The organism is Streptococcus sp. WM07 (assembly GCF_004570525.1).
In the GTDB taxonomy this organism is placed as follows: Bacteria; Bacillota; Bacilli; order Lactobacillales; family Streptococcaceae; genus Streptococcus.
The window spans coordinates 1-54,962 of sequence record NZ_SPPZ01000003.1 but is presented as its reverse complement, the minus strand read 5'-3'; the positions used below and the strand labels follow the sequence as shown (position 1 = coordinate 54,962).

Annotated in this window: 52 protein-coding genes and 1 pseudogene; 14 read left to right on the top strand and 39 right to left on the bottom strand. The window is 42.0% G+C overall.

The window, feature by feature from the left end; genetic code table 11:
* The 14 genes from E4T71_RS01230 to uvrB form a co-directional block, all read right to left on the bottom strand.
* Positions 1 to 497: transposase (locus E4T71_RS01230; RefSeq protein ID WP_194181236.1), on the bottom strand; the 497-nt coding region annotated here is incomplete at its 3' end.
* A gap of 1,117 nt (positions 498 to 1,614) precedes the next feature.
* Positions 1,615 to 1,842, bottom strand: a complete 228-nt coding sequence (locus E4T71_RS01225) for a Blp family class II bacteriocin (protein WP_135035641.1) — start codon at positions 1,840 to 1,842, stop codon at positions 1,615 to 1,617.
* Between the two features lie 177 nt (positions 1,843 to 2,019).
* Positions 2,020 to 2,244, bottom strand: a complete 225-nt coding sequence (locus E4T71_RS01220; protein ID WP_135035638.1) for a ComC/BlpC family peptide pheromone/bacteriocin — start codon at positions 2,242 to 2,244, stop codon at positions 2,020 to 2,022.
* A gap of 153 nt (positions 2,245 to 2,397) precedes the next feature.
* Complete coding sequence (locus E4T71_RS01215; RefSeq protein ID WP_135035635.1) at positions 2,398 to 3,237, bottom strand: amino acid ABC transporter substrate-binding protein; 840 nt, start codon at positions 3,235 to 3,237, stop codon at positions 2,398 to 2,400.
* An 11-nt stretch (positions 3,238 to 3,248) separates the two neighbouring features.
* A complete protein-coding gene (locus E4T71_RS01210; RefSeq protein WP_135035632.1) occupies positions 3,249 to 3,878 on the bottom strand; it encodes an amino acid ABC transporter ATP-binding protein in 630 nt (209 codons plus the stop codon).
* Between the two features lie 9 nt (positions 3,879 to 3,887).
* Positions 3,888 to 4,529, bottom strand: a complete 642-nt coding sequence (locus tag E4T71_RS01205; protein WP_135035630.1) for an amino acid ABC transporter permease — start codon at positions 4,527 to 4,529, stop codon at positions 3,888 to 3,890.
* 3 nt (positions 4,530 to 4,532) lie between these two features.
* Complete coding sequence (gene lepB / locus E4T71_RS01200; protein ID WP_135035628.1) at positions 4,533 to 5,093, bottom strand: signal peptidase I; 561 nt, start codon at positions 5,091 to 5,093, stop codon at positions 4,533 to 4,535.
* Between the two features lie 148 nt (positions 5,094 to 5,241).
* Positions 5,242 to 7,725, bottom strand: a complete 2,484-nt coding sequence (locus tag E4T71_RS01195; protein ID WP_135035625.1) for a bifunctional 2',3'-cyclic-nucleotide 2'-phosphodiesterase/3'-nucleotidase — start codon at positions 7,723 to 7,725, stop codon at positions 5,242 to 5,244.
* Positions 7,726 to 8,052: 327 nt separating this feature from the next.
* Positions 8,053 to 8,373, bottom strand: a complete 321-nt coding sequence (locus E4T71_RS01190) for a putative heavy metal-binding protein (RefSeq protein ID WP_135035622.1) — start codon at positions 8,371 to 8,373, stop codon at positions 8,053 to 8,055.
* A 293-nt stretch (positions 8,374 to 8,666) separates the two neighbouring features.
* On the bottom strand, positions 8,667 to 10,169 hold the full coding sequence (gene pyk / locus E4T71_RS01185) for a pyruvate kinase (protein ID WP_135035619.1): 1,503 nt from the start codon (positions 10,167 to 10,169) through the stop codon (positions 8,667 to 8,669).
* A gap of 39 nt (positions 10,170 to 10,208) precedes the next feature.
* Complete coding sequence (gene pfkA / locus E4T71_RS01180) at positions 10,209 to 11,231, bottom strand: 6-phosphofructokinase (RefSeq protein ID WP_135035616.1); 1,023 nt, start codon at positions 11,229 to 11,231, stop codon at positions 10,209 to 10,211.
* A gap of 64 nt (positions 11,232 to 11,295) precedes the next feature.
* On the bottom strand, positions 11,296 to 14,400 hold the full coding sequence (locus E4T71_RS01175) for a DNA polymerase III subunit alpha (RefSeq protein WP_135035613.1): 3,105 nt from the start codon (positions 14,398 to 14,400) through the stop codon (positions 11,296 to 11,298).
* 107 nt (positions 14,401 to 14,507) lie between these two features.
* Positions 14,508 to 16,160, bottom strand: coding sequence for a DNA polymerase III subunit gamma/tau (gene dnaX, locus E4T71_RS01170; protein WP_135035649.1), 1,653 nt, complete (start codon positions 16,158 to 16,160; stop codon positions 14,508 to 14,510).
* Positions 16,161 to 16,263: 103 nt separating this feature from the next.
* Entirely contained in the window at positions 16,264 to 18,252 is a 1,989-nt protein-coding gene (gene uvrB, locus E4T71_RS01165; RefSeq protein ID WP_135035610.1) for an excinuclease ABC subunit UvrB, read from the bottom strand.
* 146 nt (positions 18,253 to 18,398) lie between these two features.
* On the opposite strand from uvrB, the gene E4T71_RS01160 reads away from it, so the two are divergent.
* Together E4T71_RS01160 and E4T71_RS01155 are read left to right on the top strand one after the other, a co-directional pair.
* Entirely contained in the window at positions 18,399 to 20,585 is a 2,187-nt protein-coding gene (locus E4T71_RS01160; protein ID WP_135035607.1) for an ABC transporter substrate-binding protein/permease, read from the top strand.
* Positions 20,582 to 21,325, top strand: a complete 744-nt coding sequence (locus tag E4T71_RS01155; protein WP_135035604.1) for an amino acid ABC transporter ATP-binding protein — start codon at positions 20,582 to 20,584, stop codon at positions 21,323 to 21,325. The genes E4T71_RS01160 and E4T71_RS01155 overlap by 4 nt, the downstream gene beginning before the upstream one ends.
* 69 nt (positions 21,326 to 21,394) lie before the next feature.
* Here E4T71_RS01155 and E4T71_RS01150 read toward each other — a convergent pair whose 3' ends face one another.
* The 7 genes from E4T71_RS01150 to cdaA form a co-directional block, all read right to left on the bottom strand.
* Entirely contained in the window at positions 21,395 to 23,179 is a 1,785-nt protein-coding gene (locus E4T71_RS01150; protein ID WP_135035601.1) for an SH3 domain-containing protein, read from the bottom strand.
* Between the two features lie 167 nt (positions 23,180 to 23,346).
* Positions 23,347 to 23,496 (bottom strand): hypothetical protein, encoded by a 150-nt coding sequence (locus E4T71_RS01145; protein WP_135035598.1) that lies wholly within the window; start codon positions 23,494 to 23,496, stop codon positions 23,347 to 23,349.
* 8 nt (positions 23,497 to 23,504) lie between these two features.
* Positions 23,505 to 24,818 carry a GTPase ObgE gene (gene obgE, locus E4T71_RS01140; protein WP_135035596.1) on the bottom strand — a complete coding sequence of 438 codons (1,314 nt, stop codon included), beginning with the start codon at positions 24,816 to 24,818 and terminating at the stop codon, positions 23,505 to 23,507.
* Between the two features lie 66 nt (positions 24,819 to 24,884).
* Complete coding sequence (locus tag E4T71_RS01135; RefSeq protein WP_135035593.1) at positions 24,885 to 25,013, bottom strand: DUF4044 domain-containing protein; 129 nt, start codon at positions 25,011 to 25,013, stop codon at positions 24,885 to 24,887.
* A 76-nt stretch (positions 25,014 to 25,089) separates the two neighbouring features.
* Positions 25,090 to 26,439: a phosphoglucosamine mutase gene (gene glmM / locus E4T71_RS01130; protein WP_135035590.1), complete on the bottom strand. Its 1,350-nt coding sequence runs from the start codon at positions 26,437 to 26,439 to the stop codon at positions 25,090 to 25,092.
* A 2-nt stretch (positions 26,440 to 26,441) separates the two neighbouring features.
* The gene (locus tag E4T71_RS01125; RefSeq protein WP_135035587.1) at positions 26,442 to 27,152 is read right to left on the bottom strand and encodes a YbbR-like domain-containing protein; all 711 of its coding nucleotides are present in this window, start codon (positions 27,150 to 27,152) and stop codon (positions 26,442 to 26,444) included.
* Positions 27,142 to 27,993 carry a diadenylate cyclase CdaA gene (gene cdaA, locus E4T71_RS01120; protein WP_135035584.1) on the bottom strand — a complete coding sequence of 284 codons (852 nt, stop codon included), beginning with the start codon at positions 27,991 to 27,993 and terminating at the stop codon, positions 27,142 to 27,144. Before cdaA ends, E4T71_RS01125 begins: the two co-directional genes overlap by 11 nt.
* Before the next feature lie 123 nt (positions 27,994 to 28,116).
* On the opposite strand from cdaA, the gene E4T71_RS01115 reads away from it, so the two are divergent.
* From E4T71_RS01115 to E4T71_RS01105, 3 genes are read left to right on the top strand one after another with little or no spacing between them, the layout of a single operon-like run.
* Positions 28,117 to 29,457: a Mur ligase family protein gene (locus E4T71_RS01115; protein ID WP_135035581.1), complete on the top strand. Its 1,341-nt coding sequence runs from the start codon at positions 28,117 to 28,119 to the stop codon at positions 29,455 to 29,457.
* On the top strand, positions 29,457 to 30,245 hold the full coding sequence (gatD, locus tag E4T71_RS01110; RefSeq protein ID WP_135035578.1) for a lipid II isoglutaminyl synthase subunit GatD: 789 nt from the start codon (positions 29,457 to 29,459) through the stop codon (positions 30,243 to 30,245). The genes E4T71_RS01115 and gatD overlap by 1 nt, the downstream gene beginning before the upstream one ends.
* Before the next feature lie 8 nt (positions 30,246 to 30,253).
* Complete coding sequence (locus E4T71_RS01105) at positions 30,254 to 30,508, top strand: lipopolysaccharide assembly protein LapA domain-containing protein (protein WP_135035576.1); 255 nt, start codon at positions 30,254 to 30,256, stop codon at positions 30,506 to 30,508.
* A gap of 26 nt (positions 30,509 to 30,534) precedes the next feature.
* Here E4T71_RS01105 and E4T71_RS01100 read toward each other — a convergent pair whose 3' ends face one another.
* The 8 genes and pseudogenes from E4T71_RS01100 to E4T71_RS01065 all read right to left on the bottom strand — a co-directional run bounded on the left by E4T71_RS01100 (position 30,535) and on the right by E4T71_RS01065 (position 37,764).
* Positions 30,535 to 32,427: an ABC-F family ATP-binding cassette domain-containing protein gene (locus E4T71_RS01100; protein ID WP_135035574.1), complete on the bottom strand. Its 1,893-nt coding sequence runs from the start codon at positions 32,425 to 32,427 to the stop codon at positions 30,535 to 30,537.
* A 667-nt stretch (positions 32,428 to 33,094) separates the two neighbouring features.
* Positions 33,095 to 33,383 (bottom strand): annotated as a pseudogene (locus E4T71_RS01095) (transposase family protein); the annotation flags it as partial.
* Complete coding sequence (locus E4T71_RS01090; RefSeq protein WP_135035572.1) at positions 33,380 to 33,853, bottom strand: hypothetical protein; 474 nt, start codon at positions 33,851 to 33,853, stop codon at positions 33,380 to 33,382. The gene E4T71_RS01090 and the pseudogene E4T71_RS01095, both read right to left, overlap by 4 nt.
* Before the next feature lie 62 nt (positions 33,854 to 33,915).
* Positions 33,916 to 34,194 carry a type II toxin-antitoxin system YafQ family toxin gene (locus tag E4T71_RS01085; RefSeq protein ID WP_135035570.1) on the bottom strand — a complete coding sequence of 93 codons (279 nt, stop codon included), beginning with the start codon at positions 34,192 to 34,194 and terminating at the stop codon, positions 33,916 to 33,918.
* A complete protein-coding gene (locus tag E4T71_RS01080) occupies positions 34,194 to 34,466 on the bottom strand; it encodes a type II toxin-antitoxin system RelB/DinJ family antitoxin (RefSeq protein WP_135035569.1) in 273 nt (90 codons plus the stop codon). Before E4T71_RS01080 ends, E4T71_RS01085 begins: the two co-directional genes overlap by 1 nt.
* 120 nt (positions 34,467 to 34,586) lie before the next feature.
* A complete protein-coding gene (locus E4T71_RS01075; RefSeq protein WP_228062300.1) occupies positions 34,587 to 35,264 on the bottom strand; it encodes a matrixin family metalloprotease in 678 nt (225 codons plus the stop codon).
* Between the two features lie 51 nt (positions 35,265 to 35,315).
* The gene (locus tag E4T71_RS01070; protein ID WP_135035568.1) at positions 35,316 to 36,092 is read right to left on the bottom strand and encodes an alpha/beta hydrolase family protein; all 777 of its coding nucleotides are present in this window, start codon (positions 36,090 to 36,092) and stop codon (positions 35,316 to 35,318) included.
* Between the two features lie 10 nt (positions 36,093 to 36,102).
* The gene (locus E4T71_RS01065; protein ID WP_135035567.1) at positions 36,103 to 37,764 is read right to left on the bottom strand and encodes a ribonuclease J; all 1,662 of its coding nucleotides are present in this window, start codon (positions 37,762 to 37,764) and stop codon (positions 36,103 to 36,105) included.
* Positions 37,765 to 37,966: 202 nt separating this feature from the next.
* Here E4T71_RS01065 and E4T71_RS01060 point away from each other — a divergent pair, with 202 nt between their 5' ends.
* Together E4T71_RS01060 and E4T71_RS01055 are read left to right on the top strand one after the other, a co-directional pair.
* Positions 37,967 to 38,833: an ABC transporter permease gene (locus E4T71_RS01060; protein WP_135035564.1), complete on the top strand. Its 867-nt coding sequence runs from the start codon at positions 37,967 to 37,969 to the stop codon at positions 38,831 to 38,833.
* A complete protein-coding gene (locus E4T71_RS01055; RefSeq protein ID WP_135035561.1) occupies positions 38,830 to 39,588 on the top strand; it encodes an ABC transporter ATP-binding protein in 759 nt (252 codons plus the stop codon). The genes E4T71_RS01060 and E4T71_RS01055 overlap by 4 nt, the downstream gene beginning before the upstream one ends.
* A 442-nt stretch (positions 39,589 to 40,030) precedes the next feature.
* Here the strand turns inward: E4T71_RS01055 and trpX are convergent, their stop codons facing one another.
* Positions 40,031 to 41,044, bottom strand: coding sequence for a tryptophan ABC transporter substrate-binding protein (gene trpX, locus E4T71_RS01050; protein ID WP_135035558.1), 1,014 nt, complete (start codon positions 41,042 to 41,044; stop codon positions 40,031 to 40,033).
* A 190-nt stretch (positions 41,045 to 41,234) separates the two neighbouring features.
* On the opposite strand from trpX, the gene E4T71_RS01045 reads away from it, so the two are divergent.
* A complete protein-coding gene (locus E4T71_RS01045; protein ID WP_135035555.1) occupies positions 41,235 to 42,917 on the top strand; it encodes an NFACT family protein in 1,683 nt (560 codons plus the stop codon).
* An 88-nt stretch (positions 42,918 to 43,005) separates the two neighbouring features.
* Here E4T71_RS01045 and E4T71_RS01040 read toward each other — a convergent pair whose 3' ends face one another.
* The 3 genes from E4T71_RS01040 to E4T71_RS01030 form a co-directional block, all read right to left on the bottom strand.
* Entirely contained in the window at positions 43,006 to 44,148 is a 1,143-nt protein-coding gene (locus E4T71_RS01040) for a hypothetical protein (protein ID WP_135035552.1), read from the bottom strand.
* 75 nt (positions 44,149 to 44,223) lie between these two features.
* Positions 44,224 to 45,459 carry a lipopolysaccharide assembly protein LapB gene (locus E4T71_RS01035; RefSeq protein WP_135035549.1) on the bottom strand — a complete coding sequence of 412 codons (1,236 nt, stop codon included), beginning with the start codon at positions 45,457 to 45,459 and terminating at the stop codon, positions 44,224 to 44,226.
* Positions 45,449 to 46,603 carry an AI-2E family transporter gene (locus E4T71_RS01030; RefSeq protein WP_135035546.1) on the bottom strand — a complete coding sequence of 385 codons (1,155 nt, stop codon included), beginning with the start codon at positions 46,601 to 46,603 and terminating at the stop codon, positions 45,449 to 45,451. Before E4T71_RS01030 ends, E4T71_RS01035 begins: the two co-directional genes overlap by 11 nt.
* 146 nt (positions 46,604 to 46,749) lie before the next feature.
* Here E4T71_RS01030 and E4T71_RS01025 point away from each other — a divergent pair, with 146 nt between their 5' ends.
* The 3 genes from E4T71_RS01025 to E4T71_RS01015 are packed head-to-tail and all read left to right on the top strand — an operon-like array spanning position 46,750 to position 49,378.
* A complete protein-coding gene (locus E4T71_RS01025; protein ID WP_135035544.1) occupies positions 46,750 to 47,769 on the top strand; it encodes a lactonase family protein in 1,020 nt (339 codons plus the stop codon).
* A gap of 54 nt (positions 47,770 to 47,823) precedes the next feature.
* The gene (locus tag E4T71_RS01020) at positions 47,824 to 48,009 is read left to right on the top strand and encodes a hypothetical protein (RefSeq protein WP_135035541.1); all 186 of its coding nucleotides are present in this window, start codon (positions 47,824 to 47,826) and stop codon (positions 48,007 to 48,009) included.
* Positions 48,010 to 48,058: 49 nt separating this feature from the next.
* Positions 48,059 to 49,378, top strand: a complete 1,320-nt coding sequence (locus E4T71_RS01015) for an FAD-containing oxidoreductase (RefSeq protein ID WP_135035538.1) — start codon at positions 48,059 to 48,061, stop codon at positions 49,376 to 49,378.
* Positions 49,379 to 49,436: 58 nt separating this feature from the next.
* Here the strand turns inward: E4T71_RS01015 and E4T71_RS01010 are convergent, their stop codons facing one another.
* From E4T71_RS01010 to E4T71_RS00985, 6 genes are all read right to left on the bottom strand, one after another.
* Positions 49,437 to 50,225, bottom strand: a complete 789-nt coding sequence (locus tag E4T71_RS01010) for a DeoR/GlpR family DNA-binding transcription regulator (RefSeq protein ID WP_135035536.1) — start codon at positions 50,223 to 50,225, stop codon at positions 49,437 to 49,439.
* Positions 50,226 to 50,370: 145 nt separating this feature from the next.
* Positions 50,371 to 50,886 carry a galactose-6-phosphate isomerase subunit LacB gene (lacB, locus tag E4T71_RS01005; RefSeq protein ID WP_135035533.1) on the bottom strand — a complete coding sequence of 172 codons (516 nt, stop codon included), beginning with the start codon at positions 50,884 to 50,886 and terminating at the stop codon, positions 50,371 to 50,373.
* 38 nt (positions 50,887 to 50,924) lie between these two features.
* On the bottom strand, positions 50,925 to 51,350 hold the full coding sequence (gene lacA / locus E4T71_RS01000; protein ID WP_135035530.1) for a galactose-6-phosphate isomerase subunit LacA: 426 nt from the start codon (positions 51,348 to 51,350) through the stop codon (positions 50,925 to 50,927).
* Between the two features lie 69 nt (positions 51,351 to 51,419).
* A complete protein-coding gene (locus tag E4T71_RS00995) occupies positions 51,420 to 52,865 on the bottom strand; it encodes a PTS transporter subunit IIC (RefSeq protein ID WP_135035528.1) in 1,446 nt (481 codons plus the stop codon).
* A 29-nt stretch (positions 52,866 to 52,894) separates the two neighbouring features.
* Positions 52,895 to 53,200 carry a PTS sugar transporter subunit IIB gene (locus E4T71_RS00990; protein ID WP_135035525.1) on the bottom strand — a complete coding sequence of 102 codons (306 nt, stop codon included), beginning with the start codon at positions 53,198 to 53,200 and terminating at the stop codon, positions 52,895 to 52,897.
* Positions 53,193 to 53,663 (bottom strand): PTS sugar transporter subunit IIA, encoded by a 471-nt coding sequence (locus tag E4T71_RS00985; RefSeq protein ID WP_135035522.1) that lies wholly within the window; start codon positions 53,661 to 53,663, stop codon positions 53,193 to 53,195. The genes E4T71_RS00990 and E4T71_RS00985 overlap by 8 nt, the downstream gene beginning before the upstream one ends.
* A 359-nt stretch (positions 53,664 to 54,022) precedes the next feature.
* Here E4T71_RS00985 and tnpB point away from each other — a divergent pair, with 359 nt between their 5' ends.
* The 3 genes from tnpB to E4T71_RS00970 all read left to right on the top strand — a co-directional run.
* Entirely contained in the window at positions 54,023 to 54,406 is a 384-nt protein-coding gene (gene tnpB, locus E4T71_RS00980) for an IS66 family insertion sequence element accessory protein TnpB (RefSeq protein ID WP_245165700.1), read from the top strand.
* Positions 54,407 to 54,473: 67 nt separating this feature from the next.
* On the top strand, positions 54,474 to 54,668 hold the full coding sequence (locus tag E4T71_RS00975) for a transposase (protein WP_194181238.1): 195 nt from the start codon (positions 54,474 to 54,476) through the stop codon (positions 54,666 to 54,668).
* Positions 54,652 to 54,962 (top strand): IS66 family transposase zinc-finger binding domain-containing protein (locus E4T71_RS00970; RefSeq protein WP_306766714.1); only part of this gene is annotated, 311 nt, incomplete at its 3' end. The genes E4T71_RS00975 and E4T71_RS00970, both read left to right, overlap by 17 nt.

Genomic DNA, 54,962 nt, shown 5'->3' with positions numbered 1-54,962 from the left:
GCACGGTAATGAGCATTGTAAGCCGAGCCTTCTTGTTTTCCATAGGTTGTAAAATGAGTCGAATCAATATCAATGATAAGATTCCCCACTTGATGAAATTGTAAAAAGATTTGGAGAAGTTCAAAGTTAATCTGTCTTAAAGCTGCAATCGTTTCTTCAGTAGCACGAGAAAAGAAACGTGACAAGGTTGGTTGAGAGGCCAGCTGTCCAGGTTCTAGCAGCTGATAGAAATAAGCATCTTCTTTCAATTCTTGACAGGCATAGTCTGTATCATGACCAGCTAGGATTTGGAATAGGAGTTGGATAATAATGTTTGTATCTGAGTACCGAAGATATTGGCGTTGATCATTAGTAACTAAGTATTTAGAAATTAAATCTTTCAGATTCAGGAGGTCAAAAAGTACTTTAAAGAGAAGTAATCCTCCGTAATTCGTTAGATTTCCACCATCAAAAGAAAAAGTGTTGTTTTTAGAATTGTAATTTGTTAGACTGAACATATGGGTTTCCTTTCTATTTTGATTTGGTTTGCGCTTATATCATAAAGGGGAAATCCTTTTTTGTCCAGTCAAAAGTCTCACCTAATGGGTGAAAATCAAAAACTTCCAGAAACCATGATGTATCAGCGATTCTGGAAGTTTTTTAGTTATGTATGAATAATTTGGGTTTTACGTATTCCATCCACCAATAGCACCTCCTATGATAAAACATTTAAATTCTATTCCCTAGTTTTCCTTCAAACAAATTAATTTTACTCCAAAAATCTCGACCAACTTTAAGCAGATTTTAGCAATCACCATCTACCTAAAAATTTTTTTCTCTTAAAAGTGGAGCTCAGGGAAAAAATAGATCCGATTGTATAGACCATGATGAGTAGACTTAGATATATAAATCTAAGTTCGATAGACATCGTCTTCATTTGTATGATAAGGAGAAAAACAATTAAAACCGGAATAACAATAGTATATTTAATATAATTCATTAAATTCTGAAAAACCTGTCTTAAAGGAAGAACAACACTTGAAGTTCTACTTACCACAATCATAGCTAATAGTTGATATGAAAAATTAAGTAAAGCTAGAAGAACAATCTTAGTAAGTGAAAAACCAACCCAAATCCCCAGTAGATATAGTAAAAGCATGGAAATGCATTCGATGATTGAAAACCGAATAATATTTTTCATAATATTTCCTCTTAGTCTAATTCAATAACACATTAACTAGCCTCTAATCAATATACTATATATTGAAAGATTCTCAGATTTATTTTCGTTCTTAATGTAGTTGAATTAAGTCTAATTAATTTTTAGGAATCAAATGCCTATAGAATTAACGTCTGTTATCGTGAAATCGATCTTTTAAAAATTGATAGTTAGAACAGAGCGTTACATATACATACATAGTCAAATATAGGATAATAGTAAAAAGAGATATACTTCCAAAAATTTTAGCCAGAATTTCATTAACTGAAATCAATGCATTAGAAATACTTAGTACGAGAAGAGCTATCGGAACCACAAAATTCCCAGTTTCTAGGAATTTAGCAAGATAATCTGATACGATTTTAGAACTTTGTGTTAAAGGTTTAATTCTAAACATATTCAGTCAAACTACTCCACTAACGAGGCCAAATCAAATTTGACGCGGCACCACCTACTGCACAAACTGCATATCCCTGCCATGGAATATACAAACCAAATTGTGCGCACATAGCTATTCCATTTGCTGCTCCAGCAGCAGCACTTAAAAACATATCCCCTTCTCTTGCTCCTCCTCCTCGCACCTCCACTAAGTTTTTAGTATCCAATTTTTCATAATATGTAAGATTTAATTGTGAATTTATCATTTTGACTATCCTCTCTTTTCAATATATTTTTTAATAACAAAGCATATTATTTATACTCTATATAATTCAAAATTTAGTAATTGTTAAGCATCTTTGATAAACATTAGTTCACCACTCATCAACTTACCTCAGATTTCAAACTACTTTGAGCATTCTGGTTTTGAAACTAAATTGACATTAGTATGCTCTTGCAAACAGCCAACCAGCTGTACAATATTGAGCCCCAAGAATAGCACCTGCAGCAGTCCCTATTCCAGGAATAACACTCCCAGCCATAGCACCACTCAGTGTACAGATACCGACTGCTTGACCAAATTCACCAACTGTTACTCGAACCCCTCCAGTAATCAACTCAAGTTTTAAATCATGTTTTTTTTCAAAATGTTTTATTCCAACTTTCATAATAAAACTCCTTCCATTATTATCAGTTGCAACCGTTACATAAAGTATATAACAAATTTTCAGCGATTGATTCCTATTTCCCAAACGGTCATTGAAACGTCCTGAATGGTCAAAAAAGAGGGTTTTCACCCTCTCACTGTCATTCTTTATTGATTATTTCTTAGCGGCTTCTTTTAGCTGCTTGCTGGCAACGTCGTCTCCAAACCATTTATTAGATATTTCTTGGAATTGGCCGTTTTGATAGAGTTGGACCATTCCTTGGTTGAGGTGTTCTTGGAGGGTCTTATCGGTTTTGCGAACACCAACTGCGAAGGCTTCTTCTGGGAAGCCAACTGGGAAGACATTGTAGTCTTCGAGGACTCCTTTTTGGGTTAGGTAATAGTTGGCGTAGACACGGTCGATAAGGAGGCCGTCGATGCGGTCGTTCTCCAAGTCAATCAAGGCTTCGTTGAAGCTCTGATATTGGGTTGCAGCGTTGTTTTTGACATACTGCTTAAGCAGGTCTGGAAATTCCTCAAATTTGAGGTAACCAGAGGATCCTGCCTGAGCTCCGAGGACTTTGTCCTTCATGGCTGCAGTTGTCTGGATACCGGATGATTTTTTGGTAACCAAGACTTGTTCGTTGGCCATGTAAGGAAGGCTAAAGTTTACTTTTTCTGCTCGTTCTTCGGTTTGGGTATAGCCGTTCCAGATGAGGTCAATGGTACCATTGTTGAGTTCGGTTTCTTTCATGTCCCAGTCAATGGGTTGCCAATTGACTTTAAGGCCTTGGTTTTCAAATATACGGTTGGCCAGGTCAATGTCAAAACCGACATTGTCTCCATTTTTTTCTTGGAAGCCCATAGGTACGAAGGTGTTGTCAAAGCCGATGGTCAGCTCGCCTCGTTCTTGGTATGTTTCCCAAGCATCTATTGTGGGATCCGTCACCCGACTGCTACAGGCCGTCAAAACCAATAAGGGAAGTAAAATCAGAAATCCGATAATCCGTTTCATGTAGAGCCCTCCTATTGGGGAATGACTTCGAGAATTTCGTCAGCGATATTCTGAGCAAATTGCATATCGTGAGTAACGACAATCTGAGTCATCCCCATTTCTCGGTTTTGGATTAACAGTTTTTCGACTTCCAGACGGAGTCCTGGATCTAGGGCACTGGTTGGTTCATCGTAGCCAATAATTTCTGGTTCAATCATCATGGCACGCGCCAAGGCTACCCGTTGCTTTTGCCCGCCAGAGAGAGCGTGTGGATAGTGGTCTGCGTGTTCTTCCAAACCAAGTCGCTCCAGCAGTTGCCGAGCTTTTTGCTCGGCCTGAGCAGGATCCATATCCATCGTTTTAACTGGGGATAGGGTCAAGTTGGTGAGGACGGTCATGTGTGGGAAGAGTTGGAAGTCCTGGAATACAAAGCCCAAGAGGTTCATACTCGCCAGCTCACTGGCTGAGATTTCCTTCCCATTGTAGAGCACTTGTCCGCTATCAATGGTTTCTAGTCCTGCCAACATCCGCAAGAGGGTGGTTTTACCTCCTCCTGACTGACCCACGATAGCTAGGATTTTCTTCTCAGGTACATTCAAGTTAAAATCTTTGAGGATTTGCCGTTCCCCAAAGCGTTTATTAATATTTTTTAATTCTAGCATGCAACCTCCTTAGCGATCATAGGCATATTTTTGTTCAACTTTTCGAGAAACAAGGGTCACCACCCCAATCATAATAAGGTAAATAGCTCCAGCTACGAACATTGGGGCCAAGCTGGCATCGCGATTGGCTGCGGTACGACTGACCAAGATAAGGTCCGTAACGCCCAGGGCATATACCAAGGAGGTATCCTTGACCAAGGCCATAATTTCATTAAAGACACTTGGTAAAACAATCTTCGTAACTTGAGGAAGAATAATGTACTGAATCGTCTGGAAAGGGCTAAACTTAAGTACCTTAGCTGCCTCATATTGACCTTGAGGAATGGAATCAATTCCACCTCGGAAAATCTCCGCAAAGTAGGCTGCATAATTTAGCGTAAAGGCAATAATCGCAGCCGGCATCCGATCAATCCGAATGCCAATACTTGGCAAAATATAATAGATAAAAATCAACTGCAGTAACAACGGGGTTCCGCGCATCACCCAAATATAAATCGATAGTAACCAACGCAACGGCTTCGAATCAATTTGCATAATAAAGGCTACTAAAATTCCTAAGGGAATGGACAAAATCAAGACTAAACTAAAAACTTGCAGGGTGACAGTTGCACCCTGCAACAAACTAGGTAAAATTTCTAAAACGTATGCCATTTATTACTCCACATCTATAAAACCGAAACGCCCCAAGGGTGTCAAACGAAAGCTAATCACGCCTTTAATTTGCTCTTTTTGAATCAGGCCAAACTCACGACTGTCATCATGGTTGAGGCGGTTATCATTTAAAATTAAAAACTCCTCTTGCCCAATAACATCTTGATTGGACTGAGTCAAAGATTCAATGGTGAAATCTTCTGTAAAGAGATTCCCAGTGTTACTGGCTTTTCCTTGATAGGTGTTTTTCATACTACGAATATAGGGTTCATCCTTGACCTGATGGTTAATATAGAGGACATCATCCATATAGACTGCTCTTTCACCATCTTGAGCGATGACACGTCCGACATATTCTTTCTGATCGACTTCGTATAAAACAATACTTTCATTGGGGATTTCATTTTGGTTAAAAGCCAACACATAATCAACTGCTTCCAAGCCCTTTTGGACATCTTTTTCAGTCACATGATGGGGAGTAAACCAAAATAGACGAAGGAGTACAAAAATCATTGCCAATAAAAAAACAATGAAAATATTTCGAAATAAATCTCTTCTGACCATACTTCCTCCTTTATATTCCCGCCTATTATATCATGAAAAACGCTAGAAAAAAAGGAGGTTCTTTCAGAAACCTCCTCTTTTTTCAGAAAATATGGAGCCAGTTATTCGGGATTAGCGAACTTTTATCCCTTATTAGCTCGTATTTTCCTTATTTTTGTTTGCGTTTCCCTAATCCTACTGGCAACAAGGTAAGGAGAGCAAGTCCTAGGCTCATCCAAAGGGAGTCTTTTGTTCCAGTATTTGGCAATGTACCTTCAGAAGAGTTGGAGCGAGTTCCAAGCAAGCGTGGAGCTGGATCCTGAACAAGCCGATTTGAAGGGGTTCCAAGAACTTGAGGCTCTTGGACTTCCTGAACCTTATTCGGTTTCATTGGAGTTAGTGGTTGAACAGGTTTTTCAGACTGATTAGGGCTAACAGTTCCAGTTGGTTGACTAGGAAGATCTGGATTTGTTGGTTGCTCCGGTTGAACAGGCTCCTCTGGAGCTACAACTGGGGCATAGTGATAACGGAATTCACCAAAACCATCTACTGTATCTGAAATCCCAACAAAAGAAATGGCCGGATTAGCAGTCAAATGCTCTTGAGCCTTCAAAGAAGTCAAGAAACGAAGATCCAAGTCTTTAATCGTATCCGCAAAGGTCCAGTTATGATTTGGACGAGCATCAATGGTTTTTTCCGCTACAATGTAATTAATCAAAGCTTGACGGTTTTGCAAGTTCAATAAGCGGCTTTCTTGGGCATCCTTAACTCCTGGGAAGGGACCACTTGCTCGATAGTTATTGGTAACAACCATAAAGACCTGGTCATCCGTTACTTCTTTTCCTTGGTAGCGAAGGTTCCGAACCCGGCTAGCAGTTGGATTTACTAATTCTGCACCGACAGAATATTTATTCGGTTGGGTAATATCCAACTCATAAGTAACACCCTCAATCACATCGAAGTTATAGGTTCTAAAGGAGGTATTAATAATATTTTGCGGTTCTTTCTTAGCAGGATCAATTTGATTAAATTGCCCAGCGGACATTTCCAACCACTCTTTCAGTTGCGCACCGTTAATTTTAAGCAAGGCCACAACATTATCATAGACATATAGATCCGCTACATTTTTAATCGCTAAAGGCCCTGCCTTAATATCGGTATAGGAGTTAGGATCATTGCGTGCTCCAGCCTTGAAAGGTGCTGCTGCAGAAAGCAAGGGAAGGTTAGCCTCTTCTGTTCCCGCAAGAACTTGTTTGGCATACCAGAGTTGCGCCTGATTCACAATTTGAACCGATGGATCATCTTGAACAAGAGAGAAATAAGAATGAATTGGACTTGGAGTCTGTCCAACTTCTTGACGAACATAACGAATCGTAGCTTCGTGTACGTCTTTAGCTAAATTCAAAACTCGTTCATCTGCCTTGCTAGATTTGGTATCAATTTTCCGAAGTACCGAACCTGATTCTTCAACTTGCCAAGCACCATTGGTATAGTGAAGTTTCAAATCCATAATTCCCAAGTGATCCCCGTACTTACCCGCCATGGTTACTGGAATCCCATTAATTTTACCATTGGTATCATCCACACCTTTGATTTTTGAATAGAATCCTGTTCCAGTTCCTGATGGGAAATTCGCATGGGAATGACCGGTCGCAACGGCATCAACTCCTGGAATACCGGCAAGCTGGTATCCTATGTTTTCTTCACCAACTAGATATGTATCGTCCCCAATACCGGAGTGAGACAATACCACAACGACATCTGCTCCAGCCTTCCGCATTTCTGGAACCAAATCAGTTACGGCCTGAACTGCATCCAAAGCAATCACTTTTCCTTCTAGGTGACCACGATCCCAGTTCATAATCTGAGGAGGTACAATCCCTGTGAGACCCACATGAACTGTCACCAATTGACCTTCAGAATCTTTAAAAGTCTTAGGAACAATGACATAAGGGGTGAAGAGGTGATCCTTTGTCTGAGCATCCAAAACATTGGCATTCAACAGTGGAACTTTTGAAGAAGCTACAATCCGACGTAAGTAGTCTAGACCATAGTTAAATTCATGATTCCCCAAAGCGGCTCCATCATAGTTCAATTCTTTAAAAGCCGCAAACATAGGATGTTCTTCCCCTTCTTTAACGGGATCAACAATAGCCTTATAAGTTCCGAGCGGTGTTCCTTGAATGGTATCCCCACTATCAACGATGACAACGTTAGAATTTTCCGCGATTGCTTCTTCCATCAAGACCGCTGTTTTTGCCAAGCCAAGAGTCTCAACTTGCATATCTTGATAATAATCGTAGTTAACCAAATTCGTATGGAGGTCAGTGGTAGCTAGAATCCGCATATCCACGCGTTGACCTTCTACAGGTGGTTTCACAGGTTCTTCCTTTATAGGATTGGATAAGACTGTTACTTCTGGCATGCTTTCTTCTACCAGAAATTCCCCACTATTCTTACCTTCAACCGATTCTGCACCAGCTTGAGCAACCGATTCTGAACTCACTAAAGGCTCTGACTGAGATACTACAGGAACTGTAACTTCTTGCCCTTGAGTCGGCGTCACCTGATCTGCCTTAACCTCTTCCGCTGCTGCAACAGCTGCTGCCAAACTCAAAACTAGAGCAGACTTTTTCAAATATGAATGAACCATGATAACCTCCTAAAACTGTTCGATTCTTGAACATTATAAACAATTTATACAAGAAATTCAAGAAAGTTTCCGCTTTCTTCCGAACGTTTATCTCATAATATGAAAAAAAGTTTCTTGTTTAAAGATAGGTAAAATCCCTAATCGCAACAAGTAACACGTCCACTCTCTGCAAACTATGAACAAGCCTTAGAGGAAACAATCCGCTCCTAGATCACAGAGAGTTCCCCACAGACTGTCAATCCTAACTAGCACAAAACTCCTCCTTTAGTTTCCCATGACCTCCTTACCAGTCACCGTCCACTAAAGGAGGAGCCTATTATCCTTCTATTACTGAATCACGACGGCTGTTCCAGAGCAAGTCACCATCATCATACCATTATCAGCACCCAAGATTTCATAATCCATCTTCATTCCGACAATAGCATTGGCACCAAGTTTGGCTGCCCGTTCTTTCATCTCTTCAATCGCTTCTTCCCGTGCAACTTTAAGTTCATCTTCATAGCCCTTGGAGCGACCACCGAAGACATTCCGTAAGCCCACACCGATATCTTTAAACATATTGACACCGGTAATCACTTCACCAAAAACAATCCCCTTGTATTCCTGCACAGTCTTCCCCTCGACAGCATGAGTTGTTGTAACGATCATAGCATTCTCCTTTTTTAACCAATTTCTCCTTTAGGAGGAGTCTCCATTATAGTTTACCAAAAACGATAGGAAAAAGTCCTCTCCCAACTAAGGGAAAACTTCAAATAGAGGAAGAGACAGTCCCAAAGTCCGTACTCCTTATTTTTCTCGCTATAAAATAGGAAGAAAAGCAAAAAAGTTGTGTGGAATTTTCCACACAACTTACTAGCGAACCCTTATTTGCCCCTTTAGCAGAACAAAACCCCTTTAGGACTAGCTATAAAGCCTATTCCTAAAGGGTTTTTGACTATAAATTAACGTACAGTGCGGATACGCATAGTGTTCGTTCCACCTGTTCCTACTGGAACACCTGCAACGATAATGATATTGTCACCTGATTCAACAAGACCTGATGAAAGAGCAACTGATTCTGCAACTTCAAACATATCGTCTGTAGATCCAGGTTTGTCAGTTACGACTGGGATAACACCCCAGTTCAAAGTCAAGGAACGTTGTGTCAACTCATCAAAAGTTACAGCCAAGATATCTGCATCTGGACGGTATTTAGAAATCAAACGAGCTGTGTTTCCTGATTCAGTAAGAGCAACAATCAATTTAATATCCATTGAGTTAGTTGCATCTTTAACAGCAGAAGCAACAACTTCTGTTTTAGAAGTACGGCTGAAGTTAGCTGTTGATAAACGACCATACTCATTCAAAAGAGTTTGTGCATTCTTATCAATTGTAGCCATCGCAGTCACAGACTCAAGTGGGTATTTACCGTTAGCAGACTCACCAGAAAGCATTGTTGCGTCTGTTCCATCGATAACCGCGTTAAAGACGTCAGATACTTCTGAACGAGTCGCACGTGGTTTTTCAGTCATAGTTTCCAACATGTTTGTCGCAGTAATAACCACTTTACCAGCAGCATTTACTTTCGTGATAATCATTTTTTGGTAAACTGGAACCATTTCGAATGGTACTTCAATCCCCATATCACCACGAGCAATCATGATACCATCTGCTGCTTCGATAATTTCATCAAGATTATCAATACCTTGTTGGTTTTCAATTTTAGCAAACAACTTCACATGGCTATTTCCTGTTTCTTCACAGATTGTGCGAACTTCGTTCACGTCTTTAGCTGTACGAACAAAAGAAATAGCGATGAAGTTAATTCCTTGTTCAAGACCAAAACGAATATCTGCGTTATCACGATCTGCTAAAGCAGGGAAAGGAATTTTCGTGTTAGGGATGTTGACACCTTTTTGTTTAGCGATGATGCCATCGTTTTCAACTTCAACTTCGAATTCACGAGTTGCATCATCTTTTCCAACAACGCGAAGACCCAATTTACCATCATCAACCAAGACTTGGCGTCCAACTTCAACGTCATCGTAGATATCCAAACCACCAGCAACGTTCAAAGCGATCACATCACGAGTAGATTGGATTCCTTGTTTTGTTGCAACACGGATTTTTTCACCTGTTACGTATGAATATTCTTTTGCATCGCCTTCGAACAATTCCGTACGGATTTCAGGACCTTTTGTATCTAAAAGGAAACCAACACGTTGGCCAGCGATTTCTTCGGCACGTTTAACAGTTGCCATACGCTCACCTTGCTCTTGGTGGTCACCGTGTGAGAAGTTGAAACGGAATGTATTCGCTCCAGCTTCAATCAACTTCGCAATATTTTGTGCAGAGGCTTCAACATCAAGTTTTTCAGCCCAGTAGCCATCTTCACCAAAATGTTTCCCACCACGGATCTCAACCGCTGGTCCCAAGGTTGCAACAATTTTAACACGTTTGTTCATTTTGTTTGTGAACTCCTTTTTATTTTATAAAGCTATAGCTTAGAAAGTCGCCAAATGACGGTTCAAGTCTGCCAACTCAAGGTCAGCTTTGTGTGGATTGTTAACAATGATTTTACCATCTGCAGCAAGACTGAAGAGAGCACCTTCTTCTGCAGTTCCAAGAATTGGACTTTCAACCATTTGTTCGTTGCGGATACCAACTGCAAGTCCACCACGACCTTCTTTAAGAAGCTTAACCGCATGTGCTCCCATACGAGAAGCTAAGACACGGTCACGCGCAGTTGGAGCACCACCACGTTGGATATGTCCCAATTCCGTCACACGAAGATCACGTAGATCTTTCTCATCAGCTGATTCACGTAATTTTACGCCAAATTCATCAGCTGACATTACGCCTTCCGCAAGAATGATGATGTTGTGTTTCTTACCACTTTCATAGCTTTCTTTAATTGTGGCAGCAATCGCATCCATATCAAATTTTTCTTCTGGAACAATAATGCTATCTGCACCAGAGGCAATCCCAGCCCAAAGTGCAATATCTCCTGCATTGCGCCCCATTACCTCAATAACAAAGGTACGACGGTGACTTGCTGAAGTATCCCGGATCTTATCGATAGCGTCCATAGCTGTTGTCACAGCTGTATCAAAGCCAATTGTAAAATCAGTTCCTACGATATCGTTGTCAATCGTTCCAGGGACACCAACAGCTGGGAAACCGTGCTCTGTAAGACGCATCGCGCCATGATAAGAACCGTCACCACCGATTACGACAACTCCTTCAATTCCATGAGCTTTCAATTGCTCAATTCCTTTAAGCTGCCCTTCCAGTTGAGCAAATTCTGGGTAACGAGCTGATCCTAGGAAGGTACCACCACGACCAACAATGTTTCCTACAGAAGCTGCGTCCAATTCGATAAATTTACCAGCAACCATTCCAGCATAACCTTCTTGGATCCCGTAAACTTCCATTCCTTCAGAGATTGCTTGACGAACAACTGCACGAATAGCAGCATTCATTCCAGGGGCGTCACCACCACTGGTCAAAACAGCAATACGTTTCATTCTGCTTGAGCTCCTTCTCTTATATTACATTCCTAAGCATTATAGCATAGGGGATTTTAAAATTCTAGCGTTTTTCAAGAAAAACCGTTTTCAGAGCATAGGGCCCCAGAGCATTCACCAGTTGTTCAGATTTGGAAACGCCTCCTTCTAATTGTAAGGTTTCCTTTCCTTCTTGATAGCGTAAAATAACTGGAACAGGTCCGGGATGTGCCTTTAAAATCCGCGCAACTTCTTGATCTAACTGATGATTTTGAAGCAAAATCCAACATTGCTCCTTTGTCAACAGTTCCGCATGATTTAACAGAATCTGCTTCCGTCCATCCTTGTCCTGAACTTTCCCGCGAATCCTCAATAAATGGCCTTCTTGTAAAAAATCCTTAAATTTTCGGAAAGTTTCTGGAAACACAATCACTTCTATTTTATGACGAGTATCTGTGACTTGAATAAAGGACATTTGCTCGCCCTTCTTAGTGCGAATGACCCTCATATTCAGAAGCTCAACTAAGAGTTCCACATTACGCCCCACTTGCAAATCAGCAATGCGACCAACCCTGTCCCCCGCATCCTGAAGATAATCCTTTAAGGGATGAGGGCTCAGACCTACACCTAGAAGTTCTACTTCCATTCGGTATTTTTCCAAAGAAGAAAAATCAGCCACTTCTTCCCAAGAATAACTAGAATCCGCAAAAAGGCTCCCCAACTCTTGATAGAAGAAAAGAAGACGATCTAGATTGGTTAACAACGTAGCCCTGTTAGGAGCCATCTGATCGAAGAGTCCAATCTGGATGAGAGGTTTAAGAAATTCAACTTTCTGATAATTCGAAGGTAGACGAAGAAAAAAATCCTCCAAATCTGCAAAAGGCTGCTGCTCCAAAATCCAATTCTGAAAATCTCTGGGAAGTCCCTTGATACGATTCAAGCCCAAATAAATAGCACCATTCTGGAACCGATCTTTACGTGAGACACTATTAATGGTTAAAGACTGCATCTGGAAACCTGCATCTAGAGCATCCTCTAGGTATGCTTGATTTCCAGAACTTAACAGAACTTGAAAAAATATGTGGGGATAGTGCGTTTTAAAATAAGCCAACTGAAAAGCCAAGGCAGAATAAGCATAGGCATGACTCCGGTTAAAACCATAACCTGCAAACTTCTCCATGATCGCAAAAAGAGCTTTCGCTCGCTCCTGGTCATAGCCTTGCTGCAAAGCTCCTTCAACAAAGTCTGCTTCCATAGCATGCATCTCTTCTGGTCTCTTTTTACCCATAGCCCGCCGTAACAAATCGGCTTTTCCTAAACTGAATCCAGCAAAGCGTTGAGCCACCTGCATAACCTGCTCTTGGTACAGCATAATACCATAAGTGGGAGCCAAGATATCCGCCACCGCTGGATCCACTGAAGCCACTGCCTCCCGACCGTGTTTTCTCGCAACAAAATTATCAATATAATCACTAGCTCCCGGCCGGTTCAAACTGGTGGTTGCCACCACCTCTTCAAAAGATTGAGGCTGGACCCGACGTAGAAGATGAATAGCTCCTGGTTGTTCAAATTGAAAAATTCCCTTGGTTCTACCTGCCGCAAATAACGCCAGAGTGTCGGGATCTTCTAGCGGAATTCGAGCTGGCTCTAAGACAACCCCCTCTTCCTTGAGAAGTAAGTCCCGCATCCGCTCCACATAGGTGAGGTTCCGCAAGCCCAAGAAATCCATCTTAAGCAAGCCATTATCTTCAATCGCTGCGGCGTCATACTGAGTAATATAGATATCCTCCGCGTATTTCAAAGGAATAAAGTCTGTCAAATCCGCATCACTCATCACCACACCAGCCGCATGAACTGAGGTCTGCCGGGGTAGACCCTCCAAGCGCATAGCTAGTTGCAAAGCCCGTCCCAACTCTGGTCGTTCCTGAAATTGTCTGCGAAAAGACAAGCTCCGTTCTGCGACTTGACGCAAGTGCTCCCCAAAGCGAATCTGCTTGGTTAGACCGGAAATTTCAAACTCCGGTAAACCAATCCGTTTCAAAACATCACGCAAGGCCTGCTTGGCACCAAAGGTAGAAAAGGTCACAATCTGCGCAGCATGCATACTTCCATAACGATCGCGAACATAGCGGAGGAAATCTGGGCGATGGATATCTGGAATATCAATATCAATATCTGGCATGCTAAAACGTTCTCGATTCAAAAAGCGTTCAAAAATCAAGTTCTTAGCAACAGGATCAATCCCTGTAATATCCAAGGCATAGGCAACCAAACTTCCAACGGCTGAACCACGTCCCATCCCCATGTAATAGCCTTGTCGTCTGCCAAAAGCTAACAAATCCCAGACAATCAAGAAATAATCATCAAAGCCCATCTCATGGATAACGGTGAGTTCCTCATCCAAACGTTGCAGGTATTCTATCCCTAGCAACCCCTTGGCCTCTAAACCCGCTCTAGCCCGTTCTCGTAATTCCTCCACAGCCGGTCTTTGGGGATTAAATCGTGGTAGTTTGAGACTCCGATCCAAATCATAATGGATACCATCCACCAATTTTTCTAAATTCTCCCATGCACCTGGAAAACGAGTTTGATAAGCTTCTTTCACTTCCTGGGCAGGGAGCAAGCCTTGTCCTCGGTAACGAACAGGAGTTTCAATCAACGATTGATTGGCTTTGATAGCCTCCATAACCTGTAAAACTTCCAAATCCTGAGACTCCAAATAACGAATCGTAGGAAAAGGAAGCAAGGGAAGGTCACTTTCAGGACGAGGACTCTCCAAGCCTAGACCTAGAAAATAAGGAATATCTAAGTCTAACTCTTCCTGTCCTGGCTGATAGGGACGAATAACAGCCAGATCCTCGGTGTATTCCAACAATTCTTCCCAAGCTACTTTCCCTAAATTCCGTTGAGTGGCCAGTTTTAACAGGTTTTGATAACCTTTTGTGGACCGAGCCAATAGTTGTAACTCAATCATTTGCTCGCCGACACGTGTAGTCAAACTCATCCCCAGTAAGGCTTGGATACCCGCTTTTTCAGCTATTTCTAAAAAGGCATAAGCCCCATAAAGATTATCCTGATCCATCAAACCAAGACTTTGGTAGCCCAAATCCCTAGCTCTCTGAACGTAGGAGTTCAGGGTTAGATTACTTTCTAAAAAACTATAAACCGATCGTGTATTTAACTGAATCATACACTCCTCCATGGATACTCTTCAAAAATCAATCCCTAGCCTAGTGGCTTGAAATTTTGCTATATAGTACTCGGATAGGCTGGAACATCGTTCCAGCCTATCTTGACTTAATCATCTTTAATAACAACCTGCGAAGCCAGAAAAGCGAATTGTTCTGGAATCAAGGATTCTTCTTTGGCTTCTTGCTTTTGTTGCCGGTTCTTCGCTGCAAAATCCTGCCGGAGTTGTTGCCAATCTTCCATTGAAATCGCTAGAATCTCTGGAGAAAAACCAGCGGCCTGACTGAGGATATTCCCAAAAGTCACATTAAGATTGTCCCTTTTCATGGTCTGTTCAGCGTTGAAGGCAGATTCAAAAGCCAGAATGGCGTGGTGTTCATTGGCCGCAACAGGTTGCGAACCTTCCAACAACGCCTTATCTGCTCCTGCTAAACTGTTAATAATCTCTCCCCAAGCTTCTTGCAATTTCGTTAGATTAGCACGGGCCAAGACTGGATTCTCAACAGCTTCTTCTAAGATTTTCGTGAAACGGCTCTTGTCAATTTTAACTTTCGTTTCTGAACGTGTTGCGACTTGAGGAGTTCTTACGGGTTGAGCTTGACTAATCCCAGTCCTTTTGAGCTGGGCTACTTCTTCTCTTAGGGCTACAAGCTCTGCTTGGAGCCGAGCCATTTGGGAATCGGCTCCTTCTTCCTTAGGAGCGTCTTCCAATAATTGGACCGTAATCATTTCTAGGGCTAGACGGGCTTGGCTCAGTTGACGCAGGGTCTGGTTAGCTTGAATTAAGATTCCCAGCATATCTAAGAGACGAGCACGATCGAGCTCTTGATTTTCTTGAAACAGACTAGAACGGTCTGTAAAAGTCAACCCTGCTTGACTCAAGAGCAAATCACGAAAATAGGCTAATAGATCATCGAGGAATCGAGCGGGCTGTTTCCCACTATCAAGAATGGTGTTCAAATAATCCATAGCATTTTCCAAATGCCGGCTGCGGAGAGCTGCTACATAGGAATCTAAAGCTAAAAGACTAACAGAACCTGTAATTTCCTCAACAACATCCAAGGTTAAGGTCGAATCATCCAAAAGACTGAGAGCCTGATCTAATAAGGACAGAGCATCCCGCATCCCGCCTTCAGCTCGACGAGCAATCAGGCTCAACGAACCTTGTTCCACCGTTATACCCTCTTGCCCTAGAATCCATTCCAAATGGGCTACGATATCCGGCTCTTTGATAGACTTAAATTCAAAACGCTGAACCCGAGAAAGGATTGTCGCTGGAATCTTATGCAGTTCTGTCGTTGCAAGAATAAAGACCAAGCCTGGACTCGGTTCTTCCAAGGTCTTGAGGAGCGCATTAAAGGCACCCGTCGAGAGCATGTGAACCTCATCAATAATGTAGACTTTGTACTGGGCCAAACTAGCCGCATAGGTAGATTTATCCCGAATATCACGGATTTCATCCACCCCGTTATTACTAGCCGCATCAATTTCAATAACATCTTCCAAACTCCCTAAGGTGATGGCTTGACAGATGTCACACTGATTGCACGGTTCCCCATCTACCTGATTAGGACAGTTCATAGCCTTGGCAAAGATCTTAGCAGCAGAGGTTTTACCAGTTCCCCTTGGACCTGAAAATAGATACGCATGACTGATCTTTCCCGTGGCGACAGCTTGGCGTAAACTTTGGGAGACGACTGGTTGCCCCACCATTTCTTCAAATGTTTGACTTCGGTACTTACGATAGAGGGCTTGGTACACCGGCTTTTTCCTTTCCATGTTTCTTGAGCTTTGAACTGAGCCAACAGCCTTTCATGGCTTGTCGGATTTAGGCAAATATGAACCACTATTATACCATGAAAATCTAGTCCAAAGCCTTGATTTCCAGAATCATATCGCGGATTTGTGCTGCCAACTCGAAATCGAGGATACCAGCCGCTTCCTGCATCTGTTCTTCCAATTTTTTGAGAGCTTCCTTGCGTTCTTTTTTGTTCATGCTTTCGAAATCTGGTGTTTCTTCTTGCTCCGGTAAAACAGCCTTGGTCACACTAATGAGATCTCGAATCTCCTTCTTAATCGTTTGCGGAACAATCCCGTGTTTTTCATTGTATTCCATTTGGATCGTGCGACGACGAGCTGTTTCTTTCATAGCCTTTTTCATAGATTCCGTCTCATTATCGGCATACATGATTACGTGTCCCTCACTATTACGGGCAGCTCGACCGATGGTCTGAATCAGACCTCGCTCATTGCGGAGAAACCCTTCTTTATCAGCATCCAAAATAGCCACTAAACTCACCTCAGGAACATCAATTCCCTCACGCAATAGGTTGATTCCGATAAGAACATCAAAGACTCCCAAGCGTAGATCACGGATAATCTCCGTCCGTTCTAGGGTCTTAATATCCGAGTGCATATACTTGACCTTGACCCCCATCTCCTTCAAGTAATCGGTCAAGTCTTCCGCCATTTTTTTGGTCAGAGTAGTGATGAAAACCCGCTCGTTTTTCTCCACTCGCTCGTGGATTTCACCTAAAAGATCCTCCATTTGTCCATGGGTTGGGCGGACCTCAACTTCTGGATCCAGTAGTCCTGTTGGCCGGATAATCTGCTCGACAATCGTCTCTGTCTCATCCATTTCATAATCACCCGGAGTTGCCGAAACATAGACAATCTGATGAACATGTTGTTCAAACTCCTCACGCCGAAGCGGACGGTTATCTAATGCACTTGGCAAACGAAAACCATGATTGACCAACATTTCCTTCCGAGCACGGTCGCCATTATACATTCCTTTAATCTGCCCCATAGTCATATGGGACTCATCAATCATAATCAAGAAGTCTTCTGGAAAGAAATCTAACAGTGTATATGGTGGCTCACCTTCAGAACGTCCATCCATATGACGCGAATAGTTCTCAACCCCATTGGTATACCCCATTTCACGCAACATCTCGATATCATAATCCGTTCTTTGTTTCAAGCGCTGCGCTTCAAGAAGCTTACCTTCCTTCTCAAATAGGGCTAGCTGCTCTTCTAACTCTGCCTGAATCTTGGCAATCGCCATCTCCAAATCCTGGTCATTGGTCACAAAGTGAGTCGCAGGATAAATAGCTAAATGATCCACCTCTCCTAAAACCTGACCGGTCAAGGCTTCAATTTCACGAATCCGGTCAATCTCATCGCCAAAAAACTCAACCCGAAATGCATGCTCATCACGACTCGCTGGAAAAACCTCAACAATGTCTCCCCGAACCCTAAATCGTCCCCGTTGAAAATCAATGTCATTCCGCTCAAACTGAATGTCCACCAGGTCATTCAATAATTGATCTCTTGAAATCAACTGGCCTGGTCGTAAACTAACAACCTTATCTGCATACTCCTTCGGAGAACCCAAACCATAGATACAAGAAACAGATGCCACTACAATCACATCATTGCGTTCTAGTAAGGCTGAGGTAGCAGAATGACGTAATTTATCAATCTCATCATTCACCGAACTATCCTTCTCAATGTAGGTATCACTGGAAGGAACATAGGCTTCTGGCTGGTAGTAATCATAATAAGAGACGAAATATTCAACCGCATTTTCTGGGAAAAATTCTTTGAACTCGCCATACAATTGCCCTGCTAAGGTTTTATTATGGGCAATTACCAAGGTCGGCTTATTCACCTTGGCAATCACCTGACTCATTGTATACGTTTTTCCCGTACCAGTGGCTCCCATTAAAATTTGGGCCTTTTCCCCACCTTCAATATTTTCGACTAATTCCCCAATCGCCTGAGGTTGATCCCCCGACGGCTGGTACCTAGATACAAGTTTAAATTGATTATTTTCGATTCTTTCAATCATAGTACACCTCATTTCCTATTTTACCATCTTTCGGCAAGGAAATCCCGAGTCAGATATGTTAGAATTTCTTACATAGGATAGCACCAATTTGCATCCTCCTGCCCTTTTTGGTATAATTTGAAAATATTCGAAAAGGAGATGCCGAAATGAAGAAAAAACTTCTAAGTCTCTTGTTGCTTTTCATTCCATTATTAGCAACGAGCGGCGTGCAGGCAGCTGATACAATTAAAATTGTATCGGATACAGCTTATGCACCATTTGAATTCAAAGATTCAGATCAAATTTATAAAGGAATCGACGTCGACATCATCAAGGCAGTCGCAGAGAAAAAAGGATGGAATTATGAACAAAGCTATCCTGGATTCGATGCGGCTGTTAATGCGGTTCAAGCCGGTCAAGCTGACGCCATCATGGCAGGAATGACCGCTACAAAGGAACGCAAAAAAGTTTTCACCATGTCTGACACCTACTACGATACCAAAGTGGTCATCGCAACGCTTAAAGGAAATGGGATTTCAGACTATAGCCAACTCAAGGGTAAAACCGTCGGAGTAAAAAACGGCACTGCTGCCCAACGATTCCTTGAAGACAACAAGGACAAATACGGTTATGAGATTAAAACTTTTGATACCGGAGATTTAATGAATAACAGCCTCCAAGCTGGTGCTGTCGATGCTATTATGGATGATAAACCCGTCCTTCAATATGCCATCGATCAAGGCCAAAACCTTGAAATCAAGATGGACGGTGAGCCAGTTGGAAGTTTCGCTTTCGGTGTGAAGAAAGGAAGCGATCAAGAATACTTGGTAGAAGAGTTTAACGAAGCCCTCGCTGAGATGAAGGAAGATGGTAGCCTTGAGCAAATCATCAATACTTGGACTGGCGCATCTAACAACTCAGTAGCTGCCAATATCCCTGAAACTTCTACCCCAGCCGGTCAAACAGCAACACCTGTCAAGAGCGAATACAAGATTGTCAGTGACTCTTCTTTCGCACCTTTCGTCTTCCAAAATGATTCCAATGAATACACTGGAATCGACATGGAGTTGATTCAAGCCATTGCTAAAGACCAAGGATTTAGCGTTTCTGTCACCAACCCTGGATTTGACGCAGCAGTTAACGCGGTTCAAGCAGGACAAGCAGACGGAATCGAAGCTGGAATGTCCATTACAGATGAACGAAAGAAGACTTTTGACTTCTCTGACCCTTACTACATTGCCAATGCCATTATCGGGGTTAAGAAAAACAGCGACATCGCTTCCTATGAAGACCTCAAAGGTAAAACGGTTGGGGTGAAAAACGGTACCGCTTCTCACGACTTCTTGACCGAAAACAAAGATAAATACGGCTACGACATTAAGGTCTTCTCAGAAGCCGCTTCTATGTACGACAGTTTGAATGCTGGTTCCGTAGATGCCATTATGGATGATGAACCAATTATCAAATACGCCATCAATCAAGGTCAAGATTTAGCTACTCCAATCACTGGAATTCCAGTTGGCCAATACGGATTCGCCGTTAAAAAGGGCACCAACCCTGAATTGATCGAAATGTTCAACAATGGCTTAGCCAATCTAAAAGCGAATGGGGACTATGAAAAACTCCTCGATAAATACTTAGGGGAATCAACTGCAAACAGCAACCAATCTTCAACAGTTGATGAAACAACGATTTGGGGACTACTCCAAAACAACTACAAGCAATTGCTAAATGGTCTTTGGATTACCATTTCCCTAACCTTGATTTCCTTTGCTATTGCTATGGTGATCGGAATTATCTTCGGAATGTTTAGCGTGAGTCCAGTTCCTGCATTACGAACTGCGGCCTCCATTTTCGTAGATGTGATTCGTGGAATCCCGTTGATGATTCTTGCAGCATTTATATTCTGGGGTATTCCTAACTTGATTGAAAGCATGACGGGTCACCAGTCACCAATCAATGATTTTGTAGCAGGTGTGATTGCCTTGTCTCTAAATTCTGGTGCTTATATCGCCGAGATTGTACGGGGTGGTATCCAAGCCGTTCCCGCCGGGCAGATGGAAGCCAGCCGCAGTTTGGGTATCTCTTATAGCAAGACTATGCGGAAGATTATACTCCCTCAAGCTGCTAAGATCATGCTTCCAAACTTCATCAACCAGTTTGTAATTGCCTTAAAAGATACAACCATCGTATCCGCAATCGGTTTGGTCGAACTCTTCCAAACAGGTAAAATTATCATTGCACGGAACTACCAAAGCTTCCGAATGTATGCAATTCTAGCCGTGATTTACCTCATCTTGATTACTTCTCTCACTCGCCTAGCGAAACATCTAGAAAAGAGGACCAGTAAATGAGTAAACAATTGAAAATTGATGTAAATGACCTTCACAAGTACTATGGGAAAAATGAAGTTTTAAAAGGCATCACCACTCAATTCTATGAAGGAGATGTAGTCTGCATCATCGGTCCTTCTGGTTCCGGTAAGTCTACCTTCCTCCGCAGCTTAAACCTGCTGGAGGAAGCAACAAGTGGACATATCACCGTCAATGGTGAAGATCTTACCCTCCCAACTACAGATGTGGATAAAGTCCGAGAAGACATCGGAATGGTATTCCAACACTTCAATCTCTTCCCCCACATGACGGTTCTTGAGAACATCACCTTTGCACCAGTTGAGCACAATCGTATGTCTCTTGAAGAAGCGAAAAGCTTGGGAATGGAACTTTTGGAAAAAGTTGGTCTAGCTGAAAAAGCTGATGCTATGCCAGATAGCCTTTCCGGAGGTCAGAAACAGCGGGTAGCCATTGCACGTGGTTTGGCTATGAAACCTGAAATCATGCTCTTTGACGAACCAACTTCTGCCCTCGACCCTGAGATGGTTGGAGATGTATTGAATGTTATGAAAGACTTGGCAGAACAGGGAATGACCATGATTATTGTTACCCACGAAATGGGATTTGCCCGCCAAGTAGCCAATCGAGTGATTTTCACCGCAGACGGTGAATTCCTCGAAGATGGACGACCAGACGAAATCTTTGATAACCCACAACACCCACGTTTGAAAGACTTCCTTGATAAAGTCTTGAACGTTTAAAAGAATCAAACTTAATAGCCAACCCCCATGGAATTCTTGATTCCATGGGGGTTTCATTTACCAAATTTTTCACAAAGGAAGGAGAATATAGCGACGAACGCCTGAACCTGAGATGTAGCTAAGCCAATTTCTGCCTTCAGCTTGAACAATCTTGTCATAGTTTACAGACATCCCTTTTTCATAGAGGGCTACAGCTGCTGCAGATATTTGAGCTTTATTTTTTACAAAGGCCTCTGCTCCAAAGGTATAAGTACCGGCTGATGGAAGACCTTGATGAAGGGATGGTTTTACCTCTGTCTTTGACGCTGCCGCTAGCTTTTCAATTGCAATGTAATGGCGAGTTCCACCATAGCTGAGATAGCTAAGCCAACGGTGACCATCCGCTTCCAAGACCTTGTCGTAGTTTACAGATCCGCCCTTATCGTAGTAAGCGACATCGGGGCTGGTTACTCGCGCTTCTTTTTTAATACCGAAGCGACCTTCGAAACGGAAAGTTCCAGAAGAGGGGATACCCGCTGAAGATGTACTTGGAACTTCTGGTTTGGTTTCTGGTCTTGCTTCACCCTTTGGCGCTGTAGCTAGTTTTTCAACAGCGATGTAATGGCGAGTTCCACTATAGCTGAGATAGCTAAGCCAACGATGACCATCCGCTTCCAAGACCTTGTCATAGTTTACAGATCCGCCCTTGTCGTAGTAGGCGACATCAGGACTTGCAAGGCGAGCCTCTTTCTTGATCCCATAACGGCCATCAAATTTATAAGTACCCGCTGATGCTAGACTTTGAACTTGCGGTTTTACCTCCGGCTTAGCTGCTGGTTTGGATTCAACCTTTGGTGCTGCCGCTAGTTTTTCAACAGCGATGTAATGGCGAATTCCACTATAGCTGAGATAGCTAAGCCAACGGTGACCATCCGCTTCCAAGACCTTGTCGTAGTTTACAGATCCGCCCTTGTCATAGTAAGCGACATCAGGACTTACAAGGCGAGCCTCTTTCTTGATCCCATAACGGCCGTCAAATTTATAAGTACCCGCTGATGCTAGGCTTTGAACTTGCGGTTTTACCTCCGGCTTAGCTACTGGTTTGGATTCAACCTTTGGTGCTGCCGCTAGTTTTTCAACAGCGATGTAATGGCGAGTTCCACCATAGCTGAGATAGCTAAGCCAACGGTGACCATCCGCTTCCAAGACCTTGTCGTAGTTTACAGAACCGCCCTTATCGTAGTAAGCGACATCAGGACTTGCAAGGCGAGCCTCTTTCTTGATGCCATAACGGCCATCAAATTTATAAGTACCAGAAGCCGCTAAAGGTGCAGATGCCTCAATTTCTTGTTTTTCTTCTACCTGGGGAGCAAGAGGAGAAGCATTTAAAACCCCAATCGGAGCATAGCGACGTTGTCCGCTATAGGATTTATAGGACAACCATTGATAACCTTCTTGATGATGTAATTGATCGTAGTGAACTTGGTCTCCTGCTTGGAAGTAAAAGGCTACATCGACTTTTACAGATAATTCATCTTTTACACCAACAGTTTCTGCAAAAGTATAGAGACCACTTGTAGCTAGCTCTTGAGCAGGTTGTTCTGGAAATTCCTGTAACTGATCCGCAGAAAGTTGTACCACACGAGGTTGAGACTGAGCTGGTGCAGCATAAACTCCATCTAGAGAAGCTTGACCTTGATTCTCAACCACATCTTGTTGAGATATAGTAAGAGGTACTTCCATGGATACTTGATCTGCCCCAACCGTAGAAGCTGCTCCTAGCAGCACAGTTCCAATCGCAATCGATGCCACACCAACACTATATTTACGAATAGAATAACGTTGAACTGGGTTCCACAAATCTTTAGCTTTCATGATTTACCTCCTACCCTTAGTCATAGAATTATCTTTTGTAACAAACGTTACACTTTTGTTACCTTGTGTATTAATCGTAACAAAACTTTACAAAATTGTCATCTGATTATCGGCTATTTACTCCATTTTTTTTTGCAAAAAAGAGACCCTTTCGGGTCTCAACTTGCCTATTCATCCTGCTCTTGTCGCTCCAATCGGAATTTCCGATTGGGATTCAATGTATTAAAAAGGGCTTCCAACTTCTCTTCGGTCCAGACATCGGCTGCTGAAACAAAGTTTCCATCAGCATCCTTAAATGATATCGGCTTATCTCCCATAAGACCCCCTAGTCCACAAACTCGAACTCAAAATTCCCAATGCGAACCAAGTCCCCATCGCGAGCTCCGCGTTCGCGAAGAGCCTCATCAACACCCATACCTCTCAATTGGCGAGCAAATTTCATCACAGCTTCGTCTCGATCAAAGTTGGTCATCGTAAAGAGTTTTTCTAGCTTAGCTCCCGATAGAACCCAAGTAGCATCATCATCACGTGAAATTTCAAAGGCCGCCTCTTCTTGGTCAAATCCATAATAGGCTTCTTCTTGATACATTTCATGACTATCATATAGAAGAAACTCTGGAGTCTTCGCCAAGAGATCTGCACTGGCATCTAGTAATGGGCCCAAACCTTTTTGACTAATTCCTGAAATAGGGAAAATCATCGGCAACTCATCAAATTCATCATAGTTAGCTGCCAATTTTTCCTTGAAGATGTTTAGATTCTCCTCACTGTCCGGCATATCCATTTTATTAGCAACAATCATTTGAGGACGTTCCATCAGGCGAAGATTATAAGACTCCAACTCCTTATTAATAGCCAAATAATCTTCATAAGGATCTCGTCCTTCGCTCGCACTCATGTCAATGACATGCCAAATCACACGTGTCCGCTCAATATGACGAAGGAACTGAGTTCCAAGACCAACTCCTTGACTAGCCCCTTCAATTAATCCAGGAAGATCCGCGACTGCATAAGAATCCCCGCTTGGTGTCTGAACCATTCCTAGATTTGGAACAATCGTCGTAAAGTGATAAGCACCAATCTTAGGCTTAGCAGCTGTAATAACAGAGAGCAAGGTAGACTTGCCAACAGATGGGAAACCGACCAAGCCAACATCTGCCAAAATTTTCAACTCCAATAAAAGCTCTCGTTCTTGACCAGGCTCCCCATTTTCAGAAATCTCAGGAGCGGGATTCCGTGGAGTCGCAAAGCGAATATTCCCCCGGCCACCACGACCACCTTTGGCTACAATAAATTCTTGGTCTTGTTCAATCAAGTCTACCAAGACCTTCCCAGATTCCAAGTCCCGCACAGTTGTCCCAGGAGGTACCGCCACATACAGATCCTCAGCTCCACGACCGTGCATTCCCTTGTTCATCCCTTTCTCACCCGCTTGGGCTTTAAAATGACGATTGTAACGGAAATCCATCAAGGTACGCAGACCTTCATCCACCTTAAAGATGACATCGCCACCGCGACCACCATCACCGCCCCAAGGCCCTCCGTTAGGGACATATTTCTCACGACGAAAGGCTACCATTCCGTCGCCACCTTTTCCTGCTTTCACCTTGATTTTAGCAGTGTCTAAAAACATACTCATCTTCCAATTCCTCCTACATGGTAAAAAGGACCAAGGATGCCCCTAGGCTTCCTTGGTCCTTGACTCCTAGATTAATGCAGAAATAGCGGTCATGAAAATAGCTCCAACTGTTACAAGAACCATAATAATCACAACCAACATGGTTAATTTCTCAAACGGGGATTTCTTACGCTTCCCTGTGTCACCAAATGCCATGATAACTCCTTCTTCTACTTAAATACTTAATTTCATTCTATCATGCTTCCAGTTCCAAAACAAGAAGAAACTAAGCTTAAAGTCCAATTTCTGCCTGAACAACTGCTGCGATGGTGTCCACGTAATAATCAACTTCCTCGTCAGTAGGAGCCTCTGCCATCACCCGAAGTAGAGGTTCCGTTCCACTTGGACGGACCAAGATACGACCATTTCCAGCCATCTCTTCCTCCATCTTCGCAATCACAGCCGCAATAGCAGGTACTTCCATTGCTTGATCCTTCATCTTGTTATCGACTCGAATGTTCACCAATTTTTGAGGATAAATCGTTACCTGCTCTGCTAGCTCAAACAAGGTCTTACCAGACTCCTTCAGGATTTTCGTCAACTGAACTCCCGTCAATTGACCATCACCTGTCGTGTTGTAATCCATCAAGATGACATGTCCAGATTGCTCTCCACCAAGATTAAAACCAGAGCGGCGCATTTCTTCAACAACATAACGGTCGCCAACAGCGGTCACAGCCTTATCAATGCCATGTGCCTCAAGCGCCTTATGGAATCCAAGATTAGACATAACCGTAGTCACAATACTATTCTTAGCCAACTTGCCTTCTTGAGCTAGGGCTTGTCCAAGGATAAACATGATTTTATCCCCGTCAACAATTTGACCTTTCTCATCAACCGCAATCAAACGATCAGAATCTCCATCAAAGGCCAAGCCGAGATCGGCACCTTTTTCTAAAACCAATTCTTGTAGTTTTTCAGGATGGGTAGAACCAATTTGATCATTGATATTAAGACCATCTGGTTTCTCACCGATAACACTTAGTTTTGCCCCAAGATCCGCAAAGACTTGGCGAGCACTAGTTGAAGCAGCCCCGTTTGCTGTATCTAAAGCTACATGTAAGCCATCCAACTGATTACCTGTTGACACCAAGAACTCTTGGTATTTCCGAAGACCTTCTGGATAATCCATCACATGTCCCAAACCTTGGGCACTTGGGCGGGGAAGTTTATCTTCTGGTGCATCTAGGAGAGCCTCAATCTCCAATTCCCGTTCATCATCCAACTTAAAACCATTGCCACCAAAGAATTTAATGCCATTGTCTTGGGCAGGATTATGGCTAGCAGAAATCACAACTCCGGCACTTGCCTTCTCTGTGCGAACCAAATAGGCAATTCCAGGTGTTGCAATAACTCCTAACTTATAAACTTGGATTCCAACAGATAAAAGACCTGCAATTAGAGCATTTTCCAACATTTCACCAGAGATCCGTGTATCACGCCCAACAAAGACACGTGGGATTCCTTCCTCGTGTTGGCTCAATACATAGCCACCAAAACGTCCTAAGCGAAAAGCTAATTCTGGTGTTAATTCAACATTAGCTTCTCCACGAACACCATCCGTTCCAAAATATTTTCCCATGATTATTTTTTCTCCTCTGTTTTTACTAGTATGCGAATCGAAATGGTTTCAGGCTCAATAACACTAGGAACAATTTCCCCACTTGCATCAATCGCCTGAAGATTCACTTCTCCATTATAGTTCTTCGTTTGATCCCAATCATCCGGTAAAACCATTTTCACAGCAACAATCTGATCCAATAGCTCCTCATTTGTTGTCACCATTACTTCCTTGGCTTCATCAGGAAGCGTTAAGGAGGTTCCTTTAGGTAACTGACTTAGAAAGCTTGCCAAATCAACCTTAAACTGCTGGGATTTTTTTAAGCCAATTGTACCGCTAATAGTATCTGGATAGACCTTAGCTGTTACCCCTCCTGTTAGATGTTCGACTGTCACTGGTACTTCAACCAAACCTAGAGACTCTTTGGTCAAATCAACCACCACACGAAAGGTGCGGGAGGATTCCTGAGTTTCCGTTGACAGTAAAACCCGATTGGAAGAAGAAAGATCTACTGACACTTCAGAAGCAAAACCAGATACAAAGTAGCGATCCGAATCATATCGCAAAACTAGGGGAACTCCCTTAATCGTATTGGTATAAGTTTCCGTTGCAATATCCCCGCTAGTCTTGGCCTGAGTTTGATATTGACTAGTGGAGGCATACAAAAACAAAATAAGAGATAAGAAGGTCGCTAATAACGCATATAGCCAGGATCGATTAGTCTTACTTTTCATCCTTTTTCCTCCTTAGTAATAAGGACAAACCATCTGAACGATCTTCCTGCACAGCAAAAAATTCCTCTAACACCAGACGTAATTCGGTTGGGGCCACATCATGTGTCAGAACTCCATTTCGGGTATAGGAAATTTCCCCTGTTTCTTCAGATACAATCAAGGTCAGGGCATCACTCACCTCAGACACACCAACAGCTGCCCGATGCCTGGTCCCGAAATTCTTAGGAATTTTACCAGATTCAGATAGCGGAAGGTAGGCCGAAGCCGCTGCTATTTTATTCTCAGAAAGAATGACAGCACCATCATGTAAGGGAGTATTTGGAATAAAAATATTGATTAAGAGTTCTCCACTAATCTGTGATGCCAATGGAATTCCAGTAGCAATATATTCCCGTAAAGTCTGAGCTCCTTCAAGAACAATCAAGGCCCCAATTTTCCGAGGACACATATAGGTGACTGCCTTCATCAATGCATCAATGGTATGCTCCTCAGATGTCTGAGTTCGAACATTAAAAAAGTCTAAGGTCCGTCCCAAACGCTCCAGTCCCGACCGAATTTCTGGAACAAAAATAACCACGGCTGCAATGACACCATAGGTGACAACCTGATTCATCAGCCAAGCAACCGTTGTCAAGCCGACCAGGTTGGCTAAAATCTGAAGGCCCACAAACAAAAGAACCCCTCGAACCAGGGTCATAATCTTGGTTCCTGCTAAGGCTTTAATCGCAAAATACAGGGCAATCGCAACCACTGCGATATCTACAATTTGAATAAAAATAGCCCACGGACTGGAGAAAAAGCTTTGCCAATACTGGGGATCTACTAAATATCTAAAATTCATACCAAAACAGCCTCCACTCCTTTTCCGTACATTTTCATCAACTGAACAATTATACCACGATTTAACCTTCGAACCAAGACTGCGAACATCTTCTTCTGCTGCTTTTTATGATAAAATAATTTCATGAAATTAAATACATTACTTGGATTAGCAACTGGTAAAACCAGTGCAACTGCTTTAAAAATGCTCGGGCGTGGTTCTACCCTCCCAGGTAAGCTCGCCCTCAAGTTTGACCCACATATTTTGGACCAATTAGCCAAGGACTATGAGATTGTTCTAGTCACCGGAACTAATGGCAAAACACTTACAACCTCTCTAATTGTAGGGATTCTTTCTGAAGCCTTTGGTCCCGTTTTGACCAATACCAGTGGGGCTAATATGATTACAGGAATTACCACAACATTTCTCAAAAGCCCTAAGAAAAACGGTAAAAAAATCGCCGTTTTAGAAGTCGATGAGGCCAGTGTACCCAAAATTTGTGATTATATCCAACCCACACTCTTTGTTCTCAGTAACATTTTCCGAGATCAAATGGATCGCTTTGGCGAAATTTACACGACCTACCAATTTATTTTAGACGGCATCAAAAAAGCTCCCGACGCTACCGTTTTGGTCAATGGAGATAGCCCCATTTTCCAATCAGTAGAGCTGCCAAATCAAATTCTCTCCTTTGGTTTTGACCATAAAGAAGAAGAGGCGCATTTAGCTCACTACAATACAGAAGGGATCCTCTGTCCGAAATGCCAACACATCTTACGTTATAAAATGATTACTTACGCAAATCTTGGCAACTACTTCTGTCCGACTTGTTCCTTTGAACGTAAACCCTTGGATTATCGTTTGACCGAACTGGTAGAGCTTACAGAAAAATCTTCACGTTTCAAAATCGATGACCAGGAGTATAGCATTAACATCGGCGGTCTTTACAATATTTACAACGCCTTAGCTGCCGTGGCTGTCGCAGAATTTTATCAAATTCCTGCCGACACGATTCGCGCAGGTTTTGACAAGAGTAAGGCTGTCTTTGGTCGGCAAGAAACCTTTAAAATTGGCGACAAAGAGTGCACACTTGTTTTAATCAAAAATCCCGTTGGAGCAACTCAGGCTTTGGAAATGATTCAATTAGCCCCTGGTCCCTTTACGATGTCTTTCCTACTCAATGCCAACTACGCCGATGGGATTGATACAAGCTGGATTTGGGACGCAGAATTCGAACGAATTCAAGAAATGGACGTTCCCCATGTCTTTACCGGTGGTGTTCGCCATGCCGAAATTAGTCGCCGGATTCGGGTTGCAGGCTATCCCGAACAGCAAATGACGGAGCTTGATCAACTTAAAGATTTGGTCCAAGCCATCAAAAACCAAGAAGCTCCACGTGCCTACATCCTCGCAACCTATACTGCTATGCTGGAAATGCGAGAACTCCTTGCTAGCCAGCATCTCGTTTCGAAGGAGATGAACTAATGACCTATGTTTCTTTGCAAAGCGCAAATACCCAAAACTATCCCTATCAGCTTCGAATCGCTCACCTCTACGGGGACTTGATGAATACCTATGGGGATAACGGCAATATCCTCATGCTGAAATATGTCGCCGAAAAACTAGGAGCTGCTGCAACAATCGAAATTGTTTCCTTGGATGATCCCTTCCCAGCTAAGGACTATGACATTGTTTTCTTTGGCGGTGGTCAAGACTATGAACAAGCAATTGTCTCTAAAGATTTGCCCCTCAAAAAAGAAGGAATTGATCAGTTTATCCATGAAAAAGAAGGAGTCCTATTAGCCATCTGCGGTGGTTTCCAACTCCTAGGCCAATACTACATTGAAGCCAGTGGACGGCGGATTGAAGGAATTGGGGTTATGGGACACTACACCTTAAACCAAGAGAATAATCGCTTTATCGGAGACATCAAAATCCACAATGAAGAATTCAACGAAACTTATTATGGATTTGAAAATCATCAAGGACGGACCTTCCTAGCAGATGACGAAAAACCTCTCGGCAAAGTCATTTACGGCAATGGTAACAATGAAAGTAAAGAAGGAGAAGGGGTTCACTACCACAATGTCTACGGCTCCTATTTCCACGGCCCTATTCTCTCTCGAAATGCTAACCTCGCTTATCGTATGGTTACTACTGCTCTCAAGCAAAAATACCCAGATATCCAACTTCCCGACTTCGACGCTATTCTCAGCCTTGAAGCTTCCCAAGAATTCAGCGATACCAAATCTAAGGCTGAATTTAGCAATTAGGAGATTTTATGAAGCCAAAATTTCGATATTACCTCTCTCTTATTTCTATCTTGCTCATTGCCCTTCTATCCATTAGCAATATCCAAGAGGTGCAAGTCTCTCTTCTTGTAACCCAAGTCCAACTCCCCTTAATTTTAGTCATCCTCTTTTCCTTTATCTTAGGAGCACTCGTTACTTTACTCTATAGTCGACCTAGTAAAAAAGTAACCAAGGAAAAGAAGAAAAACAACAAAGAACCACAAGAACTCGAACCTAAAAAATAACCAGCCGCAATGCGACTGGTTATTTTTTACTCTTCCAACTCTGCCCATTCTTCCAAGGCTACTTCTTCTTCAGCCTGGGCTTGCTCCAATTCTGCTTGCAATTGAATGAGCTGATCAGGGTCATTGCTCGCCAACATGCTAGCCTGAATCTCAGTTTGAATGCGACTTAGTTCTTCTAGCTGTCGCTCCAATTCTTCAATACGACGCTGCCGTCGACGGATTTCCTTTTGACTCTCCTTTTGCTCCTCATAGGAAAGATTGTTCGACTCCTTCGTCACGACAAGCTCAGGCTCAGTTTCTTGTGCCAACTCCTCCAATTCCTTTTTCTTCTCAAGATAGTAATCATAATCTCCAAGAAAAAGTCGGGAACCTTCGGGGCTTAACTCCAGCACCTGGTCTGCAATCCGATTGATGAAATAACGGTCATGACTCACAAAAAGCAAGGTTCCCTCAAAATCAATCAATGCCTGTTCCAAGGCCTCTTTGCTCTCGATATCCAAATGGTTAGTCGGTTCATCTAGGACTAGGAAATTATTTTTCTCCATAGAGAGTTTGGCCAAGAGCAGACGGGAACGCTCTCCACCAGAAAGCATACCAATCGTTTTCTGAACATCATCCCCAGAAAAAAGGAAAGAACCCAGACGGTTGCGAATTTCTAATTCTGGACTTTGAGGAAAATCATTCCACAGCTCATCTAAGACTGTATTCCGAGCACTCAAGGTTTCCTGATTCTGATCATAGTAGCCAAAATCAACATTGGTTCCCAGACGTGCTTGCCCCTGAATAAACGGTAAATCTCCCTTTAACGATTTTAAGAAGGTTGTCTTACCAACACCATTCGGGCCAACGACTGCAATAGCTGTATATTTCCGCAAATCTAAGGAAATAGGCTGAGACAAGACTTGTCCCTCATACCCAATGGCTGCTTCCTCCACCGTCAAGACCACATTTCCGGACGGACGTTCAATGGGAAAAGCGATTGTCGCCGCTTTTTCCTGACCACCAGGTTTTTCCAGTCGATCCATTTTTTCTAATTTTTTTCGACGAGACTGGGCCCTTTTGGTAGTTGAGGCTCGTACCAGATTTTTAGCCACGAAGTCCTCTAAGGCAGCAATTTCCTTCTGCTGCTTCTCATATTCCTTGCGTTGAGTTTCTAATCTTTGAGCTTTTTCTTGTACAAACTTCGTGTAATTTCCAACATAACGATCCAAGGAATTTGGTCGCAAATCCCAAGTGATATTCGCCACCTTATCCAAGAAATAACGGTCATGACTGACAATCAAAAGGGCGCCTTGGTAATTGGTCAAGTAATTTTCTAGCCAAGCAATCGTCTCAATATCCAAGTGATTAGTGGGCTCGTCCAACACCAAGAGCTGAGGCTCTTCTAGCAACATCTTGGCTAAAGCTAAACGCGTTTTCTGCCCGCCAGATAAATCCGAAATGGGCATGGACCACATGCCCTCATCAAATTGAAAACCATTCAGGATGGAGCGAATCTTGGCCTCATACTGAAATCCACCCGCTTGACGAAAACTCTCCGACAGCTGATCATAACGGCTCATTAAAGAAGCTAGTTCTGCTCCTGTCACCTGCCCCATCTCAGCTTCCAGTTCTCGTAGTGTTTGATCATCCTGTCGCAGGTTGTCAAAAACCTTCAGCATTTCATCATAGATAGACAAGTTGGAATCCAAGGAAGATGACTGAGACAGGTAGGAGAGGGACAAGTCCTTTTTACGACTAATCTCACCCGAGGTCGCCTCCTCCACCCCTACTAAAATTTTTAACAAAGTCGACTTACCGGCACCATTACGCCCCACAAGGGCAATCCGGTCACGGTCACCAATCTGAAAGGTAATATTTTGAAAGAGAACGTCTCCCGCAAAGGAGCGCTCCACCTTACTCGCTTGCATAATAATCATAAGACTATTATAGCAAAAAGCCATAAAGAGACTGGGCAAAAACTAGCAATTTCTGGCTTAGCTTGAAATTTGAATAAATAGAAAACAGCTTAGAATCAACGTTTTTAATAACGTAATTCTAAGCTGTTTTCTATTTCGAAGGCTTTTTGCCCAGCCTCTTGAGTTCAATAAATGGTTATAAACACACTCCATCTTTAAATTTAGTTTTACAAAAGAAATTGTTTTTAAAATCCCTTACAAATTATATTGGTACTTAATAATCCGAATAGCATTCTAGTTTAATTCAATATTCGGAATGATTACATTAAAATAGATGTCTTTATTGTCAGTTATTAATTGCATATGGGTAGCTATTGCTACCTCGTTACATTCTACATAGATTAATTGTACCGAATATCGAAATCTCCCAAATTGAACTTCATCTTCCGATAGCAACTTTTGTAGTTTTTGTTCATAATAAAATTGATTATAAACTTCATCTGCTCGCTTATTTATTGGTTCATTAGACCATTTCGATTGAGTAAAATACATCATTCTTTTCTCAGACTGATTAGACTTCCCGCGAAACGTTTATAGCCTTTCAAAATTGATAATACCAGCAATCAAGTTCATTCTTAAACCAAATCGTTTCTTACGATTGCGGTAAGTTGTTGAAAATATGTTAAACACTTTGAACTAAGACTTCTTCAACCCAATGACTACGACGAATAAGGTTGCTTTCATGTACACCAAAATCAGCTGCAATTTGTTCATAAGTACGATATTCACGTAGGTATTGAAGAGTAGCTATTAGGATATCTTCTAAACTCATTTTTGGAGTTCGACCACCTTTAGAGTGTTTAGCTTGATAAGCAACTGTCAAGATTTCTAGCATTTTGTCAAAAGTTCTTCTCTCAACACCAACTAGGCGTTTAAAGCGTAAGTCGGAAAGTTTTTTTACTGGATTCATAATTCATGCTTCTATTTTATCATATCCTTGTTTCGCAGGAAGTCTATTAAAAGAAACTTTATAAAAATACCTATCAACCAGCCAAGCAAATAAAATATGACCTTTCCTCCAGTTTAATTTACTAGAATAACCAATTGGGATAAAATCGCGATATCGAGAGCTCCTTCTTTCTTCCAATGATTGATGCTGTTCTACAGTAACCTCAATATCTCCTCCAATCGGCTTCTCGAATTGTACAGCATTAGATGATAATCCAATAAACATTGACTTATCGGGGGCGAGGATTGTCCCTGAACTTAGATTAAAAAAAGGCTGACCTTCCTTTAAAGCATAACTACCACGACCATTATATTTGAAAGGTTGTTGGTTAGAAATCTTCAAATTTTCTGTAATAATATTTAAAAACTTAGTTCTAGACAGGCCCAAAGCCTTTAAAACTCTTTTTTCTTCGATAATTTCTCTATCAAAACTCATCATATGTTATTAAATATCAAACTTTATTCTGCTATATTCAAATATATATCACCAGTTGAAAAACTTTATTTAAACAAGTCAGAATGCGAACCAATTCTCTGTAAAGATAGGACTAAGACATCTTCAATAATTTCGTAAATTAATAACCAATCTGGTTCAATATGACACTCTCTAGTTCCACTATAATTCCCAGACAAAGAATGATCCCGATATTTTTCTTCCAGTGTTTCGCCATTGGCTAACTGCTCAACAATTTGAAATAACTTATCTAAATCTTTTCCCTGACGTTTTGCAAGTTTTATATCTTTTTTAAAGCGACTGGTAAATCGAATCTCATATTTCATTATATTTCTAATGCCGTTTTTAAATCCTGAATTGAGTGATACCCTTCTACAGATGAATCTTCCGCAATTCGTCTCCCTTCCTCGATAGCAAGTCTAGTTTTATAATTGGGTTTGTCTAATTTTAATTCAAATGGAATTCCGTTTTCCCGAATACTAGCACGTAAGAAAAGATTTATAGCCGCAGTCATCGTTAACCCTAACTCTCCAAATACTTGATCTGCTTTTTCTTTAATCTCTTTATCTGCTCGAATATTTAAATTTGTTGTTGCCATACTACCACTCTCCTTTATTTATAATTCTACACAAAAATTCGGTTACTGTCAATACATTGAACGAATAATGCATGTTTCACCATCAAAAAACCTGGGAGCTTTTCCCAGGTCGATCTATCTTTAATCTTGATAAAGCTGGCGGACTACCTCAATATCCCTAGCTTGAATGGAATAAAAGGAGCCTGCCGGTTGCATGACGGATTCTTCGTCCGTATGGTCCAATCCGATAGCATGGCCTAATTCATGGGCAGCTGTATTGACTACCCGTTCATAGCTGTAGCCATAATAGGGATTGGAAAGATAATGGGCATTGAGTCCTACCTTAGCCTTGTTTAGACGATTGGTTAAAACATTGGTTTGGGATTCGGTTTCTCCCGCTGCTGAAACCTGAGAATCACTGTAAACATCAGCTTCAATTTGCGCCAGACTAGCATCGTCAGTTTCAATAAACTGGAATACCCCTGTTTGATTCCACTGACGCATGGCGTCACGATAGGCAGATACCATCGTACTATCTTCTGTAGAAATATAGACCAAGGCCTGATTTTGATCCCATCGATGACGTTCATCTGAATTAGAATTGGTCAAATCTGTAGGAATTTGAGTTGGATTGCTCAAAAAACGTTGGGGAAGCTCTGTCAAATAACTAGCTACAGGTAATTGCCCACCTGTAACCCATTGTCCCACAAAAAGAAGGAGGAGCGCTAGACTAATAGTCCACACAACTAGCTTCATCAAAGAAAAAATCAAGTGGAAAACAGTAGAGATAACTCTCAAAATAAAACGAATAAGAAACAAATTTCCACCTCCTTAGGCTCTCTAGTATAAAGAAGGAGGCTAAAAAATAGCTTAACTCAAGCGCTCTTCTTCTTGGTAATCAATGGGTAACCACTTCAGAACTTCTTGGATTTGCTGATCCCAATAATACCATTCGTGTTTTCCAGGACTAGAGCTATAGGTTAGATCAAACTCCGCATGTTCGAATATTTGTTTAGCTCGTTGATTAGCAGGAAAAAGAAAATCCTGTTCCCCACACCAGATAAAGAGTTTGGTTTTTCGATCAGCTTCTTCTAACCAGTTCACGAGATGAGCAGGGTGATTCCTGTCAAAAACCTGCTGACCAAATACTCCTTGCCAGTAAGTCCTCCCCCGGAAATCATCTACGAGCGATTCCACATCTTGAAAATCCAGTGCCCCTGACAGACTAGCGGCATAGGAAAATCGGTTGGTCTGCAAAGCCAGTTTCATAGCCCCATAGCCCCCCATAGACAAGCCGGCTACAAAAGTCTTCTCCCGTTTACGGCTCATCTTCGGAAGGAGGTTGGCAAGGACTTGTGGTAATTCAAGTGCAATGGCGTCAAAATAATTATAGCCATAGGGTGTGTTGGTGTACCAACCATCATGGGTATCTGGGAAGACTACGATGACATTCGTATTTCTGACATAACGCTCAATGCTGGTTCGACGCATCCAAGTATCTGCATTTCCACTCATACCATGCAAAAGATAGAGGACTGGAATGTCCTCTATCTCGGCATTGCATAAAGCAGCGTCTGGGTAAAGCAGATTGATCGTCACACTCATAGACAATACTTCAGATCTATATTGAAAATTCAATAGTGCCACGCAAGCTCTCCTATTTCACTTCCATCACAACTGGCAAGACCGCTGGACGGCGCTTGCTTTGTTCAAAGAGATACTTAGAGAGGTTATCCCGTACCGCTCCTTTTAATTCAGCCCAATCAAAATTGGGTTGGCTAAGATATTCTTCAACCGTTTGGTTAACCAAATCAGCAGATTCCCGTAGAATATCCCGACTTTTCTTAACATAGACAAAACCACGGGTATGTACTTTAGCCTTGGCTACAATCTTCTTCTGTTTACGATTGACCGTAATGGCGACAATAAAAATTCCATCTTCGGATAAAACCTTACGGTCTCGAAGAACCACATTGCCAACATCCCCAATGGCGTTTCCGTCAATCAAGACGTCTGCGGCTGGGACAGATCCTGCAAAGACAAAGCCTTGACCGTCCCATTCCATTTGATCTCCCTTTTTCATAAGGAAAATAGTATCGGATGACATCCCCAATTCCATGGCTGCTTTGGCATGGGCAATCAAATCGCGGTACTCCCCTTGAACAGGGAAGAGGTAACGGGGTTTCAAGAGGCTAAGCATTAGTTGTAGGTCTCGAGAGTTCGCATGACCAGATACGCGTAAGTTTTGGGTAATCAAACGAACAACCCCACCTGCCTGGTAAATCATATTTTCAACACGGGCTACAACTGCTTCCTTGGCTACAGACGGGGTGGTAACAATATAGACCAAATCTCCATCTGTAATTTCAACATACCGGTGACGACCCTGAGCCATTTTTTGAAGACCATTGATTGGTTCTCCCATACGTCCAGTTTCCAGAATAATTAATTCTTCTGGAGCATATTGTCCCATATCCTTCGGCTTGATCAACACATTGCCATCTTCCAAGGTCAATTTTTTCAAGCGAATCGCTGTTCGGACAATATTTTCAATGTCAAAACCAGTCAAGACAACCTTGCGATCGGTTGCAACAGCGGCATCAAAAACTTGCTGGATCCGAGAAAGATTACTAGCAACCGCTGCGACAATAATCCGCCCTTCCCAATCCGCGATGGTCTGGGAAATCTCTTCCCCAACCTCACTATAACTTGCCACTTGCATACTAGAATCCGCATTAGCGGAATCACTTAAAAGGGCCAAGACCCCTTCTTTACCAATTTCTGCTAACCGACTAAAATCAGTCGCATAAGCTGGACTTGCCGCTTGGTCAAATTTAAAGTCTCCTGTATACACAATCTGACCTTGATCTGTCTTCAAAACAACTCCCAAACTCTCAGGAATAGAGTGAGTAGTTCGGAAGAAAGATACTGTTGCTTGACCAAAATCAATCTCGGTGTCCTCATCAATAACATGGTAATCATTGAATTTCTTAACACGATCATTGCGCTTCACAAAAAGCTTCGCCAACTCAATGGTCAACTCAGAACCAAAAACAGGTACCTGAACTTCCGCTAGAAGGTAGGGAAGGGCACCAATCGCATCTGCATGGCCATGAGTTAGAAAGACCCCAGCAATACGATCACGATTATCAATCAAATAATCTAAATTAGGAATCACCACATCCACCCCAAGTTGCTCGTTTTCTGGGTATTTAAGACCGGCATCCAAAATGAAGATTGCTTCATCAATTTCTGCCCAATAAAAGTTTTTTCCATTCTCACGAACTCCGCCAAGAGCCGTAATCTTAATGTCTGACATACATCCTCCTTTAAATAAATTTTTCATAAATTATAGTTATTTCACCCTGTGATGAACCTCCCTATTATACTACATTTTGCCTTTTTTTTCTATTCCCTTCCCCCGCTCATTCCAGAAATACATAGGATTTGGACAGACCATCCACCTCAAGACTCTTCTTTTTGGTACAATGGAAACAGATTAAAAAGAAAGGTTGGAGTCTATGATTCTATCTGTTATCTCACAAGGCTTATTGTGGGCCATTTTAGGAATGGGCCTCTACCTCACATTTCGGATTCTCAAATTTCCAGATATGACAACGGAGGGGAGCTTTCCACTAGGAGGAGCGGTAGCTGTTAGTCTGATTACTGCGGGGGTAAATCCTTTATGGGCCACTTTAGCTGCCGCTGGAGCTGGGGCTTTGGCTGGTTTTGTCACAGGTATGCTCTATACCAAGGGACGGATTCCGATTATTTTGGCAGGAATTTTGGTCATGACCTCCTGTCATTCCATCATGCTCATGGTCATGGGACGGTCCAATTTAGGCCTGCTCAATCAATCCCTACTTCAGTCCTGGCTTCCTTTTACGGATCGAATCAACAATGTGATACTAGGACTCTTGATTTTCAGCCTACTGCTAGCTGCCATTATTTATTTTCTCAATACCCGCCTGGGACAAGCTTTTATTGCTACAGGGGACAATCCGGACATGGCCCAGAGCTTTGGTATCGAGACTCCGCGAATGGAGGTTATGGGGCTAATTCTGTCCAATGCTATGATTGGTCTAGCTGGAGCTTTAGTTGCCCAACAAGAAGGTTATGCTGATATTTCTCGTGGAATCGGGATTATCGTAATTGGTCTAGCTAGCATTATCATTGGAGAGGTACTCTTCAAGAATGTTACCCTACCGGAGCGACTCATTTCAATTGGACTTGGAGCTGTTATTTACCAAATCCTTATTTGGGTAGTCCTATCTCTTGGATTTAACACAAACTATCTTCGCCTCTACAATGCCCTTATTTTGGCTTTCTGCCTCATTGTACCTCAACTTCGGAAATCCATTTTGAAAGGAGTTCGACTGAACGCATGAAAAAAATCATTGAACTACAGGATGCTACCAAGATCATTCAAAATGGGCTAGAGGAAAAACGGGTTATCCTAGACCATGTCTCACTCAGCATCTATGATGGAGATTTCATCACAGTCTTAGGCGGAAATGGAGCTGGTAAATCAACCCTTTTCAATGTCATTGCAGGTACTCTTCCCCTAACTAGTGGGCGTATCCTCATACACGATACAGATGTCACCAGTTGGTCACCGGCAAAAAGAGCCCGTTTTATTGCGCGTGTTTTCCAAGATCCAAAAATGGGAACAGCTCCTCGAATGACACTGGCAGAAAATATGTTACTTGCCTATTATCGTGGTGAGAAACGGGACCTCACCCCCCGTCAGTTAAAGGAAAAAATTGATTTTTTCAAAGATCTCTTGAAAAAAATCCCAAATGGTTTGGACCAACACCTCGATACCGAGATCCAAAGTTTATCTGGTGGTCAACGTCAAGCCCTTAGCCTCCTAATGGCCACCTTGAAAAAGCCAGACCTTCTACTGCTGGATGAGCATACGGCAGCTCTGGATCCTAAGACCAGTAAAGACTTGATGAAGTTGACTCAGCAGTTTGTTGAGGAAATGAAATTAACCAGTCTTATGATTACCCATAGTATGGAAGATGCTCTCCACTATGGTAATCGCCTGCTTATTTTAAAAAATGGACAAATTATCCAAGATTTAACACAGGAAGAAAAGGCTCAACTAAGCCTTCAAGATTACTATCAATTCTTTGATTAGGAAAACCACCCCTAAAATCATTGTATGTTTTCAGAAAATATAGTATACTGAATATAGCTTATTGAAAAGTAACACTCTGATGAACAAGTGTCGCTTTCAATAATAGCTAACCTGATATTTCCTGTTATCCCACCTCTCTACCTGTGTCTATTTATAACTTACTTCCCTAAAAAGAAGGACATAGGTCAGAAATCATCTAAATTTCCCAATGCTATTAACCTTGGGTAACAGGTAGATCTCAGAAAACTCGACCCGTCGTACCATGACAGGTCGTTTTTTGTGTGTAAAAAAGAGGCTGGATTAAATACCAGCCTCTAACGTGAAAATTCTTTGATACAGTGGCTAATCAAGTCAAACAGCAAAACAATCTCAGACTGTGCAACATCGAATCTACAAAGCGAACGACATTCGCTCGCATTTCCCACTCCCTTTGATAAAAGCTCTATTCCTCTGTCTGACTCGTTACCACCAACTGAGCATTCTTTTTGATATCCTCTGGAATACGAATTCCAAGATCATTAGCTACCTGCGTATTAAGAACGGATTTTCCTTGAGAAAAAAATTCAACAGGAATAGCACCTGGTTGTTCTCCCTTGAGAACACGAGCGGTCATTTTTCCAGTAGCTCGCCCAAGTTCAAATTGATCGACCACAACAGAAGCCAGTCCACCAGCTTCAACCATAGCCCCAGCGCTTGGATAGAGAGGCAATTTGGCTGACTGATTTGCTGCGACAACCGTTGAAAAGGCTGAGGCAATGGTGTTGTCAATTGGAACCCAGATGGCATCAACCTTGTCCGTTAAAACTCCGACTGCTTGATTGAGTTCATTGGTAGAGGGAACGGCCTGCTCAACTACTTCTAAACCTGCTTTTTCAGCAGCTTCCTTAAACTCCGCAACTTGTGACTTGGAATTATCTTCTCCACTGGAATAAAGGGCTCCTATTTTTTTTACAGTAGGGGTTAAGGTCTGAATCAAGGTAACCTGCTGAGCTGCTGGATTTTGATCCGAGACTCCCGTTATCAAGCCACCTGGATGTTCTGGATCCTTCACCAAATTCGCCCCAACAGGGTCTGAAACAGCACCCATGATCACAGGTAAATCCTTACTGGCATTAGCCAAAGACTGGACAGCTGGGGTCGCAATTCCCAATAAGACCTGATTCCCCCCTTCAATCAATTGTTGACTCATCAAGGTCAGCTTACTCTGATCAGCTTGGCCATTGAGAAATTGGATGTCCAACTTCTCTTTCCCATATCCCTCTTCTTCCAATCCTGCTTGAATTCCTTGGTAAATCTCGTCCAAGGACGGATGGCTAACAAATTGAAGAACTCCTAATTTTGCCTTGGTAGCCTGACTCTGGCTTGTCAAGGAGAACCAACCTAGTTCTTGACTCACTCCAACTCCGACGAGTACAAAAAAGGCCAACAAAGTCATTAATAAGGCTTTATTTTTCATAGATTCCCCTTTCTTACCACATGAAAATATACTCGCAACATTTCAACTAAAGCATGAACTTCAGCATTTCAAATGAATTGCCTTACAATTACTCCCAGTTTATGCAAGATAGACGGAAAAGTCAAGTCAGAGTTTTTTCTATTAGCGCTTTTTTTGCTATAATCTAAAGACTAGTATCAAGGAGGTTCCCATGTCTTTTGACGGTTTTTTTCTCCACCATATGAGACAAGAATTAGCGTCTCAATTAATCGGCGGACGTATCCAAAAAATTAATCAACCCTTTGCACAAGAACTCTTTCTCCAAATTCGGTCTCAGGGCAAGAACCAACGACTACTAATCTCAGTCCACCCAACACTCAACCGAATCCAACTCACCCAGCAAGTTTTTGAAAACCCAAGCAATCCTTCTACCTTTATCATGGTACTCCGTAAATACCTGCAGGGAGCCATTATTCAGGATATCGAACAAGTTGAAAACGACCGGGTTCTCCGAATCACAACGCAAAACAAAGATGAAATCGGGGACAGCCAATCGGCCGTCTTGCAGGTTGAACTGATGGGGAAACACAGCAATATTTTATTAATTGACCAGACTCAGCATAAAATCTTAGAAGCCATCAAACATGTAGGTTTTGGTCAGAACTCTTATCGGACCATCCTACCAGGAGCACAAGCTATTCAACCCCCAGCAGATGAACGGGCCAATCCCTTTACCATTGAGGAAGAAAAACTGTTCGCCTTTTTACAAACAGCAGACCTCAAAGCCAAGATCCTCCAAGGTTACTTTCAAGGATTAGGCCGAGACACCGCCCAAGCTCTGGAAACTCACTTAGAGAAGCATGCTTCCAGCCGCCTCAATGCTTTCCATCAATTTTTCCAAGCTCCCAGTCAAGGTCATTTGACAACCAAATCTTTCTCTCCAATTCCTTTTCCAGACTCTTTAGACCAGACCTATCCCTCCTTATCTGAAACTCTGGATTTCTTTTTTGCCGAAAAAGCAGAAAGAGATCGGGTCCAACAGCAGGCGGGAGAGCTCATTCGTCGAGTCGATTCGGAATTGAAAAAAACAGTAGATAAACTGGAGAAGTTAGAAAAGGAACTAGCGGACACCGACAAGGCAGAATCCTATCGCCAAAAAGGGGAACTCTTGACGACCTATCTCAACCAAGTTCCCAACGATCAAGACAAAGTGATTTTACACAACTACTATACAGATGAACCCATCACCATTGCCTTGGACAAGGCGCTAACCCCTAATCAAAATGCCCAACGCTACTTCAAGCGCTACCAAAAATTTAAGGAGGCCATCCGCCACCTCAACCAGCAAATTGAAGAGAGTCAGGAATGGGCTCATTACCTAGAAGGAGTTCAATTTTTACTTGGCGAAGCAAGACTTGAAGATATCCCCGAACTTCGGGAAGAGCTGGTAACCGCTGGTCTCTTCAAACGTAGCCGGCAAGATAAACGAGCTCGCCGGCAAAAACCAGAAGCTTACTTAGCCAGCGATCAAGAAACCCTGATTTTGGTCGGTCGGAACAACCTTCAAAATGATGAACTAACCTTTAAATTAGCTAAGAAAGACCAACTCTGGTTCCACGCTAAGGATATCCCTGGTAGCCATGTTGTCATCACCAATAATCCCAATCCTTCTGACGCCATTAAAACAGATGCTGCTGAACTAGCAGCCTACTATTCCAAGGCTCGTCACTCCAACCTGATCCAAGTAGATATGCTACCGATCAAGAAACTCCACAAACCCAAAGGGGGGCGCCCAGGCTTTGTCACCTATACTGGCCAAACCACCCTTCGGGTCACTCCTGATCCCGACAAAATCGAAGCTATGCGCCAAGCTGCACAAAAACAATCAAACTGAAAAAGGGCCGAGTAAACATACTCGACCCTTTTTGTCTTGCAAGCCATTTAGGAAATCAGGCTTTGTAAGCATCTTGCTCTAGTTTGATTTAATTACTAATTCCAATGGAGGATAACAGATTCTCTACCTCCAAATGACGAATCGTCTCAATCATTAGGAAGAGGTTATCAGGTGAAAAGACTTTTTGACCATGATCCCCATGCTTCGTTTCCTCAAAGGCTAAAATAGGTTTTCCAGCTGCCGCCATGTCAGCGACAACACTTCCAACCTCCATGTAGCCATTAATATCTAAGTAGAAGTCAGATTCTCGAACAATTTCTTCGTACAAAAGACTATCTTCACTGACACCCGGTACCAAGGTAATATTCGGATAGACCAATAGACTCATCAAGGAATCTGACACCTCAGTTGGTGCTGCCACTACAAAACCAATATTCGGTAGTTCTCTAGCTAAGGTCTCCAAATGAAGCAATTCATCAGAGTAGGTATAGACCCAACCGACATAGTCATAATTAGAAAGAGATTGGACTTGTGCCTCCAATAAGAATGGGCTGGTTAAGATAACCTCATCCCACGTGAGATTGGCATAGTACCACCATACATTTTGATAAGGAACTCGACGAAGTTCAGACCACGGCTTGAAGGGAGTATCAAAATGAATAACAATCGGATAGACCGGTCCTTTTTCCAGTTCAGTCTCTTCGAGATTCTCAAATCCTTTGCGCTTTCTCCCCTTCATCAATAAAGACACATCCATTTTATTAGATATGTTTTCCTCCGATAAGGAGGTTTTTAAATTAACAGATTTTGGAACATGGTGACTAATCACTTTAACCCGACCATCTGTTCCTGTTTCAGGGTCATTCTGATTCTGGACACTGGAAATCGATAGAATATTCCCCAAATCTTTCTGGAAAACGGGACCTAAATCTCCAGTCACAACCATATCTGGTGATAGAAGCAAGACACTTTCTTCCTCTACATGATAATCTAGGGTATAGCGGAAAGGACTCTTATCTGTGTCCGCTAACTCCTCTGGCAAGCGAACAGAAGTCAAGTCCACAGATAGACCCGCCAATCGTTTTCGAATCTTACCAAACCATTGTTTGGCAATTCCATTATGAGCGATATAAAAATGAAGATTTTGATTATGGAGAATAACCGATTTCAGCAGAGTCTCCAATTCTTGAATCTGGTTGACCTTCGCAACCACTATTAAGGCTTTATTCATCACTACTCCTTGTTAGAATACATTATTTCGATTATAGCATACTTTCAAGGACCAAGCTAGGAACCTGAATATATTTTAATCATCTAAACTATCCAAAAATTCCTGCATAGCCAAATCATCAGGAACTAGAGCTAGATAGGATTGGGCAACTTCAACAGCTTCCTCCCGATACCCCATTTGGCGTAATTGATAAGCATACTCTTCCAAAAATTCTGGATTATCTCTCAAGTCTCCCCTTAGACTTTGGTAAAGTTCAAAAGCTTCCTCATCCTTTTCCAAGGATTGAAAAGCCTTGGCCACATTCCACTTAGTCAGTACAGAATCGACATCCTTAGGAATCTGATCCACCAATTCCTGGAAATTCTCTTCTTCAAGGTAAAGATTGCTTAGGCGCAGATAGACTTCCTCCAAATCCTCCGCAATTTCCAGAGCTTTTAACAGGTAGGTCTTAGCCCCTTGCATATCGTGGACTTCATAAGCCAGCTGAGAGGCTAATAACATCAGACTCTCATCAAAAGGATTCTTCTTCAAACCAGCCTCCGTCACGCGCAGTGCTTGTTCCAACTGATGTTCCTCTCTAAGAGCTCTTGCATAACCTAATTCAAAGCCTAGCATATCTGGCGATAAGGCCTCTAATTGACGGAAATAATCCAAAGCACGCTGCGTACGCCCTGTCTCCAACAAAAGAAGGGCCAATTCATGGACACTCTTATCATCGTATTCCAATTCAATAGCTTTTTCTAAAAATTCAATAGCCGCTTCCATCTTCCCAAGACTGGCATAGCTAAGGGCAATCCGCTGATAGGTTGAAATTCCCGTTAAGGCATAGATTTCTCGATTGTCCAAACTGGCATAAGACGGAATCGCAGCTTGGTAATTCCCCAACTCAAACTCTAATTCCGCGATCCCGAACACGATAATCGGGTCTGTGCTAAGAGATTGGGCCTCCATCAACTTTTCACGCGCTACATCGGATAGGCCTTCAGCTTGGTAGAGATCGGCTTTCACTAAGAGACTGGCTAAATACCAGTCACTAGTTTCTGGAATTTCTTCCAAATAAGCAAAAGCTTCCTCGGTCTGACCTTCCTGACTAGCCATTTGGGCCAGACTCAAATAGGCTTCCGGATAGGCTTCTTTAACTTGCTCATAAAGAAGTTGAGCTTGATCATAAAATCCCATCTCCTCTAGATACAGCGCCATTTCAAACTGTTCCTCCTCTGAGGACTCCTGCAAAAGTTGATGAAAGGCAGCTTGCGCTGCCTCTAAATCCTGATGTTCTAAAGCCTCTAGGAGAATGTGACTAGGATTCATGGTTTTCCTCCTCATACAGTCCTGATACCTCTTGATACCAGGTGAAAAATGCTTCAACAATAACCTTGAGAGAAGCGTAGACCGGTACTCCCAAGAAGACACCCCAAACTCCAAACATACTTCCCGATGTCAGAAGGACAAAAAGAATGGTCAAAGGATGGATATTAAGCTGACTCCCCAAAATCAAGGGAGAAACAAAGCGACCTTCGATGGTCTGCTCGATGATAAAAACTAGAATAACCTTAATCAACATGGTAGGGCCTGCAATCAAGCCCAAAATCAAGGCTGGAATCATCGCTAAAAAACTTCCCAAATACGGAATCAAATTCAAGAACCCTGCAGTAACCCCTAGTGTTACCGCATAGTTGAGACCAATCAATTTAAAAAAGATAATAAACATAATAGCCACAATAAAAGCAACCGTAATTTGACCTTGGACATAATTGCCCAGTTGCTTATTAACATCCGCCATAATTCGGCTAAAAGTTGGGCGGAATCTTGTCGGCATAAACGTGCTTAAATACAGATTCAGTTCCTTACCATCCCGTAGTAGATAAAAAACAATGAACGGCATAATCAAAATCGCCACAAAGAACTGAGATACACTTGACAAGAAATTGCTAGCCCAATCAACAGCCCGTGGTGAGTACTGACTGACAAACTCCGTCAAACGATTGGAAATCTCATTATTAAGTTCCATAAACTGTGGTCTAGCAGCTTCAAACATAGGCTGAGAAATCAATTCATTCACCACAACTTCTGCTTGATCCAAATACGCTGGAAAATTATGGACAAAAGCCAAAAACTGATTCCGTAGATTGGGAATCAAAACAGCAACGCCCCATACTAGCAAGGCTAAAATCAAAACAAAGACCAAAACGATGGCCCAAAGTCGGGGAATTTTACGAGATTCCAAGAAATTAACCAAGGGATTCAGTAAATAAAAAATCAAGCCAGACATGATCAATGGCAAGGCCAAAACCTGAAGAAAATTCAGGATTGGTATAAACAAAAAACTAATTTTGGTTAAGAGGTAAATATTCAAAAAGAGTAATAAAGAGACTAAAAAGACGGTAATGGCTTTATTATCTAAAAACCACTTAAAAAACCAGGAAAGGTTAAAACCTCGCTCTTTTTCCTGCATGCTTAGCTCCTTTTTTCAAGATTTCCCTTCATTTTAACATTTTTTTACAAAAATAACTCTAGCTAGCCTATGATATAATGAAGATAAAACAAATTTGTTTATTCATCCGGTCTTCAAATTCAAGCAATCAAATAAAGGAGAAGCAAATGTTTGATACCCTCTATTTTGGAACCTATACTAAACGTGAATCTCAAGGGATTTATCAGGCCAAGCTGGACCTTGAGACTGGTAAGCTTTCAGACTTGAAACTCCTTGCACGAGAAACCAGCCCCACCTATCTGGCCTTTAGCCCACAAGATAGACTCTATAGCGTTGCAGCCCAAGACGGACAGGGAGGCATTGGGGCTTACACCGTAGAAGGGCAACTGTTAAATCACGTATTAGAAGATGGTGCCTCCCTTTGCTATGTAGCCTACGATAAAGGACGGCAACTCGTCTACGGTTCCAATTATCATAAAGGGCAAGTGACCTCCTATCACATTCGGGAAGATGGACAATTAGACCTTGCCGATGTTGTTACTCAAGAAGGTTCCGGTCCTCATCCGAACCAGTCCTCCTCCCATGTCCACTATTCAGATTTAACACCTGATAACTACCTGGTCACCTGTGATTTAGGTGCAGACCGTGTCAGCACCTATGCTGTTTCAGATACAGGTCATTTATCCCTTGTAGGGCAATACAAATCCCAAGCAGGAGCAGGCCCTCGTCACCTAGTTTTCCATCCCTACTTCAAGATGGCCTACCTAGCGTGTGAACTCAATTCAACAGTTGAGACCTTAGTCTATGACGGAGTCGGGGATTTCGACTATTTGAATAGCCAATCTACCTTACCAGCAGATTTCCAAGGAGACAATGCCGTAGGAGCTATCCGTATGAGCCAAGACGGAAACTTTGTTTATATCTCCAATCGTGGTCACAATTCGATTGCCGTTTTCAAGGTTCTAGCAGACGGTAACTTAGAGCAGATTCAAATTGTCTCTAGCCATGGAGATTTCCCTAGGGATTTTAATTTCTCTAACAACCAACAGTTCTTGATTGTCGTTCACCAAGAATCAGATAATGCTAGTGTCTTTCAACGAGATGCACAAACAGGACTCTTAGAACTACTATCCCACGATTTCTATGTTCCCGAAGCTGTATTTATTTCTTCCAACCCTTATGAATAGCCTTTCATAGCAGATTGTGCTATCCTATTACTAGTAAAACAAAAGGAGATACCCATGAACCCAACTGAACTTTTTAACAAAGTTAAAGAATTAATCGAAAGTAAAGATATCGAAGCTGCAAAACGCTTCATCGACGAACACAAAGATGATCTTGGCTCTTACTTTGACCAAGCTAAAGCCTTGGTTTCAGGATCAGAAGGTTTAAGTGGTGCAGTCGACAAGTTGAAAAAACTATTCTAACACACTATGCGCCAGCCCTTGCTGGTGCTTTTTTACTAAGGAGAAGCATATGCTACATTTTGATTTATTCGTCATTGGTTTTGGAAAAGCAGGAAAAACCTTAGCTGCCAAAATGGCTAGCCAAGGCAAAAAAGTCGGACTAGCTGAACAAGATCCAGCTATGTATGGAGGCACTTGTATCAATATCGGCTGTATCCCAACCAAGACTCTAATCCGTGCTGCTGAAGAAAATCAATCTTTTAGCCAAGTCATGGCCGAAAAAAATGCCGTAACTGGCCGACTCAACAAGAAAAACTATGCCATGTTAGAAGGAGCAGGCGTAACCCTCTTTGATGCTCAAGTTCGGTTTCAATCCAACAAAGTACTAACATTAACCGCAGGAGATGATCAACAAGAAGTCACTGCTGAGATTATCATTATCAATACTGGTGCCATCTCCAACCAACTCCCTATTCCAGGCCTCTTAGAGAGCGAACATGTCTATGATTCCACTGGTATTCAAGGCTTGTCTGAGTTACCGCAAAGACTAGGAGTACTTGGTGCTGGACCTATTGGCCTAGAGTTTGCAAGTCTCTACAATCGCCTTGGAAGCCAAGTCACTATCTTAGATGCTGCTGAGACTTTCCTACCACGTAGTGAAGAAAGTTTAGCTCAGATGGCTAAAGGATATCTAGAGGAAGATGGAATCCAAATTCATTTAGGAGTACAGACCCAATCCATTACAAATACCTCTGATGGTAAAGTCAGCTTGGATACAAATGCAGGTACCTTTGAGTTTGATGCTCTCCTCTATGCAACCGGTCGAAAACCCAATACCCAAAATCTTGGATTGGAAAACACAGATATTCAATTAACTGATCGAGGAGCCATCCAAGTTGACGCTCATTGCCAAACAACAGTTCCACAAGTTTTCGCAGTTGGAGACGTTAATGGCGGCCCACAATTTACCTACATTTCCCTAGATGACTTCCGGATTGTATACAATTATCTGGAAGGGGACGGTAGCTATACCTTGGATAACCGCAAACATATCCCAAATGCCATCTTCATGCAACCGACCTTGGCTCAAGTTGGTCTGACCGAAGCTCAAGCCCAAGCTGCAAACCTCCCTTATAAAGCGAAAGAAATGCCTGTAGCTGGTATGCCTCGTGGCCATGTTGACGGTGATCTTCGTGGAGCGTTCAAAGCTATTGTTAATACTGAAACAAAAGAAATTCTTGGAGCTAGTATCCTATCCCATAATGCTCAAGAAATAATCAACTTGATTACAATGGCTATGGATAACCACATCCCTTACACTTACCTAGCCCAACAAATCTTCACGCATCCAACATTAGCTGAAAACTTAAATGATTTGTTTAATCTCTAATTTCTTAAATAAAACCTAAAAAACTAGGGACTCTGAAAAAGAGTCCCTAGTTTTTTCATTACTCTTCTTTTTCTTCCAAAGATACTTCTGGAGGAATCACTTCTGTATACCGTTCTAAAAACTGTAATCCCTCCTGGTCCATCTGAGCATCCGTCATAATCGCTGTTAAATCTTTTAGGTGATAAAAAGAGGCAAAATCATCTTTTCCAATCTTCGATGAATCCAATAAAAGATATTTCTCAACCGCATGGTCGATGGCTAGCCGCTGCGTATAGGCTTCTGCCAAGGTTGACGTCATCACGGTACTCCCTTTCAATCCATTTGCAGAAACAAATGCCTTACTAAAGTGCATCTCCTGTAAACTGGTATTCGTAATTTCCCCAACAAATGACTCTGTCACTTGGCGATACTCCCCACCCAAGAGAAAAACATGAAAATCTTCGGTCTTTTTTTGAAACAAGATTCTAAAAATAGGCATGCAGTTTGTAATAACTGTCAGACGAGTATTTCGAATCTCCTCTGCCAAAAACGCAACCGTTGTTCCCGGACCAAGGAAAATCGTCTCTCCTTCCTCTATCAGAGAAGCAGCACGACGGGCAATCTCCTTCTTTTGCTCCCTATGTTGGATATCTTTTTCAGAGTGAGAATATTCACGGTATTGAAAAGCCTTATTACTCCTTGCACCACCATGAATTTTGGTTAAAATTCCTTGCTCCTCTAATTCTGCTAGATCACGACGAACAGTCATATCTGTCACATTTAATAAGGTTACAATTTCCGAAATACGAATTGTCCCCCGTTGATGGACCAAACGCGTAATTTCAGCTAACCTCTCCTGTTTGTTCATAAAGTCCTCCCTATTTTCTATCATTGTACCATATATTCTGGAGGAAACTAACAGAGCTATTCTAGCAACTTCGCAACAAGAAATTACCTATTTTTCCTCGAATACTTATTCCTCAGAATGGAATAGGAAAATAAGAACTGGGGCCTTAATCATGATACTCTCCACGATCCCATTTTTCTAAAAATTCTTGGAAAAAACCGGGATTAAGCTGGTCTTCATTCAAGTGTTCAACTGCCTGGATTTTCTCAATCAAATGTCTCTGCTCTGCAGTTCCCTCAAACTCTGCTTGGAGAAAAGCATCAATGATATCACACATCAACAGTTCACCTGTAATTTTACCACCAAATCCGATAACATTCGCATTCAGTTTCCTTTTAGCATATAAGGCAGAACTCATATCTCTAACTAAAGCCGCACGAATTCCTGGTACCTTGTTTACTGCATTCGTAATTCCAACACCTGTCCCACAAATACAGACACCAATTTCAGCTTCACCACGACTAACCGCTTCTCCTACTCGCTTTCCAAAAATAGGATAGTGGGTACGAACATTATCATAAGTCCCCAAATCAATTACGTCATGTCCTTGACGTTTTAAATGATCGACAACCGCAATTTTTTCATAGGTTACAATGTGATCACAACCAACTGCAATTTTCATGTTTTTCCTCCAAATTTCCGTCTACTATCTTTCATGTACTAACACATTTTATTAAGCATATCCACTCGGATTTGGTGACGTCCCCCATCATAAGAACCGTTTACAAAAGCTTCAACAATATTCTTAGCGAGACCTGGCCCAACAATTTCCGCTCCCATTGTAATCATCTGTGCATTGTTATGGCCTCTTGTCATATAAGCTGAACGTTCATCTGAAACAGCCGCAGCAATCATTCCCTTAATCTTAGTGGCCACCATAAACGAACCTACTCCATAGGCATCAATAACCACTCCTAAGCTCTCCTTATCTTGCTGAAGCTGGTGAGCCACCGCCAAAGTAACATCGATAAAATCCTGCTGATCCTCTGTAACATCTACCACTTCAAGGCTTAACTCCCGAAGATAGTCTTTAATGACTTCTTTCAGTTCTTGTCCATGGTGATCTGCTCCAATAATAATTTTCATAGTTTCCCCTTTCATTCATAGTGAGTTAAAAAACATTTCCATTTCAATATTCTGTCATTTTAGAAATCCCTACTGCTCTTGCTTAGTATATTCTTGATTTCGTAAAATCATTTGTTTTCGATACCAAGCAAAAAGACCTAGATAAAGCACTAGAAAAATTAGTAAATTCAAAACTGCTGCCAGTTGACCTGTTGTAGCATCGCCAATCATATAGCCCAGAATTTTCTCCATTGGTCCTTCCAAGGTGGAATGCGTAATCATCGCATTAACAGGAGCCCCTTTCGGAAAAGCACCAACATTCTTAGCCAATTCCGTTGCAAAAGGAGCAATCATCGTTCCAGATAGCAAGAACAGAGGTAATAATAAACTACCAAACAGAATCATCCGAAGTAGACGACCGCGTGTCACTACTAATAGAGCTGGTGTCATCCCCATGGCAATGATTCCCGCAAGAGGTAAAATTCCATTCCCCACCTTAGCTAGTAAGACAGCTTCTACCAGCATAATCGGGGCTAAAATATTGGCACACGCCCAAACTTCCGCACGACCAGCAATAAAGGGCCAATCCAAACCAATATTAAATAAACGTCCGCCCATTTTTTTATTGGCGAAATCAGTGATTCCCTGAGACAATGGTTCCACTGCTGCGATGAACCAAGAACCAATAAGAGAGAATAATTCCAAGCAGGCTCCAGCTGTGAAACCGAGTGCGAACCAACCTTTCATCGATTCCTGTGTCAACCGAGGATCTCCCATAATTCCAATGACAAACCCAAGCATACAGCCAATCGCAAACTTAGAACCCCAAAAACCAATCTTTTGATTTAATTTAGCTGCGTCAAAATCATACTTATCCAAAGCTGGGAAGAAACGATCACAAAGACGATCCAATAATAAAATCAGTGGATTCATCATATAGTTCATATGCGTTGACGTCATCGGGGAAGTCTTTGTCCCCAACAAATCATCAAATGTTGGCTTCATTAAATCGGAATTGATCAACTTCAAAATTCCTACCAATACAACTGCAATTGTTGCAATAAGTAAGGCTACTGGAGTTGGCAAGGCATTTTTTTCCGCATACCACATAATAAGTAGACCTGTAATCGATAAATGCCAAATATCAAACACATCCACATCAAGCGTATTTGTTTTCTTCATAAAAATCATGACAATATTGACAATCAGCATGACTAATAGAAAAAACAAAGTATAAGGGGAACCCCAGGTAATCGTTGCAAGAGGAGCCCATCCTACATCAATAATCGTTAGCGTAATCCCTGTGTGATTCACAAAGGCTTGCAAAGACTCTGAAAAAGCTCCTGTTAAAATACCAATGATCAAACCCGTGCCCGTTAAAGCAATCGCTAATTTGATTCCTCCTTCCAAGGCCTTTCCCCATGGAACACCGAAAGCTTTCGCCAATAAAGTTAAAATGAGAAACATCATAACAGGGGCGCCCATCTCAATAATAGGGTTTAAAGCGGCATTGACCAGTTCAATAAATCCACCCATACTTCTTCTCCTTATTCACAATGAATCTCCTAGCTTAATCCATTCTCTTTAATCACCTGTTCCAATTGCTCAAAGACTGGGGCACTCATCGCTGGAATGCGGTAAAGGATTGCTCCTGCTTCCACGACTGGGATAGATAATTCAAAGCCTAGGTCTGTCTTTGCAATGGGAGCAAAAATATCATATTTTTGAACCATATCCTCTGTAATATCCTTGACCATAACTGCATCGCACATCACTTGATAGCCACGCTGGGATAATTGACTCTCAATAGCCTCTTTAATTTGATGACTAGAATTCACACCTGCACCGCAAGCCGCTAAAATTTTAATCATAATGAAACACTCCTTTTTCTAGTAAATATTGGTTTATCTCTGCATCACTACTTAATTGCTCTAATCCGGCTAACCCTCCTTCTGTTATAAAAAAACCAATGAGATTGGCAAGAATTTCTGTCTGTCCGTCCTGACGATTGTTTAAAATGAAGAACATGGATTTCGGATAGCAGTCCTCTGCTTTATTAATCATGTGCTGAAATTTTAACGCTGTCTCATTTCGGACATAGATTACTTGATTGACTCGACAAAAGTCCACTTCTGTATGGGGAATTGCTGTATAAATTGTTTCTTGTGAGTCAGGTAAGGTAACCTTTAACCCTGTTGGAAAAGCCTCTTCTCGTTCCTTTAAAGCCTCTAAGTAACCGTTTGTTACATACCCCTTCTTCTGCAACACTTCCGCAACCTGTTCAAATAAATCTTCTCTAGTCGCGACATCTGTACGGATAATTTCATAGGTCATTATCTTTCTCCCCCATAACCGTCGATTCATTAAACTCACTTTTCATAAACAGGTTCCTCATTCTTCCCTTCTAATCAAGTCCGGAACCAAGCACCATTCATCAAATTCTCCTAAAATAGGATGACAGCGCTTTCTATTGTTTTGAAAATTATCCTCCATAAAGACAAAAGAATCTCATTCATCTGTTGCAACAATTAACGATTTCCCTCTTTATGTTTAAATTATACAACTAATCGAACATAAATTCAACAATTTATGTTCGATTTTCGAAACAATATTGTTAGAAAGTAAGCGCCCAATAACAAGGTATCTTTAACCGAACTAGAAATCTAGCTATACTAATCTTATAAATCATCAGGATGGAGATTGATATGGTAGATTCTCGCTCGTTCACTAGGATAAATTTATGCGATTTAGGTCGGGTTCATTTGATAACTGGTAAAACAGATATGAGGCAAGGAATTGATTCCTTGGCTTACTTAGTGAAACAGGAATTTGAATTGGACCCTTTCTCAGGCCAAGTCTTTCTTTTCTGTGGTGGAAGAAAAGATCGCTTCAAAGCCCTTTATTGGGATGGACAGGGCTTCTGGTTACTGTACAAAAGGTTTGAGAATGGAAAACTCAACTGGCCTTCGAATGAGCGAGAAGTAAAGGAACTTACTTCAGAACAAGTTGAATGGTTCATGAAAGGATTTTCGATTACTCCTACTATAAAAACCATAAACAGTCGCGATTTCTATTGAAATCACGGCTGTTTTTCAGCTATAATTAGAGTAGAAATAAAAGGAGAGTATCATCTTGAAAGAACTATTGGATATTATCAAAAAACAAGCAGCTACCATCCAAGGTCTAGTAGATGAAATCTCCCTTCTACGTGAACAGGTGGCTTATTTAACCCAGAAACTATATGGCAAGTCATCTGAGAAGAATTCTGTTCAACCAGGTCAAATGAGTCTTTTTGAAGAAGAAACTCCTATTCAAGAAGACTCTGATTTACCCAGTTGAAACAGAGACAATTACTTACAAACGCAAGAAAACAAAAGGCCGTAAGCAGGCCATTCTTGACCAGTTTGAAGCTGAAGAAATACATCACCGCCTAGAGGTCTGCATTTGTCCGGATTGTAATGGTGATTTAAAAGAAATTGGTAGCCACCTACAACGCCAAGAATTGGTCTTTATACCTGCTCAATTAAAACGAGTGGATCACATCCAGCACGCCTATAAATGTCAGGAATGCAGTGAAAAATCAGAGAGTGATAAAATTCTTAAAGCTCCTGTACCTAAAGCACCCCTAGCTCA

Bases quoted from the DNA above. Each gene is read 5' to 3' on its own strand.
- E4T71_RS01015 (WP_135035538.1), top strand. From the start codon at position 48,059: ATGCTACATTTTGATTTATTCGTCATTGGTTTTGGAAAAGCAGGAAAA.
- E4T71_RS01020 (WP_135035541.1), top strand. From the start codon at position 47,824: ATGAACCCAACTGAACTTTTTAACAAAGTTAAAGAATTAATCGAAAGT.
- E4T71_RS01190 (WP_135035622.1), bottom strand. From the start codon at position 8,373: ATGATCGTTACAACAACTCATGCTGTCGAGGGGAAGACTGTGCAGGAA.
- E4T71_RS01105 (WP_135035576.1), top strand. From the start codon at position 30,254: ATGAAGCCAAAATTTCGATATTACCTCTCTCTTATTTCTATCTTGCTC.
- E4T71_RS01040 (WP_135035552.1), bottom strand. From the start codon at position 44,148: ATGAATAAAGCCTTAATAGTGGTTGCGAAGGTCAACCAGATTCAAGAA.
- pyk (WP_135035619.1), bottom strand. From the start codon at position 10,169: ATGAACAAACGTGTTAAAATTGTTGCAACCTTGGGACCAGCGGTTGAG.
- E4T71_RS01205 (WP_135035630.1), bottom strand. From the start codon at position 4,529: ATGGCATACGTTTTAGAAATTTTACCTAGTTTGTTGCAGGGTGCAACT.
- E4T71_RS01155 (WP_135035604.1), top strand. From the start codon at position 20,582: ATGAGTAAACAATTGAAAATTGATGTAAATGACCTTCACAAGTACTAT.
- cdaA (WP_135035584.1), bottom strand. From the start codon at position 27,993: ATGAATTTTAGATATTTAGTAGATCCCCAGTATTGGCAAAGCTTTTTC.
- E4T71_RS01225 (WP_135035641.1), bottom strand. From the start codon at position 1,842: ATGATAAATTCACAATTAAATCTTACATATTATGAAAAATTGGATACT.
- E4T71_RS00985 (WP_135035522.1), bottom strand. From the start codon at position 53,663: ATGACCTATGAAATTATCCGTACAGATGTCGCGACTAGAGAAGATTTA.
- E4T71_RS01145 (WP_135035598.1), bottom strand. From the start codon at position 23,496: ATGGGAGATAAGCCGATATCATTTAAGGATGCTGATGGAAACTTTGTT.
- E4T71_RS01210 (WP_135035632.1), bottom strand. From the start codon at position 3,878: ATGCTAGAATTAAAAAATATTAATAAACGCTTTGGGGAACGGCAAATC.
- lacB (WP_135035533.1), bottom strand. From the start codon at position 50,886: ATGAAAATTGCAGTTGGTTGTGATCACATTGTAACCTATGAAAAAATT.
- E4T71_RS01065 (WP_135035567.1), bottom strand. From the start codon at position 37,764: ATGTCAGACATTAAGATTACGGCTCTTGGCGGAGTTCGTGAGAATGGA.
- E4T71_RS01125 (WP_135035587.1), bottom strand. From the start codon at position 27,152: ATGAAAAGTAAGACTAATCGATCCTGGCTATATGCGTTATTAGCGACC.
- pfkA (WP_135035616.1), bottom strand. From the start codon at position 11,231: ATGAAACGTATTGCTGTTTTGACCAGTGGTGGTGACGCCCCTGGAATG.
- E4T71_RS01160 (WP_135035607.1), top strand. From the start codon at position 18,399: ATGAAGAAAAAACTTCTAAGTCTCTTGTTGCTTTTCATTCCATTATTA.
- obgE (WP_135035596.1), bottom strand. From the start codon at position 24,818: ATGAGTATGTTTTTAGACACTGCTAAAATCAAGGTGAAAGCAGGAAAA.
- lepB (WP_135035628.1), bottom strand. From the start codon at position 5,093: ATGGTCAGAAGAGATTTATTTCGAAATATTTTCATTGTTTTTTTATTG.
- E4T71_RS01010 (WP_135035536.1), bottom strand. From the start codon at position 50,225: ATGAACAAACAGGAGAGGTTAGCTGAAATTACGCGTTTGGTCCATCAA.
- E4T71_RS00995 (WP_135035528.1), bottom strand. From the start codon at position 52,865: ATGGGTGGATTTATTGAACTGGTCAATGCCGCTTTAAACCCTATTATT.
- E4T71_RS01090 (WP_135035572.1), bottom strand. From the start codon at position 33,853: ATGATGAGTTTTGATAGAGAAATTATCGAAGAAAAAAGAGTTTTAAAG.
- E4T71_RS01030 (WP_135035546.1), bottom strand. From the start codon at position 46,603: ATGCAGGAAAAAGAGCGAGGTTTTAACCTTTCCTGGTTTTTTAAGTGG.
- E4T71_RS01150 (WP_135035601.1), bottom strand. From the start codon at position 23,179: ATGAAAGCTAAAGATTTGTGGAACCCAGTTCAACGTTATTCTATTCGT.
- E4T71_RS01195 (WP_135035625.1), bottom strand. From the start codon at position 7,725: ATGGTTCATTCATATTTGAAAAAGTCTGCTCTAGTTTTGAGTTTGGCA.
- lacA (WP_135035530.1), bottom strand. From the start codon at position 51,350: ATGAAAATTATTATTGGAGCAGATCACCATGGACAAGAACTGAAAGAA.
- E4T71_RS01135 (WP_135035593.1), bottom strand. From the start codon at position 25,013: ATGGCATTTGGTGACACAGGGAAGCGTAAGAAATCCCCGTTTGAGAAA.
- trpX (WP_135035558.1), bottom strand. From the start codon at position 41,044: ATGAAAAATAAAGCCTTATTAATGACTTTGTTGGCCTTTTTTGTACTC.
- E4T71_RS01045 (WP_135035555.1), top strand. From the start codon at position 41,235: ATGTCTTTTGACGGTTTTTTTCTCCACCATATGAGACAAGAATTAGCG.
- E4T71_RS01055 (WP_135035561.1), top strand. From the start codon at position 38,830: ATGAAAAAAATCATTGAACTACAGGATGCTACCAAGATCATTCAAAAT.
- E4T71_RS01060 (WP_135035564.1), top strand. From the start codon at position 37,967: ATGATTCTATCTGTTATCTCACAAGGCTTATTGTGGGCCATTTTAGGA.
- E4T71_RS01175 (WP_135035613.1), bottom strand. From the start codon at position 14,400: ATGATTCAGTTAAATACACGATCGGTTTATAGTTTTTTAGAAAGTAAT.
- glmM (WP_135035590.1), bottom strand. From the start codon at position 26,439: ATGGGAAAATATTTTGGAACGGATGGTGTTCGTGGAGAAGCTAATGTT.
- E4T71_RS01035 (WP_135035549.1), bottom strand. From the start codon at position 45,459: ATGAATCCTAGTCACATTCTCCTAGAGGCTTTAGAACATCAGGATTTA.
- E4T71_RS01100 (WP_135035574.1), bottom strand. From the start codon at position 32,427: ATGATTATTATGCAAGCGAGTAAGGTGGAGCGCTCCTTTGCGGGAGAC.
- E4T71_RS01215 (WP_135035635.1), bottom strand. From the start codon at position 3,237: ATGAAACGGATTATCGGATTTCTGATTTTACTTCCCTTATTGGTTTTG.
- gatD (WP_135035578.1), top strand. From the start codon at position 29,457: ATGACCTATGTTTCTTTGCAAAGCGCAAATACCCAAAACTATCCCTAT.
- E4T71_RS01080 (WP_135035569.1), bottom strand. From the start codon at position 34,466: ATGGCAACAACAAATTTAAATATTCGAGCAGATAAAGAGATTAAAGAA.
- E4T71_RS01220 (WP_135035638.1), bottom strand. From the start codon at position 2,244: ATGAAAGTTGGAATAAAACATTTTGAAAAAAAACATGATTTAAAACTT.
- E4T71_RS01025 (WP_135035544.1), top strand. From the start codon at position 46,750: ATGTTTGATACCCTCTATTTTGGAACCTATACTAAACGTGAATCTCAA.
- E4T71_RS01115 (WP_135035581.1), top strand. From the start codon at position 28,117: ATGAAATTAAATACATTACTTGGATTAGCAACTGGTAAAACCAGTGCA.
- E4T71_RS00990 (WP_135035525.1), bottom strand. From the start codon at position 53,200: ATGATTAAAATTTTAGCGGCTTGCGGTGCAGGTGTGAATTCTAGTCAT.
- uvrB (WP_135035610.1), bottom strand. From the start codon at position 18,252: ATGATTGAAAGAATCGAAAATAATCAATTTAAACTTGTATCTAGGTAC.
- E4T71_RS01085 (WP_135035570.1), bottom strand. From the start codon at position 34,194: ATGAAATATGAGATTCGATTTACCAGTCGCTTTAAAAAAGATATAAAA.
- tnpB (WP_245165700.1), top strand. From the start codon at position 54,023: ATGGAGATTGATATGGTAGATTCTCGCTCGTTCACTAGGATAAATTTA.